This is a genomic window from Microcoleus sp. T3_B1, from assembly GCF_036700445.1.
In the GTDB taxonomy this organism is placed as follows: domain Bacteria; phylum Cyanobacteriota; class Cyanobacteriia; order Cyanobacteriales; family Microcoleaceae; genus Microcoleus.
In genome coordinates this window covers 1-57,091 of sequence record NZ_JAUBOX010000008.1, presented here as the reverse complement: position 1 = coordinate 57,091, position 57,091 = coordinate 1, and the positions used below count along the sequence as shown (strand labels likewise).

The following is a 57,091-nucleotide window of genomic DNA, read 5'->3' as shown; positions in this document are numbered from 1 at the left end:
TAGCCAAAAAATAAGCTGCAATGGGCGGGTTCGTTGTCTCGGCCTGCGCGGCCAGATTCTTGATAGTATCCTTCGAGATTCTTGGGTAAGTCGTAGTGAATTACAAACCGCACGTCTGGTTTGTTAATGCCCATACCGAAGGCTATTGTGGCTACCATTACTTGCACGTCGTCGCGAATGAAGCGGGTTTGATTTGTGGCGCGAGCGACATCGTTCATGCCAGCGTGGTATGGTAAGGCTTGGATGCCGCTTTGTTGCAATTTATAGGCAACTTCGTCAACTTTTTTGCGACTGAGGCAATAGATAATTCCCGAACCGCCTTTTTTTTGGATGATTTGCAAAACTTCGGCAAAACTGTGCTTGGTTTTGGGGCGAACTTCGTAGTATAAATTGGGGCGGTTGAAGCTGGCGACGTGGATGTAGGGATTTCGCAGAGTTAACTGCTGGATTATGTCTTGGCGGACGCGCTCGGTGGCGGTGGCGGTTAGTCCCATAATGGGAATGTCGGGATATCGATCGCGCACTCGCTGCATTTGCCTGTATTCTGGTCGAAAGTCGTGCCCCCATTCCGAAACGCAGTGGGCTTCGTCGATCGCAAATGCCGAAATTCCTAACTTATTTGCTACTATATCTAAAAACGGTAAAAATCTCTCACCCAGCAAGCGTTCGGGTGCAACGTAGAGCAATTTAATCTTACCTTCGAGAATTGCTGTTTCGCGCGATCGGGTTTCCTGAGAGCTCAAAGTGCTGTTGAGAAAAGTCGCCCCAATTCCATTATCCTGCAAAGCTTCCACCTGGTCTTGCATCAGAGCAATTAACGGCGACACAACCACAGTCAATCCCGGTTTCAACAGTGCCGGTAATTGAAAACACAAAGACTTGCCACCGCCCGTCGGCATGACAATCATCATATCCCGTTTTTGTAAAGCAGCTTCGACAATTTCCTGCTGCCCCGGACGGAAAGAGTCATAGCCAAAAAAATGTTTAAGAGCTTGTTCCAGGGACAGTGGCACAGAAGATATTGGCGGATGAGACGCTGACATTTGCAGTAGTTGGTTGTTGGCTTCTCAACTATTCTATGCCTTTTGAGCACAAATACAGTTACAATAATTGAGAATCTCAATTTAAGCAGAAAAACTGATGCCGAAAGCAATTTGGAATGGTGCCGTTTTGGCCGAGAGCGACAAGTGCGAAATTGTAGACAATAACTATTATTTCCCCGCCGATGCCATCAACCGTGAGTATTTCAAGGACAGCAGCACTCACACTACTTGCGGTTGGAAAGGTGTTGCTAGTTACTACAGTGTCGAAGTCGGCGGACAAGTGAATAAAGACGCTGCGTGGTACTATCCTACTCCGAAAGATGCTGCTAAAAATATTGCCGGATATATTGCTTTTTGGAAAGGAGTTAAGGTAGAAGCTTAGGTTTTTTCCGCAGGTTTGTTAGCTGGCGATTCCGACAGGCCGCCAGGGAATTAATTCCCTGGCTCATAGCTGAAGTCGTCTTAAGACGACTGTGGAAATTAGGGAGGAATAGGGAGCATCTCAATGAAAGCAGGCAAGCTAGAAATTGGAGTTTTGAGGCAGGAGGCAGGAGGCAGGAGGCAGGAGGGAAGAGGCAGGAGGGAAGAGGGAAGAGGAAGAAGGAAGGAGCCAGAAGAAGTGTTTTTACAAATATGAGATGCTCCCGAGGAATAACATAAGTTGCGATAAGTTCAAATAGAAATAATATCTAATATCTACTGATAGCGATTGCTCCTCTGATAATTGTCAATGCTTTAAAATATAGGACAGAGCTTAATTAAATTCAATACCATAACCGCTATATTTAACAGTCCTCTTTGAGAGGACTTTCGCTATGAGACGGGGGTTTTGAACCCCCGGCGGACTGTTGGAGAAGCGAAAGCATCCTCAAATTTTAATCTTTTTCCCAAACGGCGACAGCTTCCGCACCCAAACCACGACGAACAACAATCGGTTCGCTTTCTGTCAAATCGAGAATGGTAGAAACTTGATATCCCGGATCGGAACCGTCATCGACAATGACATCTACTAACTTTGAAAAACAGTCAAAAAGTTCAGCTTTGCCAAAACTTTCTCCTTTTCCTGCTGGCACGGGTGCTGCACCTTCATCATCCGTGGTAATGTTAGCGGATGTTGAAATAATTGGATTTCCCAAAGCTTCCAACAGTGTAAAACAAAGCCGCTGGTCGGGAACGCGAATTCCAGTGGTTTTCCGTTTTGGGTTCATTACCAACCGTGGCACTAACTTGGTAGCTGGCAGCAGAAATGTATAAGGCCCAGGTATTAACCGCTTGATAATTCTGTATGCTTCATCGCTGACGACAGCATAGTCGGTGATATTTGACAGAGAGGAACACAGGAACGTTAAAGGCTTATCATTGGATAGTTGCTTGATCTGCCTGACTCGTTCTACGGCAGACTTGGAGTTGAGATCGCAGCCGATCGCGTAAACTGTATCTGTCGGATAAAGCATCACTGCCCCATCTTTCAGAGCTTTTTGAATTTTCTCGATCCGGTCTCTTTGGGGTGCAACTGGATGCACTTCGTAAAAAGTTGCCATGTTAAGATATTGCAGGCTAAGTGGGCGATCGAAATATCGAGTGAAACCGATATCTTGCAGCATTGTCAAGAACAGGCAAGATGCCTGTTCCACAAAGAGTAAATTTTCTTGTGGGGAGTAGGGGTTGGGCATCCTGCCCGCCCGTCCAAGACTTATTGACAATGGTGCAAGGCGTAAGATGAAACAATCAATGCTAAAAATTAATTGTTAACAATGAATAAAATAGCTTATTTTGACTGTCCAACCGGCATTGCTGGCGATATGTGCATCGGAGCTCTCATCCACGCCGGCGTTCCTTTAGAATACCTAATCGAAAAACTCAATTTGCTCGGCATTTCGACAGAGTACCAGTTGCGGACGGAATTAGTCCACCGGAATACTCAACAAGCAACTAAATTTTATGTCGATTTAGCTGCGGATTTGTCGTTAAAACCAGAAAATCCCGCTACCGAACTCGATCCCTCGGAAACCGAATCCCCGACTTTCGACGCCCGCCACCACCATCATCACGGGGAAGAACATTCTCACAGTCACGGCGAAGCAGAGGCCGAAATTAGCCACAGTCATCACCGCAATTTGCCCGAAATTGAGCAAATCATCGTCTCTGCAAAATTGCCTCCGCGCGTGGAAGCTTGGAGTTTGGCCGTATTTGGCAAATTAGCAGAGGCAGAAGGTGTCGTACACGGTATCCCCGCAAGCGAGGTTCACTTTCACGAGGTGGGGGCGACGGATGCAATTATTGATATTGTCGGTACTTGTTTGGGTTTGGATTGGTTGGATATTCAGGAGTTTTACTTTTCGGCGATGCCGACTGGTGGCGGTACGGTGAAGGCGGCCCACGGCCGATTAGCGGTGCCGACGCCGGCGGTGATGCGGTTGTGGGAAACGCACCGAGTGCCGGTTTATAGCAATGGCATCGATCGCGAATTGTGCACTCCTACGGGAACTGCGATCGCCTGTACTCTCGCCTCTGCTTTCGGCCCGCCACCGTCGATGCAAATTCAGGCCATTGGTTTGGGTGCAGGTTCTCGAAACCTGGCAATTCCTAATATTTTGCGCCTCTGGATTGGGGAGAAGCAAGAGGGGGAGAGGGGGAGAGTGGGAGAGGGGGAGAGTGGGAGAGTGGGAGTGGGAGAGAGTGGAGGAAAGACGGGTAGTCATTCCCAATTCCCGATGCCCAATTCCCAATTCCCAATGCCCGATGCCCAATGCCCAATGCCCAATTCCATAGAAACTATTACGGTGTTGGAAACGCAAATTGATGATTTGAGTCCGCAGGCGATCGGCTATGTTTTTGATGCTTTGTTTACCGCCGGAGCTCTGGATGTTTTTACTGCCCCAATTGTGATGAAAAAGTCGCGGCTGGGGGTTTTGTTAACTGCGATTTGTCATCCAGAATTTCAGGATGCTTGCGAAGCTGTGATCTTTCGCGAGACTACTACTTTGGGAATTAGGATCTCGACTCAACAGAGAACTATTTTACACCGAGAAATCCAGACAGTTAAAACAGAATACGGCGAAGTCAAGATAAAAGTTGCGAAGTCTGGAGAAACGATTGTTAATGTACAGCCGGAATACGAAGATTGCGCGGAAATTGCCCGACTTAAAAATATTAGTTGGCGGGAAGTTCACCGCTTGGCGCTGCAAAGTTGGTACGATCGCACTTAATCCATTACAGGAACTTACATCTTGCAGCATTTTTAGGAACAGGCAAGATGCCTGTTCCACAAGAATTTAATTCAACCAATAAGAAATAACAAATAACTAAAGCCTAGGGTTTGGTAAAATTTGGTGTTGCCATTGCTCGAAAGCGGGGATTTTTGAGCGATCGTCTGTTGAAAACATCTTGCACCATTTTTATGAACAGGCAAGATGCCTGTTCCACAAGAATTTAATTCAACCGATAACAAATAACAAATCACTAAAGCCTGCGGCTTGGTAAAATTTGTTGTTGCAATTCCTCGAAAGCGGGCATTTTTGAGCGATCGTCTGTTGAAAACATCTTGCACCATTTTTATGAACAGGCAAGATGCCTGTTCCACAAGAATTTAATTCAACCGATAACAAATAACAAATCACTAAAGCCTGCGGCTTGGTAAAATTTGTTGTTGCAATTCCTCGAAAGCGGGCATTTTTGAGCGATCGTCTGTTGGAAACATCGCCCTTATTTGCTCCATAAGCTCGATCGCCAGCGGTACGCCAAGCTGCAATTGTTCCAACACATCCCGCTGAGCAAAAACGGTTTCCCGTATTTCTTCTAAAATTAGTTGTCCTCGATCCATTACAAACATCCAATCTGCCCACCGGTAGATGAAAGCGAGGTCGTGACTTGCTAAAAGAATAGTGGTTCCGGCGCTGTGAATTTGTTGGAGTAAACCGATCAGTTGTCGGGTGTAACGCGGGTCGAGATAGGCGGTAGGTTCATCTAACAGCAGCAGTTTGGGTTTGAGAACCATGATATCGGCGATGGAAACCCGCTTTTTCTGGCCCAAACTGAGATTGTGAATTGGTTCGCGGGCGAGTTCGCTTAGATCGCATTGCTCGATCGCCTGCTGCACCTGTTGAGAAATTACGGATTCTCTCAAGCCTAAATTGTACAACCCGTAGGAAATATCTTCTTCTACCGTCGAAGCTACTAATTGATGGTCGGGATTTTGAAAGACGAGTCCGATTTGTTGGCGCAGTTGCATCAAAGATTTGCGATCGGTCTTTTTTTGTAAGACTCTTGTGTCAGCACTTTCTCAATAGCTTCGCGTACTTTAGCAACGCTTGTGCCATTGCTTGAGTTCATAATAGTCATATAATAATCATAATTAATGTTTGTAACAAATCCCGCTTTTTTCTAGCAATTTTCGTTAAGGCTGAAGTATAGTAAAAGCTACCACTATTTATAGTAAAAAATATGGTAGAGCGAGTGTTAAAAGAACGTTATGCCATTCAGCAATGCCTGGGTAAAAATGGGGGACGACAAACTTTGCTGGCGCGCGACTTACAAACTCAGGAGTTAGTCGTCATCAAAATCCTTACTTTTAGTGCAGATTTCCAGTGGGACGATTTAAAACTATTTGAACGAGAAGCCACAACCTTACAGTCACTTTCCCATCCGGCAATTCCTCGTTACTTAGACCATTTTGAATTCCCGACACCAAAGACTAAAAGCCTTGCACTGGTACAAAGCTATATTGAAGCGAAATCTTTGGCAGAATGGGTTGAATCGGGACGCAATTTTAACGAAAAAGAAATAAAGCAAATCGCTAATAACTTGTTGGAAATTTTGATATATTTGCAACACCAAAACCCGCCAGTAATTCATCGAGATATTAAGCCGAGCAATATTCTTTTAGCAGATCGATCGCCCTTCAAACAAAAACACTCCGCCCTTAATAAAGGTGGTTGGTTGGGTGAAGTTTACTTAGTAGATTTTGGTTCAGTTCAAACCTTAGCAGCGAGAGAAGGTAGCACCGTTACTGTAGTGGGAACTTACGGATATATGCCGCCCGAACAATTTGGCGGGCGCGCGGTTCCGGCTTCCGATTTGTATGGTTTGGGTGCGACGTTAATTTACTTAGTAACGGGAGTCCATCCAGCCGATTTGCCGCAGGAAGATTTGCGTATTAATTTTGAGCCAAAAATCGCTATTAGTTCGGACTTTGTGGACTGGCTGCAGTGGATGACCGAACCAGATTTAAACAGCCGCTTAACCACGGCTCATCGGGCGTTACAAGCACTGGAAAAACCGAAACAGAGGGGGCGATCGCTTCTGCGAAACCCTAGGGCGAGTAATAATGTAAAACTGAATAAAGACAGAAAGAGTTTGGAAATTGTGATTTCTACTTTTTCTCCTCTCTTTTTAGTTAGTGTCTATTTAGTAATTCCGTTAATTGCATCGTACCACGTGCTTTTAGTAAGTATATCCTGGATTGTTATGGCGTTTACTAAGGGTTCTTTTATAGGTGCATCATTCGCAGCATTCGGAGTTACTTACTTTGGCAGTTTTTGTTTATTTTTACTTTTTCAACCCATAAAATTAGTATTTCTTAGACGTATCGCCACTCGACTACTAATCGATGAGGAACAAATTTATTTTACTTCCAACTTCTGGGGATTTTTGCGTTACAATATGCTGCCACCAAGCCCGAGGCTAGCTATCGGTACATTACGATTCATAAGAGATGAATATACATACTCCAGCCGGGGGCGCAATATTCAAATTTGGGCCGGAACGCGGGAATATCAACTTATTACCAGCCATCTCATTGATGACGAGATTGATTGGATAGCAGAAGAACTCAGCGAATGGTTAAATTTGCCTATTAGTGAATAAAGTAGAGATGGCAAATGAAATTAACAATAACTCTCCTCAAGAAGTTTGCAAAAAATGGCAAGTGAAGTTTTAAAAGAACGTTATGTAATCGAGCAACAGCTAAGTCAAACTGCGGGAAGGCGCACGTTTATGGCGCGCGACTTGCACACAGAAGAGTTAGTAGCGATTAAGTTACTGATTTTTGGAGAAGATGTTCGCTGGGATGACTTGAAACTCTTTGAAAGAGAAGCACAAACTTTACAACTGCTTTCTCATCCGGCAATTCCCCCCTATCTGGATTACTTTGAGGTGGATACACCAACGGGTAAAGGATTCGCCTTGGTACAAAGCTATATCCCAGCCAAATCCTTAGAAGAATGGTTAAAAAGCGGGCGAACTTTTAGCAAAGCAGAAGTCAAGCAACTAGCTAAAGCATTACTAGAAATTTTGGACTACCTCCACGGGCAACAGCCGCCAGTTATTCACCGAGATATCAAGCCGAGTAATATTTTACTGGCAAATAGATCGCGCAATAGTGTCGGTGATGTTTATTTAGTTGATTTTGGTTCCATACAGACGTTAGCAGCTAGAAAAAGCAGTACGATTACTGTTGTCGGTACTTACGGATATATGCCGCCCGAACAATTTGGCGGGCGGAATGTTCCAGCTTCCGATATTTACAGTTTGGGTGCAACATTAATTTATTTAGTAACGGGCAGGCATCCCGCCGAGTTATCTCAAGGTAATTTGCAAATTCAATTTGAGTCATTAGTTAATCTCAACCGAGATTTAATCGATTGGCTGAAGTGGATGACACAACCGAGTTTGAACCGCCGCCTTGCATCTGCAAAAGAGGCGCTGGAAGCGCTGGAAAATCCCCGCCCGAAAACAGATATCTCGGCGGCGAGACGAAAACTGATCGGCAGCAGGATTAAACTGAAGAAAGATGGGGAGAAGCTAGAGATTTTGATTCCCCCAAAAAAGTTGGGTTTTTGGAGAGGCTACTGGATAGGGACAGGAATTTTGGTTGAGTTGGGGCTAGTTTTATTAATTTTTCTGTTCATAAAAATCATGCTTGAAACCGGGTATATAGTCTTTATGTTAGTGGGTGCGCTGTTTTTACTCATCTTTTCAATTGTTTTGCTATGCTCACTTTTTATTACATTTTCGCAACACATTCAAACTTATTTCAAAACGACTACAATAAAACTCGATAGAGAACACATATCCGTGACTAAGCGATACCCGTGGTGTAAATTTCGTGCATATCCATTTGTGCATGAAGATATTAGTCCCAAAATTATGTATATCCGGAAATCCAGGGATTTTAGGTGGCAATATAAATCTTATAAAACTATAAATGTTTCTGATTTAACTGCCCCGGAAATAGAAGTGCTCGCCAATGAAATAAGTACAATCTCGCACGGAAAACTTGTTTTTATAGTCGGAGAGAATCAACTCCTAAACAGATAATAAGTATAGAAAATCACTACCGCCAAATAGTCTATAGCCCTTTCTTCGTGATTCTGGCGATCGAGCCGCATCCACTAATTTCCAAAAATCATCATGTTCTATTTTACCTATTGCCTATCGATCCACAGTAATAAGTAAGGTTCGTACTGCGAACTTGAGTCCGCAGCCGGAGAGAGGACTCACGTCCGCACTACAAAGGTTTTTATTAGAGTAAGCTGTTACGCATTTAAACCATTAACGCTCCCGGTAAGGTGCGTCAGCTAGAACACTGACTATACATGGGAAACGCTTATTTACGCTCCGCACCCTACTATCTGAGATGTTGCACCATTCTCAATAAATTTTTTATGAACAGGCAAGATGCCTGTTCCACAAAGAGTGAATTTTCTTGTGGAACAGGCATCTTGCCTGTTCTTGAGAATGGTGCAAGATGTGAGATTTAAACAAACTGGCCCGTTGGAGTCGATCGCACCCGACGAATTCCAATCACCGACGGCATCGGCGAACGCCTGCGATCGTTCTCAATATTGCTAGGCCACAAACTGCCGCGAGCAACACTACGAGTCTGATTGAAAACAGCACCGTTCAAATCCAACATTTCAATTTGCCGACTCAGTACAGTACCATCATCGATCGGGCAATCTTCCCCAGGATGCTGCACCGCAAGCAACAGCGTATCTCCCACAAAAGTCGGCCCAGTCATTTCGCACCGATTCGGGCCGTAAGCAAACGGAATTACTGTTCCTGCATTCGGCCCAGAAGTCGGAATATAAAACAGCCAATTGTTGCCGAAAACTCCAGTAAAATCTGACACATTTCCAGTCTTTTTATGGTCGATCGTCGTTGGCTTTCCACTCGCACCCACATCAAAACCGTTGTGCGTGCTCGTAGACATATCAGTCACGCCCCAAACGTTGCCTTGAGTGTCAAAAGCCAAATTATCTACACTCGCAAATCCCGCCCCAGCTACCGAACCCGCTTCTCCACCTTGAGCCAAACGCTGCCAGCGAAACGTCAAACCTGCACCATCGGGACTGTCTTCAATTATTTTGTAAAGTCCTCCCGACTGCTGAGTGCTGTTGACGGCGCTACCGTATTTAGCAACATTAAAAATGCGAGAATCTGGATAGCCGTCGCTTCCGGGTGCTGCGTCCGTATAAGCAATAAAAACTTCCTTAGTAGTAGGATTAACTTCCAAATCTTCCGGCCGCGCCGTCGGAGTGCCACCAATCAAATTAGCAGCTAAGAAAGCATCAACTAACACCGCACCTTGGCTGCTGTAGAAATTAGCCAGAGTTTTATTTTGGTAGCCCGGAATTGCTGTTGCTTCATTGGTTGTATCTACTACAAAAGAACCGCCGTCTTCGGTTTGACCAGCAATTCCGGCGCGTTTGGGCAAGCGAGTATTTGCATCTCTTTGAGCTTTGCCAAAACTTGCTAATTCCGCCTCGCCAACTTTAGAAGGACGCACCGGATTTGTCGGGGTATTTAATGTCAGTGGCAGCCATCTTCCAGTACCGTTGCGGTTATATTGGGCCACGTACAAAACCCCATCTTCAAACAATCGGCTGTTGTTTTTATCTGCGGGATTGGTGACAGTACCGTTGCTGACAAATTTCCAGGTGTGTCCGCCGCGTCGATCGTCCCCCATGTACCCTATTAACTTGCGGCCTGCTTCAGCGCGAATCCCGACGTTTTCGTGGCGGAAACGGCCCAACCATGTGTGCTTCCGGGGGCGGAAACTCGGATCTAGGGGATCGACTTCTACCATCCAGCCGTATTTTTCGCCGACTAAGCCGAATTCCTCACCGATAGTGCCCTTGGCGTAGCCCGTTTGGCCACCGTTGGGTTTGACGTTTTCCTGAACTCCGACGAAGAATAGTTCGCTACCTTGGAAGTTTTCTTCGGCGGAGAGGATTGTGCCCCAAGGGGTTGTGGCGCCGGAACAGTTGTAAGCTGTACCGATGATGCGGTTGCCGAGTCCGTCGGTGTTGACTTGCGCGAAGACTTGGGTAGCAGCAGGGCCCGTGCCGGTGAGGTACTCGTTATCCCCTTGTCTGGTTCCCCAGGAGGTGACATCTTTGTATTTGTCGGTACGCTGGCTGTTGATGCCGAGCCCGGAAAGTCCGTGGATACGGCGGTTGAGGGAGTCGCCGGCGATCGCCTGAAATCTACCGTTGGCTTGTTTGGTAATGCGGACGATCGAACCACCGAGATTGTACAGAAATTCGCCGAGGGTATCCCGATTCTTTACCGATAAGTCTATACCGAGGACAGCGCGATCGGTTGCTGGAAATGATGCCACATCTGACGGGGCTTCCGGCGCCACTTTCGACATCGGGAAGGATACATACTCGTGGTTAACCCAGAGATAACCGTCCTCATTGCTGCCGCGAAGGCCTACGAAGCCGGTGTAGTCGTTGTTGTAGCCGAAATAGTCTGCCGGATTGGGAAAAACTCGATCGCCCCAGCGGACAATCACGTAACGTTCGTATTCCGGCGGCACAACCACATCGTCAACAACGCTGTAACTCGTTAATCTAGTATCCTGCGAGGCAGCCATCACGGTTCCCTGTCCCCCCGGCGCCATCGCCATGAAGCTGGGCATTTCTCGATAAATCGGCAGCGGGTGGGGAAGTCTTACAGGAGTGAAAGATGTCGGAACTACAGCTTCAGCAGCGCTGGAATTGATGCTGAACAGTTTTTGAGTTAGCCCAGGAGCAAGCACAGTGGTAGCCGCACTGCTGCCGAAGAAAATTAGCAGTTGTCGGCGAGTTATTTTAGACATAAATTCCTTTTCAAACCAACATCTCTAATCTGATGATTCCGTATGAAACTCTATCACTTTTCAATTAAGGGAAGTTTACCTGAAGGTTAATTAAAAGTGGGAGATATTTAGGTTAACAACAAGTTAAATATTGTAATTGGCAATTGGTAATTGGGAATAGAGAGAGAGATTCAGGAAAAAATATCTATCCGCGTATCCGTGATTTCCGTGTCGTGCTGTTGGTTATTTGTTATTTGTTACCAATGCCCAATGCCCAATGCCCCATGCCCCATGCCCAATGCCCCATGCCCAATGCCCGATGCCCGATGCCCGATGCCCGATTTCAATCATCTCGAAAACCCGGATCATTTTCTCGGAATGTCGATCGACTAGGCGCAGGTACATTAATCACTTGCGAAAACCCAGAATTTGCGGGCGAAATATTGCCGTCTCTGAATCCCAGCAGCAATTGAGCATCGGCAAAATATCTAGTCCACTGTTCGATTCTCGCATCTTTTTGCCAGTCGTGGCGGGATACTCTCGATCGCAAAACAGGAACTCTTTGGCGGCTGCGATCGGCTGTAATGATGACTGTAACTTCTGTTAATGCCGGATTTTCTTGAAACTCGCGGGCGATCGACTCTTTCGCTAAATCTTCCGCCTGCTGCACTAAACTCGCAAAAGATTGACTGCCGTCCGAATCAAGGGTAAGGTAGCGCTCTTTGGTTTCAGCCAAACCTATTGATATACTTGCTGTTAAGCTGATAATTGCTAGAATGACGGCCGACAATAAGCGTAGGTACAAATTCATTATCTTGGAAACAAAATACTAACACTTGTCAATGATAGTTAATAAAATTTAACATACTGTTAAGCTTAAATTAAAATAATATTTTGTGTTATCAGAATGCGCCAAAAATGCAGGCTTTAGGGGGAAAGTTTCGTAAAAATACAACTTGTATGGGCGGGTTAAACCCGAAATCTGTTTAGGAATCAAAGAATATTGATAAACCCGCGCCGCCTTAATCTTCTCTCTTCCTGACATCCGTTACATCCGTTACATCCGTTACACAATCCGTTGCCGAACCTTCCTTCCTTATGAAATCAACAAAATGTGCGATCGCCCTTGGTAGCAACTTAGGCGACTCCCTCGCCACACTCTCTAGCGCGATCGTAACCCTCAACAACACCCCAGGAATAGCAGTAAAATCCCATTCAAGCTGGTATCAAACCGCCCCCGTTGGGCCGCCGCAACCCGATTACATCAACGCCTGCGCCATCCTAGAAGTGGCACTAGAACCCGAACAATTGCTAGCAGCTTTATTAGAAATTGAAATAAAATTTAATCGAATTCGCCGAGAAAAATGGGGGCCAAGAACCCTAGACCTAGATTTGCTGCTGTACGACAATTTAATCCTAGAAACTCCAACACTGACTCTACCTCATCCCCGGATGACCGAAAGAGCTTTTGTATTAGTACCTTTAGCAGAAATTGCCCCGGATTGGGTGCATCCGGTGACGAAAAGTGCGATCGTCCAACTCCTGCAAACCGCAGACTGTTCCGGAGTGCAAAAATTGCAACTGTAACAATTGAGCAAAATTCACGGATCGTACCAGTTTCCCAAAAAATGCAACCGTAGGTAAGCTCCAAACTGTAATAGTTATCAGTCATTCCCAATCTAAAATCTAAAATCTAAAATCTAAAATCCTATAAGATCGCCTATGATGTCTTAAATCGGTGCACCCTAACATTATTCGCTTGTCGCTTATGTCGATCGGTCAAGAACTACCCCAACTCCTCAAACAACGCCTATTTTACCAAGGGCGCAAATTCAACTTTGACGTAGCCACCCTCCGTCTTCCCAACGGTTCCGAAGGCGAGTGGGAATGTATTCGCCACCCAGGCGGAGCACTTGCAGTTCCCGTCACACCCGAAGGTAAACTCGTCTTGGTACGCCAATATCGCTTTGCCACAAAAGGGCGAATTTTAGAATTTCCCGCTGGTACGGTAGAAATCAATGAAAATCCCGCCGAAACTATCAAACGCGAAATCGAAGAAGAAACCGGATATCGCGCTGGAAAATGGCATAAATTAGGGCAATTTTTTCTCGCCCCCGGTTATTCCGACGAAATCATTTATGCTTTCTTAGCCCAAGATTTGGAAAAACTGGAAAAGCCGCCAGCACAAGACGATGACGAAGACATGGAGACAGTTTTATTCACCCCGGAAGAATTAGAAAAAGCTATCTTAGCTGGGGAACCCATTGATTCAAAATCAATTTCTAGCTTTTTCTTAGCCCGTCCATTTTTAACTTAAATAGGACTGACGGAAAAAACCCGGTTTCTGAAAAAAATCGTGCGTAACACCGATAAATCTTAACTTAGAAACCGGGTTTTTGAACCCGCGTGTGTCCAGGACTGTAAAATCTAAAATCTAAAATCTAAAATCTAAAATCGAATGTCCGATATATCCAATCTAATTTTATTTTGGCACCGCCGCGACTTGCGTATTTCTGACAACATCGGACTGGCAGCAGCGCGCCAGCAAAGCCCGAAAGTAGTCGGAATTTTTTGTCTCGATCGCAATATCATAAATCGGGATGACGTAGCGCCAGCTAGAGTCACCTACATGATCGGCTGCTTGCAAAAACTCTCCTCGCGTTACAGGGATGCAGGCAGCCAATTGCTGATAATTCAAGATGACCCGATTCTAGGAATACCGAGATTAGCAACAGCTATAAATGCTCAAGCAGTATTTTGGAACTGGGATGTAGAACCCTACGCAAAACAGCGCGATCAGTCCGTATCAAACGCCCTCCAACAAGCAGGAATTCAAGTTCACAATTTCTGGGATCAAGTCCTGCACGCCCCGGACGAAATTCGCAGCGGTACAGGGACTCCCTACACAGTTTATACACCATTTTGGAAAAAATGGAACAGTAAACCCAAAGCCCAACCAGTAGAGACACTGCCGATAACTTATCTGGAATTAATGACCGGATTAACCGCCGAAGAACAAGCAATCGCCAACCAAGCAGGTGCAATGGAAACAGTGCCAACAGCCTTGAGTTTGGGATTTATTTGGGAAAACCCATTAGTAATAGAACCCGGAGAAGATGCAGCGCAAAAAAAATTAGAAGAATTTTGCGATCGGGCAATTTACCAATATCAAGAACAGCGCAATTTCCCCGCCATTAACGGCACATCCCAACTCAGCGCAGCCCTCAAATTTGGTGCAATTGGCATCCGCACTGTTTGGCAAGCTACCCAGATAGTAATGGACACTTGCCGCAGCGAAGAAGCGTGCACAAGCATCCGCACTTGGCAACAGGAAATAGCGTGGCGGGAATTTTACCAACACGCCATGTATAACTTCCCAGAATTAGCAGACGGCCCCTACCGTCAAGCATTCAAAGACTTTCCTTGGGAGAACGATGAAAAGCTCTTTCAAGCTTGGTGTAAAGGCAAAACTGGCTATCCTATTATCGATGCAGCAATGCGGCAGTTAAATCAGACAGCTTGGATGCACAATCGCTGCCGCATGATAGTCGCCAGTTTTCTCACCAAAGATTTAATTATTAACTGGCAGTGGGGTGAAAAATACTTCATGCAAAAATTGATAGATGCCGACCTTTCTGCTAACAATGGCGGCTGGCAGTGGAGCGCATCAAGCGGCATGGACCCGAAACCTTTGCGAATATTCAATCCCGCCAGTCAAGCTCAGAAATTCGACCCGGAGGGGGAATATATTCGGCACTGGGTTCCCGAATTGCGCCGCGTTGATACTAAAGTTTTGCTAACAGGAAATCTTTCACCTTTAGAACGCCGACTTCTTCATTATCCCTCTCCGATCGTAGATCACAACGAGCAGCAGCGCAAGTTTAAGGAACTTTTCAAGCAGCAAAAAAACGCAGATTAGACAGCTCGACTTTGGGCGATAGTTACCAGTAAATTAAGTTGAGGGGGCGCTGTACACCCCTCAACTTAAAAGATTGTATCAGTTATAATAAACTTAAAGAAATCGGAGGTTGAAATGGTAACGCTGCAATTAAGGCAAATCAGTGTACCCCCAGGACATAGAGTGCTGTTCCATGATGTCAACTGGCAGGAATTTGAAGCAATTTTAGAAGAGTTGGGAGAACACCGTGGCTCTAGAATAGCTTACAGTCAAGGAACTTTGGAGATTAGGATGCCACTACCAGAACATGAGAAAGCTAAAATCATTATTGGCTATTTAGTGAAAATTCTGTTTGAGGAACTAGAAATCGACTTTGAACCATTTGGTTCGACGACTTTCAAGCGAAAAAGTATGTTACAAGGAATTGAGCCTGATGAATGTTTTTACATTCAGAATTATGCTCTAATGATTGGGAAAAAGCGGATCGACTTAACTGTCGATCCGCCGCCTGACTTAGCAATTGAAGTCGATTTAACTTCCAAAACTCAACTGGACGCTTACGAAGATCTGGGAGTACCTGAAATCTGGCGTTACGAAAATAACAAGCTGATGATTAATTTGCTTGAAGATGGGAAATATGTTGAATCTGCAATTAGTCCAACATTTCCCAATTTGCCAATTATTGAAGCTATTTCTCAATATTGCGAACAAAGCCAAACAGTGGGTACAAGCCAAACTCTCAGATTGTTTCGTAAGTGGGTTAGAGAACAAATCAGGCTTCGATCACTGAAGTCCTCACTACAAAGCTGACTGTTTCACAATGCCCAATTACCGATACAGACAAGTTATCATAAACTTAAATAAATCGGAGGTTGAAATGGTAACGCTGCAATTAAGGCAAATCAGTGTACCCCCAGGACATAGAGTGCTGTTCCATGATGTCAACTGGCAGGAATTTGAAGCAATTTTAGAAGAGTTGGGAGAACACCGTGGCTCTAGAATAGCTTACAGTCAAGGAACTTTGGAGATTAGGATGCCACTACCAGAACATGAATTCAATAAGGAAATCATTGGCGATATGGTAAAAATATTACTCGAAGAACTTGAAATTGATCGAGAATGTTTTGGTTCGACGACTTTTAAACGAAAAAGTATGTTACAAGGAATTGAACCTGACAACTGCTTTTACATTCAGAATCACGCTCTAATGATTGGCAAAAAGCGCATCGACTTAACTGTCGATCCGCCGCCTGACTTAGCAATTGAAGTCGATATAACTTCCAAAACTCAACTCGATGCTTACGAAGCTTTGGGAGTACCTGAAATCTGGCGCTATGAAAATAAAAAGCTTCAGATTAATGTGCTTCAAGATGGGAAATATGTTGAATCTGCAATTAGTCCAACATTTCCCAATTTGCCAATTATTGAAGCTATTTCCCAATATTGCGAACAAAGTCAAACGGCGGGTACAAGTCAAACTCTCAGATTGTTTCGTAAGTGGGTTAGAGAACAAATCAGGCTTTGAGGACTGAAGTCCTCACTACAAACTTGACCGCTGTGGCTGAGGAGGTGTGCAGCATTTGAGGTGGTTAATTAAATCAGAAATTGGGCTCTGTTCGGGGTGTGCCTCTACGCTGCTGCCCGAATTAATGAGATTTACTCTCAGGCATCCGGGTAAATAAAATCTCTTTCACAGTCGGTTCTAGGGGAAAGCTAAGGCTAGCAATATTGCCTTTGGTATCAGTTAAGAAAGATATAAGTTCTGGTCGATCGCACAACTCAGATTCAACAAAAATGTCATAGTGGTAATGTTCTAATTTATAAATAATTGAATTATGAGTTGCTGTCAAACGCTCGTCATTAATTTCAATTGATAAGATTCCGTATGCTGGATGCTCAAAATAACCTGTGTAATCTTCTAGAGGATGAGAAGGCTGGGTTCCTGTTTTACGAGAGTCAACGGCTATTTGCTCTTTGGCTTTTGCAGTAGATTCTTTGCTTTGAGCATATTTTTCCTTCATTCGTTGATTCCAAGGAGCTTCGTCTAGACCGAGCCAGCGATCGCATATATAATAAGTCACAGTATCTGGTACTGAGTTTAGAGCCATATTAGTCAGAACTACTATACCAATATTGTCTTGAGGCAGCAAAGTTGTCAGTGCAGAAAATCCATCAATATTACCGCCATGCTGAATTAAATTATGACCTCGGTAAGAGGTAATACCCCATCCCAAACCATAAAAATAATAAAAAAGTTCATTATATTCCAGCGGTTGACCGATCGCGATTTGTGGAGCGTGCATCTCGCTCAGATTACTTGGCGAGATAATTTGTTTCTCGCCATACTTACCCCGATCGAGATGGAGTAAAAGCCACTTAGCCATATCAGCAACGTTGGAATTTATCGAACCGGCTGGGCCGCTAACATCGACATTACAAAAGGGTAATCTCTCAACTTTGTCGGATTTTTCTTGATAAGGAAGTGCAAAATCATCAGCTTGTTGGGATGTCTCTACAGAGAAATTACTATCTCTCATTTCTAAAGGATTAAAAATTTCCTGTTGCACAAATTCTTCCCAGCTACTCTCTGCAATTTCACCAACCAAGTAGCCAGCGGTCATGTACATCAAACTTTGATACTGAAAAACAGTACGCAATTCGTGAGTGGGTTCGAGATATTGTAAGCGATCGAATATTTCTTTACGGGTGAAGGGACTTTTATACCACATAGCATCGTGACGGGGTAAGCCAGACCGATGAGTCACGAGGTCGCGGGGTGTCATACGTTCGGTTGCATAGAAGTCATAAAGTTTAAAAGTGGGCAGATAATTTCTGACAGGTCGATCCCAGTCTAATTTGCCGCGGTCTGCCAAAATACCCATCGCCATTGTGGTAAAAGGTTTCGTACAAGAACCGATCGCAAAGAGAGTTTGCGGTGTAACAATTAAATTTTGTTCTACATCTCGCTTTCCAAAGCCTTCACAAAAAATTATTTGGCTATCTTTAACGATTGCGATCGCCAGCCCGGGTATTTTCCACTCTTGCATCGCCTTGTTGATAAATTCACTCAGACCTTGCATGACTTTTCAGTATTGGTATAACTTTAGTTTCGCTTCTGAGAAATAGACAGAGAGTAAGGGTGTTGAGCTTGAGATCGATCGCCCACAAAAATAACATAAGTCCCCTTGTCCCCATAACCAGAAAATTCTACATTCCCCGCAGCAGCATTCGCCGGCAGCACACAGAAACGCCCCCTCGGCCCCTGAATCATCAAACTCGGAGCTCCAGCGGTTTGTACTGCAATCCGCCAGTAAGGCAAATCCTGCGTTACTTCGATGACGTGGTTGGGTGCTTGGGACACAAAACCGCAGTCGCCGCTATTGTTCGGGCCGCCGGAAACTCCAGAAACTCCCAGCGGTTCGGGAAATCCCGGAGCAATTTGTAGCGGTTGGCTCCGAAGGGCACCGGCATCCGCTAAAATCATTGCCAAGGCTAGGGTCACGATCGAGCTAAACCACAGTTTGCCGCGATCGCCCGGATAATTGATCTTCATGTTTCCTCACACAATGGCATTTGGTTCTAGTTCTTTGACGGTAGGGGATAATGGCGGTTCCAAACACCTTAATCTAAACTAACTTCCGAATTTTTTTATGAATCCTCAAAATAACTTCAATTGGCAGCAAGCGATCGGAGAACTAAAAGCTAAAGTAGAACGATCGCCACTCATCACACAAAATTCAGACCGGTATCAAGCCGTCGGAACCTTATACAATCAATTACTCGACAAGTTTCAAAGACTCCCTAAACCGGGGCAGGTGGCAGCCTTTGCCTTGGCAGCGATAATTGTCCTGACAGTCTTCAATAGCATCGTAAAGCTAATTTCCGCCCTGATGACTCTTGCCGTTCTCGGAGTGCTAATCTACATAGCGTTTGACACTCACCGACCGTCCTAAAGGCGAGGTGATTCTTGGCTCCACGACTGACCTTACTACTCACTATCCTTACGGCAATACTTAAACCTTTCAACCGTGGAATACCACCAATTGACGAGCTTAACTTAGTTAATCCCAGAGGGTCTATCTCCCCAAGCGTACTAGGATATGAACCTAGAGTTCAGGCGTGCCCCGCCTTACTTCAGTAGTCAACAAAGTATTTGGTTCTCTGGTATTGGGATATTATTTTTTTTATCCCTAGCTGTTTTAAGAGTTTTCGCCGCTCTTTGCCCCTAAATTTATGCCTGAAAGTGTGTCTCAACTGTTTCACGATGGCAATGGAGTTTCACCCTGACAACTTAATTATAACCTGGTTTGGGGTTGCTTTGCCAAGCGTAAATTCACGCTCATCCAATAGAAAGCCGTCAAGCCAAGGACGGGGTTTTAAACCCAAATTTCTGATAAATTGGCAATATCTCCTGATTCCTCCAACTAACGACTAACAATAGGAAATTATAAATATGGCTAACCCCACCGCGCCCAGCGGGCTCAATCAACCCGATCCGTCTTGGCAAACACAATCCAAGCAAATGCCACTGCTGGTTCGCAGGTGCGGCGCTTGGGCTGTGGAAATTTCGTTAATTGCGGCCAGCGCCCTCGTTCCCTTCAGTATCGGGGCATTGGTCAACAAGGAATCTCAAACCGTACCACTCAATTCCTCAGTAGCAGCAGCATCCGAAACCGTCGCCCGTACTTTGGGCATACCCGTGCGCGATCGCAGCCCCAGAGTCGCACCCCTAACTAATCTATTCTGGTCAGGGGCGCTGCTGGCACCGGCAGTTTTAGCGGGGTGGCAACTGTTTTTGCTCGCCAGAACCGGTCAAACTATCCCCAAACGCTGGTTCGGCGTCAAAGTTGTCACAGCGTCGGGTACTCCTCCGGGTTTTGGACAAGTGCTAATTCGCGAAAGTTTGGGGCGCTGGGGAGTGCCTCTGGGCGTCGCTTACGGCATTTGGCGCTTGACTGGTGCGTTTCCTGATTTGCTGATTTTAGGGGGGCTGAGCGGCTTGGCAGTGCTCGCAGACGGCGCTTTTGCATGGCGCTACAAACGGCAATCTGGACACGATCGCCTCGCCAATACTTTGGTCGTCAACGCTCGATCGAATCAACAGTCTGACAATCCTGTCAAGAGTCCAGATTGGACTGAGGAAGACGCGCAGATTGCGGCTTTGGTTGTGACTCCACAAAGCGGGCTGAAAACAAATGCCAGTTTGTGGAATTGGATGCGCCAACACCCAGGCACAACTTTAGTGATAGTTATCATCGGCAGCGCGGGATTGATTTTAACTTTGTTTGTCGGCACTCTCATCTACACTCAAAGTCAAGCAAATTTGCGGGATTCCCGGCAGCGGAACGACGAATTATTTGTGGCTTTAGTTAGCAAATTGTCTCCCACATCGGCTAGCGGGGCATCGGGCAGGCGATCGGCTATTTTGGCTTTGGGGGCCGTGGAAGACTCCCGCGCCGTACCCCTGCTAGCGGATTTGCTAGCTCAAGAAGACAACCGCGCCATGCTGGACGCGATCCAGCAAGCTTTAGTCAGTAGCGGGCCGAAAGCTTTGCCTGAGTTGCAGCGGTTGAATCAGGCCCTCAGCAACGATCTCGATTCCCTGCGGTTTGGCGGCAAGGCCCCGGAACGCGAGTTAGCGGCCGCCCGCCAGCGAACAGTACAAAGGGCGATCGGCAAAATTCTCACAGTGTATAGCAGCCAACTCAACGGCGTGGATCTGAGCCGCACGGATTTAGCTCAAAGTCCTGCCGGCCCGTCTCAGTTTACTTTAGTTTTAAACAAAGTTGACTTGTCGGGAATTAAGTTGAGAAATGCCAATTTAACCAATGCCAGCTTGCAGGGAGCTCGCTTTTACGGCACCGGCGAAGACAGGCGTCCGGCTACCTTTGACGATTGGATTTCTGACTTGAGCGGCGCTAATTTGGAAGGAGTAAATTTGACCGGGGCGTCTTTGAACAGTGCTGTAATGAACCGCACTACTTTTGTGCGCGCTGTCATGAACAAAGCTAATTTGTCAAACGGCAATTTAAATTCAGCTAATTTCAGCAGTGCTATTTTAATTGGAGCGAATTTGCAGGAAGCACTGTTAAAAAATGCAAGTTTTACCGGAGCAGATATAGGAAGCGCGAATTTGTCAGGAGCGGATTTGTCAGGTGCGCGTTTGGCAAAAGTGAAGGCTCAAGGCGCTCAGTTGTCCTTGACAAATTTGTCTAAATCGGAATGGCAAGGTGCTGATTTGTCTGGTGCTGATTTGAGCGGCGCCAACTTACAAAATGCCAATTTGACTTCGACTAAACTCGCTAACGTGAATTTAAAAGATGCTCGGTTGCAAGATGCGAATTTTCGGAATGCGGAGGTGAGTTCGGTTGATTTTAGGGGCGCGAATTTAGCGGGAGCGGATTTTAAAGGCGCTGTGTTTCTGGGGAAAACAGCTTCGGATCAATTTATTCAAAATCCGACTGGTAGTAAATCCGGTCGATTCCTAGGAGTTGATTTTGCGGAAGCTAAGAATTTAGATAAAAGTCAAATTGCTTACATTTGTTTGCAGGGGGGCATTCATCCGAACTGCCCGCAGAAGAAGTAAGGATTGGTTGTTAACGAGTAGGCTAATACAGTTGATTAAAGAACAGGTAAGGTAATTATGAGCGTTAAGCGAATCATTTATCTCATCCTAGCAATTCTGGGGCTTGTGCTGCCTTGGTACTATAACTTGCAGTTTTTTAGCAATGCTGGCTTGCTCGACTTTGTAAGCGAGAGTTCGGCTAATCTTGCTGCGAAATCGGTAAGTTTAGATTTGTTTATCGCAACTGTAGCAGGAAGCACTTGGATGTACGCTGAGTCAAAACGATGGGATATAAGTTTTGTAGGGCTGTACATACTTCTGGGTTTCCTGGTTTCGTTTTCCTGTGCTTTCCCGCTTTTCTTGTTTGTGCGAGAAACCAAGCTGGAAAAATCAAGCGAAGTCTCAAGTTGAAAAGTTGTTTAACAGATGAGTGCGGCGCAGCAAAATAATTCGGTGCAGGCGATCGAGCTATTATATAATTTCCGGTAAAATCACCGTTATAGGTTTGTAGTGACGACGGAAGTGCTCAGAATTTTATGAGGATTAAAGTCCTCACTACAAACCAACGTGATTGTTGTCCTTCCATGGGAAATAATATTAATACCAATTTCACTCATTTCTTGCTAAAAACTTTTGGCTTGAGTTTGTTCCACCTGCCCAACCTACTATTGCATTGTTTATTGAAATTGAGATTACGCAATAGCATCTGAACTGACAAGATTCTCAAATTGCGCCAATAGCATTCCATCACCATTATTTGCAACTCCAAAAATTTTAGGTAACTGGCCTGTTTGGGCGAGAACTTGTCTCACTTCTCGGTTAGATACATCGGCCATATTTTTGTTATTTAGAATGGCATTAACCGCAGCGATACCCACACCTTGACCAACAGCAGCGTTGAATTCAACAATTCTGCGGGCAGAACAGGCAAACCCTTCAAATCCAGAACACGGACTGACCACTGCCAGGTTAGGAACGTTTTTAATAACCTCTCCTGATTTTCATGTTTTCGAGCTAAATTTCAATGTTTGCCGTCAAACTCTCTGTTTTTCCCAAATCTAGCTCCATCTTTCCTGATTGTTTTGATAAATATTCACACATTCCTGGACGCAGCAACTGGGTTTTTTCCCAAAAATCCTCCGTTGAGGACGATCGATCTCTGTTGAAAAACCCGCTTTCTGAGCGTCTAGAGTCGGTCAGTCTGGTACTCTTGATTGCCATCAGGTGAGATTATCAGGATCTATCCCCAACTCCCGCAATCGCTGAGCTAGTCGATCGGAACGTTGGGCCAATCGATCGGCGCGCTGCGATTCCTGTTGGGCGCGCTGCGCTGATTCTTTCACCTGTTCTTCAGGAGTCAGATAACGTTTTCCATCGGCATCATACCAATACAACCACTCCCTTGTCACCCCAGAATAACTTCCCCTTTCACAACCAATCCCCAAACCAATTTCAGGCATCCAAACTGGATGTCCTGACTGTAACTCGTACTTCCCATTGACTAACTTGTGTACTTCCAAATGAGGTTTACGACGGCGGCGGGAAGAATAAATGACGTAATAAAGTACGCCTAAAGCTTGATAAGTCTCCAATTTTGTGCTGTATTCCTTGCGATAAGTTGGGGAAACAACTTCTAGCACAAAAGTAGGCATAACATTTTCATCCCACAGCACGTAACTGGGACGCAATTCTTCATCATAAAACCTTTCTACACCTAAACTCAAGAAAGCATCTGGGACAATGGGCGGTTCGTCAGGGTGATGATAAATACCCATATCTATGCCAAAAAACCAGTCCATCCGTTCTGCCCAAAGTATGAGCAATATTGCTTTTAACAACCCTGGTATTAATTCTTGCAGTTCGTTATCCACAGGCGTTTCATCTGAGTCTGGTAGTTCATCGGCTGAGGGCCAGTGCCTCGGAAATTTGTAATCTAACATGGCGGCTTTCCTCAAAACTCACTAACATTATACCTTTGATTTGTTTGGCAATAGTATTTATTGAACGAACCGCGAAGACGCGAAGGAAGAGAAGAGAAGATGATAGGTAATTTTGACTTAGTTAATCTGAAGTAATTTTTGTAAAATATTTGCTGAGATTTACGCGATCGACTAAACTATGTCTAACCAGTCGGTTCTAATGGGGAGCAGCCGTTAGAGGAAAGGGGGAAAGTTCGGTGCAAGTCCGGCGCTGTCCCGCAACTGTAATGAGAGTCATGTCGCTTTCTGAGTCAGGATGCCCGCCGATGTGTTAGTTTACCGAAAAATGGGGTCGAAAGCCCTGTCCTTCTAGGACGGCTTTAATTTAGGCAATGTGTAAACAATTGTTAAATATGCAGATTTTGCAAGTAAAAGTTTTTGTAAAAGTAATAGACTGTTGCCATGATAATACTAGAGTTCAAGTTGAAAGGCAAAGCAGAGCAATATCGGATCATTGACGAGATGATTCGGACGGCTCAATTTGTCAGAAACAAAACTCTTAGATACTGGACAGAGAATCAAGGGGTTAAGCTGGTTGACCTGTACAAACAGTGTGCCATTATGGCTAAGGAGTTTGAATGGGCAGGCAAACTTAACTCGACGGCACGTCAAGCTTCGGCGGAGCGTGCCATTTTTGCTATCCAGCGTTTCTTTGCTAATTGCAAAGCTAAAACACCAGGGAAAAAGGGCTACCCACAATACAAAAAACACACTCGTTCTGTCGAATACAAGCAATCGGGTTGGTCACTTTCGGCCGAGAAAAGATGCTTGACATTTAAGGACGGTTTTACTGCTGGAAAATTTAAGTTAATTGGTAGTCGAGATTTGCATTTCTACGCGCCCGACGAGATTAAACGAATTAGAGTTGTGCGTCGTGCCGACGGATATTTCGCCCAGTTTTGCATAAATGTTGAACGCAAAGAGGAACTTATTCCAACTGGCAAAGCCATTGGAATAGATGTAGGGCTAAACCATTTCTATACTGATAGCAATGGCGAAACGGTTCCTAATCCTCGGTATCTCCGTAAAAGCGAAAAAGCTTTGAAAAGATTGCAAAAACGAGTTACTCGAAAAAAGAAAGGTTCTAGCAATCGGAAAAAAGCGATTAATAAGTTAGGAAGAAAACACCTGAAGGTCAGCAGGCAGCGTAAAGACTTCGCCATAAAGACGGCGTTGTGCGCGATAAAATCTAGCGATTTTGTGGCTTACGAAAACCTTCAGGTGATGAACATGGTCAAAAATCACAAGCTTGCTAAATCAATTAGCGACGCGGCGTGGTCACAGTTTGCTCAATGGTTGGAATATTTTGGGAAAGTGTACGGTAAAACTATAATTTCTGTAGCACCTCAGTACACCTCACAAAATTGTTCAACTTGTGGCAATGCTGTTAAGAAAACCCTGTCAACGAGAACCCATATTTGTGGTTGTGGGACGGTGTTAGATCGCGACCATAACGCCGCAAAAAACATTTTGGCGAAAGGGTTGAAGGAAGCAGGAATTAGTTTCAATTTAAATACGGTGGGGCACACCGGAATTAACGCTGGGGGACAGAACGATCTCTACTCTTTGATGGCAGCATCAAGGAGCAAATCGACTGATTTATCCAAGAATCCTCGCGCCTGAAGGCGCCCGGAGTGTCAAATAGTCTCATCTGCGAGGTTCAGCGTGAAGACCAGAAATCGGAAATTGGTCAGCTTGGGATTGATGGCTGGCTTGAGTTGTTATATTGTCCTGGGTTCGGCAACGCCCGCCGCAGCTATGCACATTTCGGAAGGTTTTTTGCCGATGCAATGGGCTGCGTTTTGGTGGATTGTGGCGTTGCCTTTTTTTGCAGTAGGTTTGCGATCGATTACTCGCATTACAAAAGAACACCCGGAACTTAAACTATTGCTTGCTTTAGCGGGTGCGTTTACTTTTGTGCTTTCTGCTTTAAAAATTCCCTCGGTAACGGGCAGTTGTTCTCACCCGACGGGTACAGGTTTGGGCGCAATATTGTTCGGCCCTTCGGTGATGGCGGTACTGGGGGCTTTAGTTTTGTTGTTTCAAACGTTACTGTTAGCGCATGGTGGCTTGACAACGCTGGGAGCGAATATGTTTTCGATGGCGATTGTCGGGCCTTTCGCTGCCTATTTTATCTATCAATTGCTGTTGCGAACGGGTAGCCAGCGGGCGGCATTTTTTTGTGCGGCGGCTTTGGCAGATTTGCTGACTTATGTAACGACTTCGATTCAATTAGCATTAGCTTTTCCGGCAGCAAGTGGCGGTTTTATGGCTTCGTTTCTCAAGTTTGCTGGCATCTTTGCTATCACTCAAGTACCCCTAGCTATTAGTGAAGGATTGCTGACTCTATTGGTTTGGAATTGGCTGCATTCTTACGGGAAGCCGGAGTTGGAAACTTTGAAATTATTGAGACAGGAGTCATAAGCCGTGAGTCAAAAAACTACAAAAAATCACCAATCTACTTCGCGACAAAATTGGCTGTTGGCTGGCGCTGTGATTGTTCTGGCAGCGTTTCCTCTCGTTTTTGTGCGGGGTGAATATGGCGGTGCCGATGACCAAGCTAAGAAAGCAATTACTGAAATTCAACCGGGTTATAAACCTTGGTTCAATCACTTGTTTGAGCCGGCTAGCAGCGAAATTTCCAGTCTATTGTTTGCGTCTCAAGCGGCGATGGGGGCTGGCGTAGTTGGGTACGTCATTGGGTTGTATAAAGGCCGATCGCAATCTCGGCAGCAGTCTGATCATAAATCGTCGGAATGAACCATCAGATTGATAGTCTGGCTTATACCAATCGCTTGCGGGGGTTGCCGCCAATCCACAAGTTATCCTTTGCGATCGCCCTTTTAATTCTGTCTCTAGTTTCTGGGGCGATCGTCCAATTGTCGATCGGCCTGTGGTTGGCCGTCTGGATCGTCGTCTATGCGGGTATTCCGGGGAAACTGTATTTGCGGTTGTTGTCGCTACCGTTGATGTTTTTGCTGACAAGTTTGCCTGCTTTGGCGATGGGTGCGGTTGCGGGCGATCGTATCCAGGAAATTCAGTGGGATATTTGGCAAGGTTGGGGGATTAGCATCGGCACTTTTTATCTGTATGTGAGCCGCACGGGGATATACCAAGTGAGCTTGCTATTTGCCCGCGCCTTCGCATCGACAAGCTGTATGTACTTCATCCTCTTGACGGTGCCATTTACAGAAATCTTGCAGATTCTCAGACAATTACGCTGTCCAGAGTTAGTCACAGAACTGCTATTACTAATGTATCGGTTTATTTTTAGCTTATTGGCGATCGCCGATGAACTTTGGATAGCCCAAAACTCTCGCTGTGGCTACCGCACTTGGAAACTGGGAATGAACAGTTTAAGCATTTTAATCGGGCAATTGCTTCAGCGAACTTTGGAAAATTACCGTCAAGTTTCGTTGAGTTTAGCGTCGCGCGGCTTTAATGGAGAACTGCGCGTTTGGAATTCTTACCCTTACAAACCTTCACGAAGATATACATTGGAAGCCGTGTTTGGTTGCACGGTTTTAACTTTGTTAAGCGCGGTATTTCAAAGTTGAAAAGAAATTAGGAGACGGCAGTGCCCATAGGTGTCAACTTAAGCTGTCAGCCGGCCAAGTCCGTTAGTCATCCCGTGAGTCCGCCAGGGGTTGAAACCCCTGTCTAATAGCTAAAGTCCTCTGAAGAGGACTCAAGAACTCATCAGTCCTCTTCAGAGGACTTTAGCTTTGAGGCAGGGAATTCATTCCCTGCCGGACTACCGGACGGAAAATATGACTTTTATGAACATAATTAATGAATTTAATGAATTGACTCCACAAGATAAGTGTTGAATAATTGTAGTCAACACTTATCTTGTGGAAATCCTATGATAAATAAACGAATCCTCAAAAAAATATTTTTTTTGTTAATGGCTTCATTAAGCCTATTGTTAGTAACAGTAACTCATTCATCCGCCCAACAAGTACCGTTCTACTGGGAGAATATTAACGTTCTAATCGACGTTCAGACTAACGGAGATATGTTAGTTACAGAAACGCAAAAATATGTGTTTACCGCCGACTACAACACTGAACGATATCGCTATATTCCTTTAGATAAGGTCGATGAAATTAAAGATGTGACCGTTCACGAAAATAATCAAATAATTCCGAGTAGCACGGGGATTGAAAACAATGAACTTTGGATTCGTTGGCAACATCGATTAAAAGCGCCAGAATCACATACTTTTGTCATCAAATATCGCGTGGTAGGCGGATTGCAGCTAGATGGTGAGAATACTCTAGTTTATTGGAAAGCTATTGCAGCGGGTCGAAAAGCGCCGATTAATACTGGAAAAGTTACGGTGAAATTACCCAATGCTTTGTCAGGCAAAGTTCTCTCGTTTATAAATTTTGGTACAGCAGCAGTTCGTCGTCAAATAGATCCTAAAACTTTTGATTTTGTGGCAAGTCAGGCTATTCCACCGGAACAAGAATTAGAAGTGCAGATTGCATTTCCACAGGCGATTTTAAATGTACCTCAAGCTGGTTGGCAACAAAGTGGTAAGCAATCTCAATCTACTTCGGGACAAAGCTCTTTGACAAAACCCACGCTTCCTTCTCCAATGCTTTGGATATTTGGAATAATCATTACTATATTCATGATTAATGGCGGTGGCGGTGGCAGTGGCGGTAGTATCGGTGGTGGTAGTTGGGGTGGTGGTGGTGGTTGGGGTGGTGATGGCGGTGATGGCGGTGGTGGTGATGGCGGTGGTGGTGATGGCGGTGGTGGTGGTGATGGCGGTTAATATCAACGGCCCTGGACGCATCACAAGCAAAGAAACCCGGTTTTTACTGAATCTGTGGGCTGTAACGAAGTATTCTGGCAAAAAACCCGGTTTCCGATCGCCCGCGCGTCCAGAAATATTGTTGATAATTCTCCTATTCTCGTTAGTTTAGCGGGCCGGATTTGAATAAGGGCGATCGCACTTTTTTACAGATTGTACGATCGCTTTTAAATATTGGATGGAAATTTTAGTCACTCATTTTGAGATGAAACGATCGCACTTCATGCACAATCCTATTCCAAATATGACTTTTATGAATATAATTAATGACTTTAATGAATTGACTTCAAAAGAAACCTGTTGAATAATTGTAGTCAACACTTATCTTGTGGAAATCCTATGATAAATAAACGAGTCATAAAAAAAATACTTTTTTTGTTAATGGCTTCATTAAGCCTATTGTTGGTAACAGTGACTCATGCAGTCGCCCAACAACTACCGTTCTACTGGGATAACATCAACGTCACAATCGACGTTCAGACGAACGGAGATATGTTAGTTACAGAAAGCCAAAAATATGTGTTTACAGCCGACTACAACACTGAACGATATCGCTATATTCCTTTAGGTAAGGTCGATGAAATTAAAGATGTCATCGTTCAAGAAAATAATCAAATAATTCCGAGTAGCACGGGGATTGAAAACAATGAACTTTGGATTCGTTGGCAACATCAATTAAAAGCGCCCGAATCACATACTTTTGTCATCAAATATCGCGTGGTAGGCGGATTGCAACTAGATGGTGAGAATACTCTAGTTTATTGGAAAGCCATTGCAGCAGGTCGCAAAGCGCCGATTAATAGCGGAAAAGTTACGGTGAAATTACCAGAAGCTTTGTCAGGGAAAGTTGTATCGTTTACGAATTTTGGTACAGCCGCAGTTCCGCGTCAAGTAGATCCTAAAACATTTGAGTTTGTGGCAAGTCAGCCTATTCCACCCGAACAAGAATTAGAAGTGCAGATTGCATTTCCACAGGCGATTTTAAATGTACCTCAAGCTGGTTGGCAACAAACTGGAAACCAAGGAGGGGAAGGCTCTTTCATAAACAACATAATGGGTGTAATCGGTTTTTTGCTAGTTGGTTTGGTATTGTTTGTAGCCTTAGGGTTTTTTCCGTTGATGATTCTTCTCTTTGTGTGGATTTTCAGCGTCATTATTTACCAAGAAATCAAGAAAGCAATCAATAATCGACGCTGCCCTGAGTGTAAAACGCTTAATCTCAAACGGACTTATCAAGTTTTGATTCGTGCAACTACTCGCACTTCAGGAAAGCAGCGAGTTACCTGCAACTGTGGAAACTGCTCCTACCATAACGAGTACGAAGAAGTAATTCCAATCATTATCATTAGCAATGATGGTGGCGGTGGTGGCGGTGGCGGCGGTGGTGGCGGTGGTGGTGGCGGTGGTGGCGGTGGTGGTGGTGGCGGTGGCGGTGGTTAATATCAACGGGAGTTACGCATCACAATCAAAGAAACCGGGTTTTTACAGAATCTGCGGGTTGTAACCAAGTATTCTCGCAAAAAACCCGGTTTCTGAGCACCCGCGCGTCCAGAAATATTGTTGATAATTCTCGTATTCTCGTTAGTTTAGCGGGTCGGATTTGAATAAGGGCGATCGCACTTCCTGCAACAGCTATTACAAATATGACTTTTATGAACTTAATTAATGAATTATATGAATTGACGTGAACAGTAATTGAATGAATAATGACAGTATCAAAATAAAGAGAAAAAATCATGTATCAAGATACTAACAAAAAAAACAGCCCCCCGCCCATTGTTTTTATTGTTGCCCTCGGCTTAATTGGGTTGGGCGCATACAAGTTTATTCCCGGTTTATTGAAAGCGAAAACTGCAAATACACCTACATCTACATCTACACCGGCAACGATCGCATCGGGAGCGATCGCCAATCGCATCAGTTTAGGAAATCAGATATTGGTGACATCCCAAACAACACCTGACAAACAAGCAGGAGTTCAAGCTTTTTCTGAGGGAAATTACCAAGCGGCAGGCGAATCTTTTGAGAAATCGCTGCAACAAAATCGCAACGACCCGGAAACCCTTATCTATTTGAATAATGCCACAGCAAGCAATGGTTCTTCCTTGAAAATTGCTGTCAGCGTCCCCATTGGTAGCAACCCCAATGTTGCCCAAGAAATCCTCCGGGGTGTTGCCCAAGCTCAGGATGAAATCAATACTAGCGGTGGCATCAATGGCGCAAAACTGCAAGTAGAAATTGTCAACGATGACAATAGTCCAGAAGTGGTCAGAGAAGTTGCAAGGACATTGACAAAAGATTCGAGTATACTGGCAGTAATTGGACACAATGCTAGCAACGCATCTCTCGAAGCTGCTCCGATCTATCAGCAAGAAAAACTGGTAATGGTGACACCGACGAGCTTTGCCAATAATCTATCAGGATTTGGCAGCTACATCTTTCGCACAGTACCCAATATTAGCTTAATGGCTGCTCCATTAGCAGAATATGCAGTTAAAACAGCCGGCAAAACTAATATTGCCATTTGTTATGACTCCCAAGCACCGGATAACATATCATTTAAAGATGAATTTGTGGCAGATATTACTGCTGCTGGAGGCAAATTAGTTCCTACTGTTTGCGACTTTTCGTTACCCTCTTTTAATCCCGAAAGTGCGATCGCCGATGCTGTCAGCAAAGGTGCACAAGGATTGATGGTAGCGCCCCACATCGATCGCATTGACCGTGCGATTTCTCTGGCTCGCAGCAATCGAGGCAAATTGCCACTCTACGGCAGCACTACGCTCTACACCTTTCAAACTTTAAAAGACGGACAAAAAGACGTTGACGGGCTTGTTTTGCCCGTTCCCTGGCATCCTGAAACTAATCCCGGTAGCCGTTTCCCAGAAAATGCCCGCCAGCGTTGGGGAGGCATTGTGAATTGGCGAACAGCAACGAGTTTTGACGCGACTCAAGCTGTGATCGCTGGCTTGCGGCAAAGCAATACGCGGGAAGGATTGCAACAAGCACTCAGAAATGCGAGTTTTTCGACAGCAGGATCAAGCGAGGATGTGAAGTTTTTGCCCACGGGCGATCGGGCTGGTAAGCCGATTTTAGTGCAAGTTAAACAAGGAGGAAGCACTGGCTATAACTTTGTCCCGCTGCGGTAAGTTTGTTAAGTGCGATCGCGCGGGCGGGCTCTTCGGCCCAACCCCTACTCCCCACAAGAAAATTCAATCTTTGTGGAACAGGCATCTTGCCTGTTCTTGATGCCAAACTCACGCCCTACAAAAAAATTCCCTCTTTGTGGAACAGGCATCTTGCCTGTTTCTTAGCATGATTAAAATCTACTTTTCTGTTGAATTAGCCAAATTTTTAAGATAAAATGAAATGAGTAGATTAAAGGAGAGCGTTGTGTATGATCGCGCAAGTTGAAACCAAAACCTACACCGCTGAGGAATATCTAGAATTGGAAATCAATTCTCAGGATCGGCATGAATTTATCAATGGGGAGATTGTTCTGATGGCTGGCGGCACACCGGATCACAATGAAATTACCACTAATTTAGTTGTTGCGCTGAAACTGGCGTTAAAAGGGAAACCATATCGGACTTTTAGTTCGGATCAGCGGCTTTGGGTTCCGCAGCTTAATAATTATACTTACCCGGATGTGATGGTGGTAGCGCGCCCGATCGAGCTGCAATCTGGACGGACGGATACAATTACCAATCCGCTGCTAATTGCTGAGGTGCTGTCTAAAGGTACCAAAGCTTATGACCGCGATGAAAAGTTTGCTGCCTATCGCAGTATTCCTAGTTTTCAGGAATATTTATTGATCGATCAATATCGGCTACAGGTCGAGCAATATTCTAAAACTGATGCGAATAAGTGGATTTTTTCGGAATATAGCTGTATGGGCGATCGGCTGAGTTTAACATCTGTTGCTGTGGAAATTTCGCTGACCGATTTGTATGAAAATATTGAGTTTGGTGAATAGGCGGACGCTTTTTTGTCAAATCTCCCAAATAGTGGTAATATCCCCGTATATCGATCGGCTCTGATGGAGAACAGCCATCAGACGTAAGGGGGAAAGTTCGGTGCGAATCCGGCGCTGTCCCGCAACTGTAATGAGATCATTGCATCTCTGAGTCAGGATGCCCGCCGATTTGTTTACAATCATGTTTTTCATCTGCGAGGTATGGATGATGGTGAGTTTATTATTTTTTTTATTATGGGATTGGGTTTTTTTAACCGCAGATATCAGCAGATAAACACAGATGAACGCTGATATAATTCGCTCTGGGTTCGGAAGCGTATCTTATTTTAATGGAAAAGAAATGCGAATCGAAGATAGTGTTTGGCAGGGTAGTTTTGGCTACTGGCAAAACTTGTTTATTCACCAGAATATTTTGCAGATCGGACATACTGCTTGGAATGGCTTTTTGCATCAAGGACGAGGCTTGGTTGCGTGCAAAATCAATACTCCCATTAACGGTTCTGTGAATTGGAGCGTAGATACTATCAAGTACGATCTGCAATTTATTTCCGACTTGGAGGCAACCGTTTATTTGCAACAACTAGAAATAGAGGAGAACACTGTTTCAAATCTGCTCTCTATCATTGATAGCTACGAACCCAAGACAGCAATTATATTTTTGTCGATCGCCAACGGTCAGATTGATATCAATTTGTTGCAAAACTTGGCAATTTCTCCTGTTGAGTGCTATGAACAAGTATGCAAGCGCTGGGAAGAATTTCAACTCTGCCCGAAATCCTAAAACTTACTAAATTTTCCGAATGCCGCAGCCAAAATCAATCGAAATTTCCAAGGTAACTCGCTACCAAAATGCAGCGCTTAATTACTATTTGGGCCTGACAGATTCGCCCTACCTTCACTATGGCTATTGGGAAACTCTACCTGTGCCCGCTGACGAACTAACGATCGCACGATTGCGCCTCGCTCAGCAAGCTTATACTGTAAAACTGTTAGATGCGATCCCCAAAGGCACTCATACGATACTCGATGTGGGTTGCGGGATTGGCGGAAATGCGGCTTATTTGCTCGATCGAGGTTTTGCAGTCGAAGGGCTCGCACCCGATCCGTTCCAACAACAGCGCTTTCTTAAGTGTACGGGCGATCGGGCAATCTTCCACCTCACGAGGTTTGAAGACTTCAAAGCAACCCATTTCTACGATCTTATTCTCTTTAGCGAAAGTAGCCAGTATATGTCGGCTGTTGATATTGCTAACGGTGCCGCCAACATCCTCAATCCCGGCGGTTATGTTTTGCTGGCTGATATGCTGCGATCTGATGCTAATTATAAAGAGGGAATGTTCTCTAATTGTCATGTTGTTACGGAACTTCATGCAGCATTAAAGCAGGCTGGATTCACTTTAGTAAAAAGTGAGGATATTTCCGCCCATATTTTGCCAACAATCGATTTGTATGTCGATACTTTCCGCAGATATGGACTGAATACAATGCTCTATGTTGCAGATTTAATTGCGATCACAGTTCCGCCAGTCCACAAATTCCTGCGCTGGATATTTCGTCGCTGGTTCAAGAAGCTGGTGGTTGAAGGATTGGAGGCAGGCCAACTTTTTGAGCAACATCTCTGTTATGAAATGCAACTTTGGCAGCTACTAGAACCAGATAAACGCTGATACAAACTAACCCTCATAAGTTTGTAGTGAGGATGAAGAGTCCTTTCTTAATCAGGACTAAAGTCCTTACTACGAACCAATTTTATTATGGTAATCCACCGACTACGCTCTAAAAAATAATAAATAATATCAAATCCGGTAGCATCGGAATTAATGTTACCCACAGTCAGGACACGGCAGTGCCATGTCCCTACAATTAATCCCGGTAGGGAAACGGCACTCCCGTGTCCGACATATCATAAAAAGTGCAACCGGAATTGATATAACCAATAACAAATAACCAATAACCAATAACCAATGCCCAATGCCCAATGCCCAATGCCCAATGCCCAATGCCCAATTCTAGAATTCGATCGCACTTCCTACTCCTATCCCTGCGGTTCGCGAGTGGCAATTCAGGGTTTAAATCTCAAAGTCCCCGCTGGGAAACGCTGCGGGCTGATCGGTCAAAATGGCTGTGGCAAAACAACCTTTTTTCTGTTAGCAAATGGCTTATATCAACCGCAACAGGGAATCATTCGCTGGGAAGGTGAACCCTTTCGCTACGATCGCAAATCTTTGATGCAACTGCGCCAACAAATCGGACTTGTCTTTCAAAATCCCGAACATCAATTAGTAGCTTCGACGGTAGAAGAAGATATTTCCTATGGATTGTACAATTTAGGCTTGAGAGAATCCGAAATTGCTCAACAGGTACAGCAGGCGATCGAGCAATTCGATCTAAGCGAACTCGCCCGCGAACCAATTCACAATCTCAGTTTGGGCCAGAAAAAGCGGGTTTCCATCGCCGATATCATGATTCTCAAGCCCAAACTACTCCTGCTAGATGAACCTACCGCCTATCTCGATCCGCGTCACACCCGACAACTGATCGGTTTACTTCAACAAATTCACGGCGCCGGAACCACTATTCTTTTAGCAAGTCACGACCTCGATTTCATCTACCGCTGGGCTGATTGGGTGTTTGTAATGGATCGAGGAAAATTGATTTTAGAAGGAACACCGGAAAGCGTTTTTGCTCAGCGGGATGTCTTGGAACAATTGCAGCTTGGCGTACCGCTGGCGATCGAGCTGATGGAGCAAATAAGGGCGATGTTTCCCACAGACGATCGCTCAAAAATCCCCGCTTTCGAGCAATGGCAACAACAAATTTTACAAGCACGTCGGCTGCTTTAACGGAACTTAGACAATTGATAATTGGCGTTGCTGATTCACGGTATGAATTACCTTTGAATGGAAGTTACAAAACTCACCATACTTGCTTTATAGCAATTGCGAAATCTTGAATTCCTACCTGTCCCCAGCAACGCCGCCCGTGGGGGGAAGTTCAGATTACACATTACCAATCATCAAAAATTGATTTAGGAAAAAGGCGATCGCCCCACTGCCGATCGGTACAGTGAGATTGTCAATTCCCAGCTTGGAAACCGACTCCAAAGTAGCAGCAACTAAAGCTACAACAGCAGACACAGCCCAAGTTTGCCAAATATTGCCTTGAACCGCCAGCAAAATCAAACTGCTAACAGCAAAACTCACCAAATACATAGTTGCAGAACCTTCCCAACTCTTCTGAATTCCCCCAACTCGATAAATATGTTTGCCGTATTTCTGGCCGATGACAGCAGCCAATCCGTCGCCCCAAGTCATGACTAAAATGCCCAAAGCAGCGTACTCCTGATGTTGCAGCGGCCAAAACCAAGCTACAAGAACGCTGATACTAACAGCATAGAAAAAAGTCCCCAAACTCTTGCGGTTGATACTGTTAAGACTGGGCAAAATCGGAACTTGGTAAGAAATTAGGGCGATCGCACCTGCTAAAATTCCCGCCGAAATCCCCACCCAACCGGGTATTTCCAGCCACCACGCCAGCAAAATCACATTTCCACTACCCATGTGCACCACCTTCCGCGATACTTCAGGATCGACAGAAGTAAAGCGATTTAACCCTTCAGCTACCAGTAAAATCAAGCCCAGCCAGACTCCCACGAGGGAAATTTGCAGCCACACAGTCGGAATTTCAGAAAATATAGACACGATATTTAGGCAAAACTTAGATCGGGCACTGTTTACTACTTTAGTGGAAAGCGCGATCGATGTTAGAACCCCGCAGCCTTAAAGTGCTGCGGGGAGCTGGCTGTTATGTTTTTTGAGGTTGGTCTACTTAAAACCTGTGCTATGCTATAAGCAAGTCTAGGGAAAAAGCTATGACTATTTTAGTAGAAGAACTTTTGAATACCTTTGAGCGATTAACAGACTCAGAGCGGTTAGATTTGGTATTGGAAATTTTGAAACGGACTGTTTATTTAGACTTCCCGCCCCTATCTGATGACGATTTAGTTCTCAATGCTGAGGGACTTTTTCTAGAGCTAGATGAGGAAGAATCCGTATATGAATAGTCCAGAGCGTGGTGAAATCTGGTTAGTCGATCTAGGTTATACTGCGAAAGTTAGACCATGTTTGGTCGTGAGTATTCCTGCTCTAAATCAAGACCGGGCATTAGCGACTCTAGGAATGAGAATTAAATAACTTCCACAAGATTGTGGGATGGGCGTCCCGCCCGTCCAAAAAGGACGGGCGGGACGCCCATCCCACAATAACAATTAAAATTGTAAGTTATTTAATTCGCGATCCCTAGTGCCACATACAACAAGTCTAAGCGGTTCAAGATTTGAGGCGAAAGTCAAAAATAAGTTCCTCCGAGAAGGAGTATTTGACGTACAAAATATGATTACAATTCCTCATGCAAAGCTTCTACGCAAATTGGGAAGTCTGACATCCGAGAAAATGCTCGAAGTAGAACAGGTAATACTTTTGTGGTTGGGATTTAAAGAGGAAAATGCTGAGGGAGAGGAGGAGTAAACCGAACCATTGAAGTTTTGAAATTATCAGAGAAGCTGATTACTATGCAGTATGTCTTAATTATTCATGAAGTAGAAAAATATGAAGCTTGGAAAAAGGTATTTGATCGTGCTGAAAGCATCCGAAAAGAAGCGGGCGAGCGTTCGTATCAAGTCTTGAAGTATGAAAATGAACCCAACAAAATCGTTCATTTCTCCGCGTGGACATCAATCGCAGATGCTAGGGCGTTTTTTGAGTCGCCTAGACTGGTTAAAATTAGAGAAGAAGCGGGAGTTAAAGCTCCTGAGTTTATCTATCTAGACCAATTAGAGTCAGGAGTATTGTGAAAGTAATCAGACTTGGCGGTTGAAACGGCCGGTTATTCTGTGGAAATCCTACGCCTTTACAACTCCCGTTTCAACAACTCCCGCACGAACTCAAACGCCCTTGGACGCAACTCGACGGGCAGCAACGACAATCCCAAACCCGCCCACATTTTCGCCGCAGAAACCGACTTTCCAGCCCGCACCATCAGGCGCCCTTTTGCCGTTTCACCCACCTCAATCAGCCGCAAACCTAGCGCTAATTGAGTTTCTGCAATCCTTTGGAGCCTGACTTTCTCCAACTTCTCGGAATCAAATTCATAGCCGAGCAAATAGCGCAATTTATCGCTTAAATACGGAATTGCCCGATCGACTCCTTGCTGTCCTGCATGAACTCGATACTCCATCAACAGCTCCGGCAAGTAATAGCACTTTTTGCCAGCAATCGCAAGTCTCACAAACAAATCGTTATCTTCGCAATTTTGCAAATTCGGCCGCAGAAATCCAACTTCTTCCAGGGCGCGGCGCCGAAACAGAGTCGCCCCTATTTGCAAACTTTGTCTGAGAAAAACAGCAGATAGCAAATCTTCAATAATTCCAGCCGATAACTCGGTGCGGCCCCACCGCTGCGAATTCAGTTTCGTCTGGTTTTCATCAATATAATTGTTCATGTCGATCACCCAGTGATCGGTACTGACAAAATCAATGCTGGAGTCTTTATCTAAAATAGCAGATGTCCGCTCTAAAAATTGCGCGCTCAGGCGATCGTCATCGTCAAACTTGATAAAATATTCGCCCCTTGCCGCCGCAAAGCCCGATCGCATATTATTACTCTTGCCGATATTCTGCGGGTGGCGAATGTAGCGAATCCCGCGATCGACAAATTCCGACATCAATAGTGGAGTGCTGTCAGTAGAACCGTCATCACAGATAATTAATTCAAAATCTGTATAAGTTTGAGCTAAGACGCTGGCGATCGCACAAGCCAGCAGATGCACTCGATTGTAAGTAGGAATGCAAACACTAATTTTCGGCACTACGACTATTTTCAATTTTAGATTGTGGAAAAAATTCGCAATTGAGTCCAGGAAAATAAACCACCCATGCCCAATTCCCTGTTTGGCCAATTCCCAATGTATTTTAACTCAAACGAGCCGTACATTCGAGAATTAACTTTTGATTCACCAAAGCAAACGGTTGAATTTCCAAAGCGCGGCGAAAAGCTTGAATAGCATTTAGGTATTCTCCCAAGGCAGCGTAGCACAAACCCAGACCGTGCAACGCCCCAAAATGCACCGGGTTCAGTTTGAGGACGATTTCGCAGTCGTGGATCGACTTTTTATAATTTCCTTGGGTATAGTGAAGTACGGCGCGTCGGTTCCAAGCTTCCGCAAAATCCGGCGCTTCCGCAATCAGATTCGTCAGCAAATCCAAAGCGTGGTGAACATCGCCTGCATCTAACGAAACTTGCGATCGCCTGAGAATTTGCATTCCATAGTCACCTTTCTGGTTAAACCAAGTGTGCCAGAGTTCTGTAGTTGCCCGATCGCGCACGCTTTGGTCGGGCTTTTTCAAGTCTTCGAGCAGCGCCTTAAGAGATAATTCGTCCATAGGTGCGAAGATTGTTAAAAAGATTTTATCAATCAATTTTATCGCGCAAGCGGCAACTTTATTTATTCCACATCTTGCACCATTCTCGCTTAACAGGCTTTTCGGCCTGTTCCACAAGAAAATTCACTCTTTGTGGAACAGGCCGAAAAGCCTGTTCCTAAACAAGTAATTGAGAATGGTGCAACATCTCAGTTTATCCCACATCCCATGAAGATTTTGATGCTTTCCTCGACTTTTCCCTATCCGCCCAGCCGCGGAGGAACTCAGGTAAGGACGTTTAATTTATTACAATACTTGAGCCGGCGGCATGATGTAATTCTCGGCACTGTACGATCGCCCGATGTCACCGAGGCACAAATCGACGCATTGCGCCAGCAAGTTACAGAATTAGCAGTTTTTCCCAACCCGCGATTACCCCCCCAACCCCCCCTTATTAAGGGGGGGCTAAGACTCGATCCAGAACCCGATGGGGATTTTTTGCCTCCCCCCCTTAACCAGGCATGGCTGTTTCATTCTCACCAAAAACATGAATTTTGTAGGGGTAGTGCCTCCGTGCCTACCCCCGACCTAGACGATTCGATCGGCAGATCCGACCAAGAGGGCCGGCACGGGGGCACGGCCCCTACGGATAATGAAACAGCCCTGCTTAACCAGGGGGAGGGCTTCTTGCCTCCCCCCCTTAATAAGGGGGGGACTGAGGGGGGGTTCTCTGAAATAATAGGAAAATTCCACAGATTCGGTCGATTTTTGTTGTCCGGGACGCCTCCGAACGTACTCTCAAGCTACTCCCAAGCAATGCAGAATTGGGCAGACGAATTGGTAACAGCAGGCAAATGCGATGCTGTCACCTGCGAGCACAGCGTTAACGAGATTTACGTGCGTCCAGAATGGCGGCAAAAACTGCTGACAGTGGCAAACATTCACAGTTCCGTTTGGGGAACTTGCAGGGAAATGTTAGCAACCGGCACCTCGGAAAAACCCCTGCGCGATCGACTAAATTTACCCCTACTCGCCCGCTACGAAAAACGCTACTGTTCCAAATTCTCCCGGATTGTTGCGACAACATCCACAGACAGAGAGCAACTCCTAGAATTGCTGTCGCCTCGGGTACAAGTGCGAGGAAAACAAGATTTTTTTGTACCTCCCATTGATGTAATTCCTAACGGCGTGGATTTGACCGAATTTCCCTACCGATCGATCGATCCGGGAGGACACACCTTAATTTTTGCAGGCGCAATGAATAATTTGCCCAATATTGACGCGGCGCGGTTTCTCAGTTTGCAAATACTGCCGCCTTTGCAGCAGCGCTATCCCGATGCTACCCTCACCTTAGTAGGGGCTTCGCCAGTCCCGGAAGTGCTCGCATTGGGGAAACTTCCCGGAATTCAAGTAGTAGGCCGGGTGCAAAGGGTGGCAGAATATTTGCATCAAGCTGCTGTTTGTGTGGTGCCGATGCGGATTGGTTTTGGGATTAAAAATAAAACTTTGGAGGCGATGGCTGCGGGAACTCCCGTGGTTGCTAGCGATCGAGGTTTGGAGGGTTTAGCCGTCGATGGCGGCCCACAACCGAGAAGGGCCTTGCGGGCGAACAAAGTTCAGGAGTATGTTGAGACGATCGCCAGTTTGTTTGAAAATCAGCAACTAAGACAAGAGCTCTCTGTCAACGCTCGATCGCTCGTGGAAAGCCAATACACTTGGGATATCATAGGTCGGCAGTACGATCGGCTATTGCAATTTTAAACTCTAAATTCTAAAATCTAAATTCTAAAATGGCATGATGGAACACAAAATTAACCCCTCAAAAAATCGAGCCAAACCCCCAGAAACTCGCCAAGTTGCTCCTCCTCCGACAAGACGGCGGCGCCAAACCCGACGCCCCAAAAATCTTCAAGAGTCCCAGCTTCCAATACCTACTCCCCGAACTCGCGCCAGATATCCCTGGAAAAGACTGATAGCTAATTTGACAGCCCTCAGCATCTTGGGTGGCTGTACAGCTTTGATGGGAGGCGGCGCTTGGCTGAGTTATCAGCTAATTGTCGATCCCAATGGCAACAGGTTGATCTCTCAGTTTGTGCCGGAATGGTCGCGCCTGCCTACAGGTAGCAGAGATTCGATCCAAACTCTCGATCAAATCAAAGCCAGCGTCCGCAAATTGGGATTCGTAACCGGAGAACCCCTGCCGCTTCCCGTCGATCAATCCCGCGATAATTCTATTTCCGATTTGCTATTGCCGGTGATGGTAGAAAGAACTGTTAAGGCTTCTACTGTTTGCAAAAATCCTTGCCGTCAAATTGTCGAACTTCGGGTGTACAAGCGAGTGCAACTTCCCGATCGCAGTTCCGATAAAGAGCAGTATTTTCAGTTAGCAAGTTCTGTGAATGTAGAAGGCCCTGCGGAATCTTTTGTCATTGCTTCTTTAGCTGACTCTACATCTGACAATCAAGCCTCGAATCAGTCGTTACCCCTAACAGAACTGCGCCGCTTTGACGGAAAGCCCCCCGCATCAGGCATTTGGTTTAATGTTAGCGGTAAACTAATGCGGGGCGACAGGAAAATTCCCTACGGACAAGTCGTTCGCTACAACCCCAGCCAAAATCATTTAATGCCGCTGTTGGAGTGGGCGAGTGCGGCCGGACAACCGCCGAATTGGCAGCAAATTGTTAAGGGCGAAAACCCCCAGTTGGCGATCGACCAAACAGTTGGTTTAGAGCCACAATTTACCCTTTATCAAATTGGCCCGCGCAAATTTTTGCCGAACCCCGTTCAGTTAACGGCGATTTCTTTAGAAGAAATTGCTTTCAATGACGAGACTTACAAAAATGGGCTGCGACTCGCGAAAAGCGGGCTGTGGTCTCCAGCATTAAATGTTATGCGTGTGGCGAAGGGGAAAGCTGGCAAAAATTGGCCAGCAGTCGCGCAAGCTCAGCTAGAAACGATCGAATTTCACGCTAAAATTACTCGGGCTCAGGCGATCGCATCTTGGGCCAGTCCCGGTCAACAAGTTCTCGCAGAATTGATCGACGGCCGCTGGACTGAAGCTTTGCAAGTATTTGAAGCCGATCCGAGTAACAGTCACGAAATTGCCACCACCCTCAAAAATGACGGCGGGCGGATCTGGAACCGCATAGACGCCGCCTTGAGAGTGAATGCCGCTGACGCCGATGTCAAGGCTTGGGGCGCGCTGATTGTAGCTTCTCAAGACGGAACTCGCGAGGCGATGAATTGGCTCGACCAGCAATCAGATACTGACAGCGAAACCAGAAGTCGAATTCGGAATTTGGTCAACAAACTTGAGGAAGCAGTTTCTCAGGCTGAAAATCTAGAAGACCACAAAAGTCAAATTATGGGTTCTGCTACTTTAATTAACAGTGTCAATCCCGCTGAGTGGCTGGAACCAGAACCGAACAATGAGTTAAAATTGGCGGGAGAACAAGTTTGGTATCAGGTGCAGGTAGCGAGTTTTTACGACGGTAGCCGCTGGGTTAATTCGCCTTTTTCAGATGTAGAAGTGCGCTCTTTTCCTGCTACTCAAGTCAAGTGGCTGTGGGGGCGGCTGGGATTGCAGGCTGACCCCAAGATTAAGATTGAGGTAGCGATGGCTAACGGTCAACAAAGAGTTGCTGTGGGAACGGTGAAAGCAGTGCAGGTTCAAGATGGAAGTCTGCGCTTGCTGGCGGCGGTTGACAAGCGATCGTAATCTGGCAGAAAGCCTTCGGCATATAGAACAGTCCCGGAGGCACTCTTGATATCAAATCCGGCTGCGCCGGAATGAGATCAAATCCGCGCTTCATCGTCGGGCGTAAAGTCGAATGAAGCTGCCAACAAATATCAACGCAATTTTCAGTTTTTTGACTCACAGTCAACAGTTAACAGTCAACAGTCAACCATCATGAGGAGTGCAACCGGAATCGATATGACACAAAGAAACCGGGTTTTTTTACCATTTCTGCCGATTGCAACAGAAGTATTTTCGTAAAAAAACCCGGCTTCCTTCCATCTGTACGTCCAAAACTAGGAAAAAGGAAAATTCTTTCTTTTGCGCCTCCGGTAACTCCGAAAGCAGCGCAATCTCAAAACTCTTCCCCTCCCCACTTATCGCTCTCGGACAAGAATGCACACAAAAATTTTGTTAATCTAATTAACACCACTGGCGCACAAAAAACCCAGAGATGTCAAATCGCGCCCTTTTTAGAGAGTGCTGCAATCATCTGCCGTTTCACGGCCTTAGCCCAAAGCTCAAACTCCAAACTGTTGATATTCTGAATTTTCACTTCCTCAACAGAGTGAGTTGGGGCTTCTTTCTGTGCTGTAGTCTCCATTCTTTTTTCCTCGTCCAAGAATTGTTAGTAGTCGATCGCAAACGGTTAGGATCATACATCTATTTTATGAACTAACCGTTTGCGATTAATTACACTAAAGGCAGAGATTTTCCCCATAAGATGCAGTAAATACATTGAGATAATGCGATTTAGGAATTTAATGTAAAAAAATCGTACAAGCCTTGCTATATATAGGCTTTTCCTGACATTAAAATCTTACAATTTACATTGTATGGCACTATCAAACCAAGAGTTATGTTAGTAAACTTTTTTTTAAATGAATGTATTGACATATACAGCAGAAAACAATTTTATTGAATTCACATAGTGCCGTAAAGTCGATCGCCCGCATCTCCCAGTCCGGGTACAATATAGCCATGCTCGTCCAAACACTCGTCAACTGCCGCCGTATAAATCTGCACGTCAGGGTGTTGTTCGTGAAAGTGCCCCACTCCCTCCGGTGCCGCCAGCAAGCACAAAAATTTAATAGACTTCGGATTAACTTCTTTCAGCCTATCCACTGCCGCCACTGCTGAATTACCAGTAGCCAGCATCGGATCGACAATTAAAACATCTCGCTGTTCGATATCCTGGGGAACTTTGAAATAATATTCGATCGCCATCCGAGTTGTCGGATCGCGGTACAAACCAATATGTCCTACCCTCGCAGACGGAATCAGCTCTAAAATACTATCTAACAGTCCCTGACCCGCGCGCATAATCGAAATAATAACAATTTTCTTTTCTGCAGCCAGCACCGGTGCATTCATTTTGGCGATCGGCGTTTCTATTAGTTCGTATTTTAGCGGCAAATCTCGCGTCACTTCATAGGCGAGCAGCATTCCAATCTCTTTCAGCAATTGGCGAAATTTCGCCGTGCTCGTTTGAGTTTGCCGCATTAGAGTTAACTTGTGCTGTATCAAAGGATGGTCGATGACAGTAACTTTAGCACTCATTTTTTTGAATAATTAATTGGCTTTATTCTAACTTATCAGCCATCGAGGCATTCTTGACGCAAAAAAAAACCGGTTTCTGCCGCCCCTGCGTCCGGGACTACTTATATCAAACCCCTATTGAAAACACCAATATCCCGCGAATAAAATTCCCTCCGACAATTGCCTTTCATCCGCCCAGCGCGACACTAAGTATGCGAGGTTTGAAAATACACAAATATGTCATTCTCTCGTTTCCTCTTCTTCCCGCACTCTTCCTAATAACGCAGATCCGGGCCCAAAAGCCTCCCCACTGGTTTCGCTGTCTCGCGCTCCATCCAAGCCCAATAACACAGATCCGGAGTTTTGCACCGAAACCTTCCGGAACTTTTACCAACCGATATGAATCTTAAGAAGTATCAACATAAAACCTATTTTTTCGATTAATTCACTAATCGAAAAAACCTGAATAGGAACTGCCCATGAGGTTATAAGCTTGGCTTGACTGGCTTTTCATCTTGCAACATGAAGCCGGCAATATCCAAGTTTGAAAAACATTACCTAAATTCAGTTCCATTTTTTTAGGGTGCTCCTAACACACAACTGAACTTATTAAGGAGAACATCCATGAAGTTTGTAAAACTATTGCTAGCTACGGCATTAATGACAGCTTCTATCAGCCCCGCATTGGCTAATCCTGCCGTTCAAATTTTAGGTGCAAGCTACGGCGGTAGCGGTTGCCCCGATCGCTCTGCCAGCGTCAGCGTCAGCCCCGACGGTCAAGAACTCACCATCCTATTTGATAAATTTGCAGCCCAAGGAAATGTCTCAACAGAAAGCCGGAAAAGCTGCAATCTGAGCATTCCCATCAAAGTACCCCAAGGCTACCAAATTTCTATCTACGATGCTGATTATCGCGGCTACGTGGCTCCTAGAACCACAGGCAACCTGCGAGCAGAATACTTTTTCGCTGGAGCGCGCGGCCCAGTTTTTAATCGGAATCTCAGCGGCGAAACTAACTACAATGTTCGAGATAAGTTAGGTACTTTAGCTAATGTTTGGTCTCGCTGCGGCGACAGTGTAAATATGCGAGTAAATGCTGCGATGACAGCCCGCGGTGCCGGCATGGCCACCGTTGACTCCTTCGATTTGGCTCATCGCGGTTTAGTTTATCACGTCAAATATCGCACTTGCCGCTAAGCAGCTTGTTAGGAGTGTAGTGTGAGGTATTGTTTTCAGGTTTGAATTGGGAATTTTAAGTTGGAAGAGGGGATAATTTTCCCTCTTCCTTCTTGCTTCTTCCCTCTTGCTTCTTCCCTCTTCTCTCTTCCTTCTTCCCTCTAAAACACAGTCCCGTCACTTTCAATCTGAATTGGCGGCACTCCACCAGCCCTCAATTCGGCGGCAATCTTCCGCCCCGCCGCCCAAGTTCCTCCTTGCAAAATCTTCACCAGCGGCAATTGTTCCGCACTCAAATGCAGCTTTTCTCGAATAGCTGCGGCAATTTTATCTAAAAGATTCACAGTGAGCGATCGCCATTCTACTATAACTTCCGAATCCGGCAAGTAACTCTGCTCAAAAATAGCCGAATCTTTTGCCCGCAGCAGCCCAATATCCAAACACAAACCGCCGTTGCGGTACTCCGGCAATCCCGTTAACTCATCCAATCCGGCGACTTCTAAACCAAGTTCTTGCAGCGGTTCCAACAGCGAATAAGTCAACCACTGCGAGAGTTTGTGAAACGGCACGAATTCATCTCCCAAATTTTCTCCTTGTAATGCCCGATGCCGCCAAACATCCCCTAAATTAACGCCACCAATTGCATATCTTCCCGGCCAAATTTCCCCAAAACCTGTCAAAACAGCGCTCAACACATCACCAGCCTTCACAGTTTTGGTTTCAGAAACCCGACTGTCGAGCAAGTATTTTGCCAAATTGCCGGGACGCGGGTTTTCGCTACCAAATAATAATGGATGCTGGCAAATCGCATTTCCCAAACGCTGCAATAATTCTAATCTGCCTGTTAAACCAACTAGCGGATTCTCTCGACTTACCTGAAATCCAGCAGCTAAGGTTTCTAGTTTTAATTGAGAAAGTCCCTGAGAATCAGCTTGCCAAGGAAAATCGGGATTGCTGGAAAAAACACCTTGACAAAACATCCGCAAGCTGGCTATTGCTAACCCTTCAGAACGGCGGTAAACCTGCCCGGTTTCTGGTTCACAATACTGCCAATCTGCACCAGCACCGGCATCAAGCAAAACGCTGATAATTGCTAAATCAAATTTGATCTTAGCTTGCTCTATGAGTGCAAATTCTCCTAAAGCTGCATTCAATTCGGCGAGTCGCGACAAGTTGCCAGCTTCAAAATGTCGCCAGCGACTGTGAAAGGGAATGTTAAAATCGGGATATTGTTGGCGCGTTGTGTCAATTACATAATTTGCTGCTTTGTCGAGTTGGGATAAATCGACGCGGAAGTAGCGAAGTTTGTCCTGGCGGGCTAAATCAAAAAGCCGATCGCACTTTTGGCGAATAGCAGCCGGCGTTCTCAGATATTCTACAGTCTCAAGTTCAATATTGCCCAAGTTCATACTACCAAACATCGGTAAACATCGTTTTCTTGAAAAAAGTCAAACTGACTGTAATCTAAAAGATTATCTAAAATCGCATTTTTATCGATTTTGATCAGCTTATATTCCCACTTCGACCCGCTGACTTCGCGTTTTATGTGATCGGAAACTATCACCGAGTTTTTTTCTTTTCCCGGAGATACTATTTTACTTAAATCTTCCAGCCTGTCCGCGATGTGAATATCTTTTCCGTAAGTGCAAGACCTAAATATATATAAATTTCCCTTAGCAACTCCCACCGACAAGCCACAAGGTATTTGATTGGCGTTAATAAAAAGTTTCCAATTCTCGCACAGACTTTCCATTGCCGCTAAGGCTGAGTGAGCTTCCGGGAAAGTCAACAAATGCGAATCCCCAACAATACTCCGAATTGTGCCACCGTATTCTTCGCAAATTGTTTTTTCAAAAGTATCAAAGTTGGTGAGCAAATATTCCACATCTTTGATTGAATTAGATTCTTGATAAGCTATAAACCCTCTCAAATCAGCTTTAATTATTGCTTGATTCTTGATGATTCGCGTTTTGTAACTTTGGTCAACTTTGTAGACTTTTTCAGGTTCGCTCATCCCTTTCAAAGAAAACTCGTTGACAAAAGATGTTTGCACTTCTGCTTTGTTGAGGGCCAGCCATGCTGCTTGGGACAAATATATTTCATCCGGCGGAGTTACTGATTCTATGCGCGCTGTTAAATTCACCGTATCGCCAAAGATATCTTTATCTTGATGCAAGACATCTCCTAATGTAATCGACACGCGAATAGCCAATCGTTCGTCGTTCGCCTTGCTAGATTGTTGCGATCTCAATTCTTGCTGCATTTCTATCGCAGCCACAGCCGCGGCTGTGACGCTGGGAAAAATTATCCAAAATGAATCACCTTCCCCTTTAATCACGCTGCCTTCATTTCGGGTGCTAATATCTGAAACAAAAGTTTTATGTTCGTTTAACAAACTACTTAAGTCCGACTGAGATAATTTTTTGACTCTGGCGGTATATCCACAAATATCTGTTTTTACGATCACACTAGAACGCAAATTAGCCATAACCTACCCTGACTGATCCAAAACCAGCAATAAATTTTATCTAGCAAAGACGCGATTGTTCGCGTCCCATCGGTCGCGTCTTTGCCCTCTCAATCTCCTAAATCGCGTCCGATCGCTCCTGCAAGAATTGTAGCATCTGGTACAGGGTCGGGCGTGTAGTAGCCGGCGGCTTTTTTGGCGACGATTTCGACTTGTGCGTCTGCGGGAATCCAATCTTCAGGAATGGGGATGCGATCGACCACCTGAATGCCAGAATTGATAATCGCATTGTATTTCATATCGCTCATAGAAACTAAACTGTCAATGCGAGAGATCCCCAACCAGTGCAGCACGTCTGGCATTAGTTCTTGGAACCGCATATCTTGAACTCCCGCCACGCATTCAGTGCGCGTAAAATAGGCATCAGCGCGATCGCCCCCTTCCTGCCGTTTTCTGGCATTGTACACCAAAAACTTAGTCACTTCCCCCAAAGCTCTCCCTTCCTTGCGGAAGTAAACTATTACGCCAGAACCGCCTGATTGGGCCGTTTGGATGCAAATTTCAATCCCGTGTACCAAATAAGGGCGACAAGTGCAGATATCGGAACTGAAGACATCTGAACCGTTGCATTCATCGTGTACCCGTACCGCCAACTGCTTATCCGGGTCAGAAATATTCGCGACATCGCCAATAATATAAACCGTAGTTCCGCCAATTGGTGGCAAGAAAACCTGTAAGTCCGGCCGCGTCACTAAATCCGAGAACATTCCGCCTGTTTGCTCGAACAGGACACGGCGGAGAACGCTTTCTTGGGCCCCAATTCGCCTAGCAATTCCCGGCAAATACCACACCGGATCGATCGCAATTTTAGTTACTGCTAAATTGCCACCTGCTTTGACTATTTTGCCATCAATCTGCACTCGCCCCTTAGCGATGGCATCTTGCAATTCTGGCATATTAATGTGAGCTTTAGTGACAGCAATTGTCGGTCGAATATCATATCCCTGCTGGAGAAATGAAGTATAAATTTCGCTGACCAAACCCCCAAAGGGATCGAGAGAAACAATCAAATTGCGATCGCCCCAACTAGGGTGCGGCCCGATGTGTGCGGCCGGAGAGGTGTTGGTAAAATCGGGGCGGTGATCTGCTTGGAGTGCGCCGGAAGCCACTGCTAGCGCTCGATAAACAGAGTAGGAACCCGAATGAGTGCCGATCGCATTCCGGTGAGACGATTTGGTAAGGCTGCCAATCACAGGCCCCCGTTTCAGCGGATCGATTTCTCCCCAGTAAATGGGATGAGGTTTTGTGCCGGCTCTGTCGGGATGGGATGTTAAAACTATATGCTTGGGTTTTGACACAGTTGTTTTTGGCTCTTGCTATGGATGCTGCTGTTAGTTGAAAGTGAAATTGCAATCTGAAGCAGTGATTTATGATAGCAACAGGATTCAGGATCGGGAAGTATCCGGCATAGCAAAACTCGTGAAGCTGACTTGCGCGGTTTCTTCAAAAATATAAAATTTTTATATTTTTGCTTCAGCGATCGGGGCTGCACTACCAACAACAAAGCTACCTATTTAATTCAAGTTTCTTTAGCGATTTTATTTCATTTGTGCATGAGATTTTTTTGAACTAACCACAGAGGGCGCAGAGGACGCAGAGTCTCTATAAAATATAGAAAGAGGAAAAGAGAGATGTTCACAATTCCTGCAAGGGTTGCTATAGTTACAACTGGTAGTGCTGAATTATCAAGAAAATACATACTAACTCACAAAATTAATGTTGCCAAGTACATCTAATTATTTGCTCAAAAATAGTCGCGTACCCGCGTCTCTTCTAGAGATGAAATCGCTCGCCTCGTCAGCTTCTACTGTGGCGACAACGGGGAGTGAGAACAATTTTTGTTTGGTGGATTTGGAAATTGCGGCAGGGGCGATCGCCCAAATTACTCCAGCAGGTACAAAACCTGTATCCTCCTCTGGAGATATCCCAGTTATAGATTTGCAGGGCGGCTTAGTTTGGCCTTGTTTTGTGGATATGCACACCCATTTAGACAAAGGCCACATTTGGGAACGATCGCCCAATCCCGATGGAACTTTTGCCAGCGCGATCGAAGCGGTAGGCGCTGATGCCCAAAAAAACTGGAATGCAGAGGATGTTTACCGGCGAATGGAGTTCGGACTAAAGTGCAGCTACGCCCACGGAACCAAGGCTATCCGCACTCACATTGACAGCGCGGGCGAACAGGGAACCGTTAGTTTGGGAGTATTTGAAGCGCTGCAAGCCGAATGGGGCGATCGGCTGATCTTGCAAGCAGTTTCCCTGGTTTCCCTCGACTATTACCTGACACCCGCCGGCGAAAAATTAGCCGATCGCATAGCCCAAACTGGCGGCATTCTCGGCGGCGTCGCCTATATGAATCCCGACTTAGACAAACAACTCGATCGAGTTTTTGCCTTAGCCAAAGAACGAAATTTAAACATCGACTTCCACACCGACGAAAACGACGATCCAGATTCAGTAACATTGCGGGAAGTCGCAAAAACCGCCATCCGCCATGAATTTGGGGGTCAAATAATCTGCGGACACTGCTGTAGTTTAGCCCGACAACCCTCAGATTTAGTAACAGAAACTCTGGGATTAGTCAAGCAAGCAAATATTGGCATTGTCAGCTTGCCGATGTGCAACCTTTACCTGCAAGACCGAGAATCTCAGCATACACCGCGCTGGCGGGGAGTGACACTGCTGCACGAACTCAAAGCAGCAGGAATTCCCGTTACAGTTGCTAGCGACAATTGTCGCGATCCGTTTTACGGATTTGGCGATCATGATGTTTTGGAAGTTTTTAATATGGCAGTCCGCATCGCTCATTTAGATAGGCCCTATGGAGACTGGCCCTGTGCAGTGACAAAGACTCCAGCCGATTTAATGGGATTGCCGAATTTAGGACGAATTGCAGTGGGTTTACCAGCAGATTTGATTTTGTTTAAGGCGCGTAATTTCAGCGAATTGTTATCTAGAGCGCAGGGCGATCGCACAGTTTTGCGGCAGGGCATTAAAATTGATACAACTTTGCCCGATTACCGCGAACTCGATGACTTGTTACGAATTTAAATCGGACATTTTGTACGAATATCAAGAACAGGCAAGATGCCTGTTCCACAAAAGATGAATTTTCTTTCTACTCGTTACTAGGCAGAGCCGGGGAACCAGTTAATTGAGTTTTGTGGAACGGGCATCTTGCCCGTTATTGACAATGGTGTAATATGTAGGTTTCAAAAAGCATTTAGCATTGGTATATTGTCAATTCGCCACTATTTTGATATAAATATAAAAGCTAATTTTAGTGAGGATGTTTTAAGTGAAAGCAGTTATTTTATTGTCGGGAGGGCTAGATTCCTCAACAGTTTTGTATCAAGCCAAAGCCGACGGCTGCGAGTGTTATGCTATTTCCTTTGACTATAAGCAAAGACATCGGCGGGAGTTGGAATCAGCAAGGGCGATCGCACTTTCGGCCGCGGTTAAGGCACATCAGATAGTAAACTTTGACTTGACACTGTGGGGCGGTTCCGCTTTGACGGATGATGAGATGGAATTGCCGATCGATCGCAATCTTGCAGAAATGTCCCAAAACATCCCCAGTACCTACGTTCCAGCTAGAAATACAATCTTTCTCAGCTTTGCCCTCGCCTACGCCGAAACTCTAGAAGCCGATCGTATTTACATCGGTGTCAACGCTTTAGATTATTCCGGCTATCCCGACTGCCGCCTCGATTACATCCAAGCCATGCAGGAAGTATTTCGGTTAGGAACCAAGCAGGGAAGGGAAGGAGAAGCTATTAAAATTATAACACCTTTGATCGAACTTAAAAAAACCGAAATTATTCAATTAGGCAACAAATTAGGAGTACCTTGGGAGCAAACTTGGTCTTGCTATGCAGGCGGGGAAAATGCCTGCGGCGTTTGCGATTCTTGTCGGTTGCGGCTGGCTGCTTTTGAGGAATTGGGATTGAAAGATCCGGTGCCTTATACTTAAACAGGACTTACGCACGACGCCCCAGAAACCGGGTTTTTTCGAGTCTCTTTGCTTCCGCCCGCCGAAACGGTAAAAAACCCGGTTTCTAAGCATCGCAGCGGGTGGTCAGAAACCGGGTTTTTTCGCAAGAATATATTACAGATGGCAGAAGCTGCCAAAAACCCGGTTTCTTGGGTTTTGATGGGTAAGTCCTGCATGACTAAAATTTTTAAAATTGATTCTTAGTTAGTTTGGAATCATCCGAGTGCTTATTTACCTTTCGGCTCATCCTCAACTTCCGGTTGACCCTGGTCTTCCTGTTCAAACCTAATTTCATTTTGCAGCGAATTCAATGGGACTAAAAGCTGATCAGCCATTTGCGATTTTCCTCTAGCCCTGTAGATATCTATAGCTTTCTGAAAATCTTCCACTCCACCCTGTTTTTCTCCAATTACAGCTCGCATACGAGCACGAACCATATAAGCTTCTACAAAATCAGGATTGAGATTAATTGCTTGAGTAAAAGCTTCAACTGCTTCCTTATACTGTCCTTTGCGACCGAGGTCAAATCCTTGTTCATAAAGTTCTTTAGCTTCCATCGCATTCCTTAATTTATTTTGAATCAGTAGGCTGCTTATTTGTCTTCCGGCTCATCCTCAACTTCCGGTTGACCCTGGTCTTCCTGTTCATCCTTAATTTCATTTTGCAGCGTATTCAATGGGACTAAAAGCTGATCAGCTATGTCTGATCGTCCTCTAGCCCTGTAGATATCCATAGCTTTCTGAAAATCTTTAACTCCCCCATGTTGGTCTCCAGTTCCAGTCCGAGCATAAGCACGGTAAATATAAGCTTCTACAAAATCAGGATTGAGATTAATTGCTTGAGTAAAAGCTTCAACTGCTTCCTTATACTGTCCTTTGCGACCGAGGTCGAATCCTTGTTGATAAAGTTCTTGGGCTTTCATAGCATTTCTTAATTTCTGCTGTTCATCGCGCTTGCATAAAGGATCGAGTCTGTTGACTTGACCTGATGAATCAATTATAAAGCACCCTGGTTCTTCCTGAGCAGTCGCTACAGTCTGAAAAAGAGGTAGACTAATTATTGATTGTTTTTCCCAAGTTAAAAGATATGTCTATTGAAGAGCGCCGAGGTATTGAATCTATTGACGTAAACCAAAATCTACTTCTCGTTCGCGCTCCTATTGAATTAGTGGCGCAAAAGCTTAGTAGGGCGAGACGCGCGGATGTCTGGGAACGGGATATCTACGATCGCGAAATCGAAATTACGGCCGAAAGCTATATTGTATTTCAGTTCCGAGGACATCCTTGGACGATCGTTGAGCAACTGAATCATCATCCCGGTTCCCTTGTATTTGGAGAAGGAGATGCTATCACCCTTTCCTGGTTCCTATCCACTCGCGCCATCTACTACAAATGCAGCGACACTTGCGGTTATATTGGTTATAACTGCTACGACAGAGGTGCATTTGCGGAGATGCTGTACTTTGAGGAAGAAATGGATCTCCTATTCCTCTCTGATTTTCGTGAGGTTAAAGCTGAGGACATTGACAGTGCCTTTCGCTTTACTTACGCTTTTATGCAGGAGCAAGATATATATATTCCCAACGCACATTACGAAAATGTGAAGGTTGGCGATCGCATTAATTTACGCCCCAAAGGCCCGACGTTAGATGATTTAGTACGCAGCGACTTCGAGCGAGTAGATTATCTAGGTATTCGCTAAAATATTCTCAACTAGAAAATTTCGCCACACTACTCACCCCGCTATTCTTTCGCCCTTTCCCGACATTATTTTCCCCATCCGCTGCTGCAATTCCATCTAAAGCTCGATCGCCCGCAGCCCCTTCCAACAAGTGAATTTGAAGTTGATCCAAGCGCGGCCCGGACACAGAAACAACCGTAAGTTCCACATTTTCGCCCCGCCAAACTTCCCCAGCAGCCGGCATTCTTTGCAACTGATAACTCAGAAAACCTCCGATTGTCTGATATTCGTCAGTTACTGGCAAATCCAAATTCAATATTTGATTCACATCATCTAAATTTAACTGCGCTTGCACCAAAAAAGTGCGATCGTCCAATACTTGCAAAGCAATTTCTTTGCTGTCGGGCGACTCGTAGCTGCGGCCGATAATTTCGGCAATCAAATCCCTCAGCGTCACTAACCCGGAAATGCCACCAAATTCATCGACAACTATCGCAATTTCTTCCGACGAACTCTGCATCAAAGGCAGCAATTCTCCCAGCAGCATCATCTCCGGCACAAACCTGACCGGACGCATCCAAGGTACAATTGGCGTGTCGGGAGAGAGCAAACCTTCAGCTAGGGGTTTCGCAAGTTGTTTGAAGCCAATAATGCCGATAATGTCGTCTAAAGAATCTCCCGTCACGGGATAGCGGGAATGGTTAGAAATCGCCATTTCGTCGAGCAAATTTTGAAAGGTTGCCGTCTTCGGAAGTGCGACAATGCTAGGCCTCGGCACCATTACTTCTTGTACCCAAACTTCGCCAAATTCAAAGACGTTGTTGAGCAATTCTCGCTTTTCTGCTTCCAAGCCGCTTGATTCGCTGGAAGTAGCTATAATTAATTGCAGTTCTTCGGGAGTAACCGGCCGATGCCTTAGATCGTATTCGATGCCCGCAAACCGCAAAAGCGATCGAGTAGATTGATTGAGAAACGAGACAAAGGGATTGAACAAACGGGCAATCAATAAACTTGGAGGCCCTAAAGTTCTGGCTAGCTGTTCGGAATACAGTAAGGCTACAGATTTGGGAAAGAGTTCGCCCAGTACGATTTGCAGGTAAGCTAGCAGGAAAAAAGTTACTATTGATATGCTAAAAGAATGGGCGATCGCCGACTTGATGTAAATTGGCAGTGGCAAATAGCCGATCGACATTCGCACTAGCACGGCGATCGTACTTTCTCCAATCCAGCCGAGAGCTAAACTAGAAAGAGTGATTCCCAACTGCATTGTCGAAAGCAATCGCTCAATACTTTGCTGCAAAGATTGCACAGTTAAAGCTGCAACGTCGCCAGCTTCCACTAACTGATTGATGCGCGATCGGCGTACCGTCACCATCGAAAACTCAGCCGCCACAAAAAAAGCATTGATCGCAATCAGCAACAGCACTGACAGCAACCGCGACAGCACCTCTGTCAAACTCATCGCGGGTAAATCAGATATCTCCTGCACTCTCGCCCCTAAAAGTGACACAATGCTCCCTAAAAAAACTTTATCGATCGAACCTGAGAATCCCTCTGCAGGTTTGGTCTTCTTTTATTTTACTTCGCCACTGGAATGCCAGATATTTGCAACTGAAGTTTTTGACCTGGATAATCTGTCAGCGTCAGTGAAACTTCCTTAGCATTTTCCAGCAAAGCTGTGGGAATACTCACCGTACCGTAAAACACCTGCCCGTTGGGGGGGAGTTCCGAGGGCAAATCCTCGGCAGTCGCGCTTAGGGCCCGGCCACGATCGTCAGTGACGTTCAAGAAACTGTAGAGAAACCTCACAGCTTGGGAGCCCTCATTTTTCATGCTCACGTCTAGCAGCATGGAATTGTTGCGCTGACTGGCCGCGCTCACTTCCAGAGTTATTCCCCCGTCGCGACTGTTCAGGGGAAACTTGGCGCTGGTATTTTGTGCAGCCGGTTTTTTGGCTGCGGCTGGTTTAGAGCTTGCCTTCTCTGTTTTAGTATTTGCCCCGGCCGTTGTTTTTTCGGGATCGCGACCTTCTATCCGTGCTTTGACGGTTGTGAGAATGTCTTTTTCTTTCAAAATGCTCACTTGGTCTTTGCTAGCGGTCGTTCCAGCCTTGCCACTGCCAGCATTGTTGCTGGGACGAACATCGGGTTGAGTCGTTCCTTGTAAGGCTTCGCGACCTATAGTAAATCCCCAAACAGAACTCGTCACGCCTGCTCCAAACATTAGAGCCAGCAGAATTAGAGTCAGCACTACCGTCGAATTCACTGCCATTGCCTATAAGTTTATGCCGAGTCGTAGAAACTGCTTTGTCCGGTCGATCGGCGAGAGCACATTGGCTAACAGGCGATCGGGGACTCAGCAGATCTAAAGATTTTGATTTTTGTTCTCTAGTTCTAGCACGGACTGAGAAATTATGTTATAATTCATTTTGAGTTAGGTCGAAGAAATCGATTTAACGGCAGTTGGCCGAGCGGTTTAGGCAGCGAACTCATAATTCGCCCCAGGCAGGTTCAACTCCTGCACTGCCGATTTTTAAGAACATAGGACGCTCCGCGCGCGAAAAACCCGGTTTCTTCCTAGAGGCTTGCTTACCCAAAAGCCCCTATTCTGGTAGAAACCGGGTTTTTTACGTTGTCAGTGGGCGGAAACGAAGTATTTTGCTCAGTGATGGACGCAAAAAGTGGTTTGACGCGCTACTTACAGCCCACCCTACTTAGTTTATTTAGCTGGACTTTGTTTAACAGTCAGTTTTGCCCAATCTCAAATCTCAAATCTCAAATCGTATCAACCCTTAATTAACTCCACTCCGTCGCGCCCGTCGAGCTCTTGAACGTAAACCTTAACTTGTTCTTCCTTTGCAGTCGGCAACTTTTTACCCGTAAAATCCGGCTGAATCGGTACTTCTCGGTGGCCGCGATCGACTAATACCGCTAACCAAATTTTCTCCGGCCGCCCGTAATCGTTCACCGCATTCAAAGCCGCTCGAATCGTTCTGCCTTTATATATAACGTCATCTACCAACACCACGGTTTTGCCCGTCAAATCGAAAGGAATTTCTGTTTTAGCCGGTGTCCGCATCGCAACTCGATCCAAGTCATCTCGGTAAAAGGTAATATCCAAAGCGCCCACGGATACTTTAACTTGTTCGAGCACTTCAATTTGATCTGCCAAAATTTGAGCTAAAGGCACTCCTCTACTATGAATGCCCAACAGCACTAACTCCGAGGGGTTCCCTGATTTTTCGACAATCTGGGAAGCGACGCGGGTGAGAGTGCGCCTCACTTCATCAGGGGATAAAATTTGGATAATTTTAGTCATTGGTTGCTGCGAGCTAATTGTTGGCTGTTGGCATATCGAACAATTGGAGATTTGAGATTTGAGATTTGAGATTGACTTGACAGATGAATCTGGGGGTTTGAACTCAAGTCAAAACTTTTTTTACTCCTGTCTGTGGCGGATCTCTGTCTTCTGCTGGGCTTACCCGGAACCGATGAAAAGCAGATGCTGCGATTGCAATGCTTGGAGCGCGAACAATAACAGAAATACGTTATTTATGCCTGATACTTTTAATTCAGACAATCCCCGACAATCGGTGAAAATCTGAATATAGCACACTCATCAGACAGGTCCCAGAGTATGGTGGTATCCCAC

At 45.4% G+C, this 57,091-nt stretch carries 57 protein-coding genes, 1 tRNA gene, 1 pseudogene and 2 riboswitches (1 of these 61 cut by a window edge); of the genes and pseudogenes, 36 read left to right on the top strand and 23 right to left on the bottom strand.

Translation table 11 applies throughout. The annotated features are described in order from the left end of the window. Positions 1-1,043, bottom strand: the 5' end (the start) of a protein-coding gene (recQ, locus tag QT990_RS07100) for a DNA helicase RecQ (RefSeq protein WP_333144545.1). 1,153 nt of this gene lie to the left of the window's left edge; only the first 1,043 of its 2,196 coding nucleotides appear in the window; its start codon is at positions 1,041-1,043; its stop codon lies off the left edge, out of view. Between the two features lie 97 nt (positions 1,044-1,140). Between recQ and QT990_RS07095 the strand changes: the two genes are divergently transcribed. Together QT990_RS07095 and QT990_RS07090 are read left to right on the top strand one after the other, a co-directional pair. Next, entirely contained in the window at positions 1,141-1,425 is a 285-nt protein-coding gene (locus QT990_RS07095) for a DUF427 domain-containing protein (RefSeq protein WP_190738299.1), read from the top strand. A 123-nt stretch (positions 1,426-1,548) separates the two neighbouring features. Continuing rightward, positions 1,549-1,680 (top strand): hypothetical protein, encoded by a 132-nt coding sequence (locus QT990_RS07090; protein ID WP_333144544.1) that lies wholly within the window; start codon positions 1,549-1,551, stop codon positions 1,678-1,680. A 238-nt stretch (positions 1,681-1,918) separates the two neighbouring features. Here QT990_RS07090 and QT990_RS07085 read toward each other — a convergent pair whose 3' ends face one another. Beyond that, on the bottom strand, positions 1,919-2,584 hold the full coding sequence (locus tag QT990_RS07085; protein ID WP_333144543.1) for an L-threonylcarbamoyladenylate synthase: 666 nt from the start codon (positions 2,582-2,584) through the stop codon (positions 1,919-1,921). 213 nt (positions 2,585-2,797) lie between these two features. On the opposite strand from QT990_RS07085, the gene larC reads away from it, so the two are divergent. Continuing rightward, positions 2,798-4,252 (top strand): nickel pincer cofactor biosynthesis protein LarC, encoded by a 1,455-nt coding sequence (gene larC, locus QT990_RS07080; RefSeq protein WP_333465069.1) that lies wholly within the window; start codon positions 2,798-2,800, stop codon positions 4,250-4,252. Positions 4,253-4,323: 71 nt separating this feature from the next. On the opposite strand, the gene QT990_RS07075 is transcribed toward larC, so the two are convergent. After that, positions 4,324-4,626, bottom strand: a complete 303-nt coding sequence (locus QT990_RS07075; protein WP_333307237.1) for a hypothetical protein — start codon at positions 4,624-4,626, stop codon at positions 4,324-4,326. 36 nt (positions 4,627-4,662) lie between these two features. Beyond that, positions 4,663-5,289: pseudogene (locus QT990_RS07070) on the bottom strand (energy-coupling factor ABC transporter ATP-binding protein); the annotation flags it as partial. Positions 5,290-5,486: 197 nt separating this feature from the next. Here QT990_RS07070 and QT990_RS07065 point away from each other — a divergent pair. Then, positions 5,487-6,908: a serine/threonine-protein kinase gene (locus tag QT990_RS07065; RefSeq protein ID WP_333307239.1), complete on the top strand. Its 1,422-nt coding sequence runs from the start codon at positions 5,487-5,489 to the stop codon at positions 6,906-6,908. Between the two features lie 54 nt (positions 6,909-6,962). After that, the gene (locus tag QT990_RS07060; RefSeq protein ID WP_333465068.1) at positions 6,963-8,360 is read left to right on the top strand and encodes a serine/threonine-protein kinase; all 1,398 of its coding nucleotides are present in this window, start codon (positions 6,963-6,965) and stop codon (positions 8,358-8,360) included. Between the two features lie 439 nt (positions 8,361-8,799). Here the strand turns inward: QT990_RS07060 and QT990_RS07055 are convergent, their stop codons facing one another. After that, a complete protein-coding gene (locus QT990_RS07055; protein WP_333465067.1) occupies positions 8,800-11,148 on the bottom strand; it encodes a PhoX family phosphatase in 2,349 nt (782 codons plus the stop codon). 322 nt (positions 11,149-11,470) lie between these two features. Continuing rightward, positions 11,471-11,938 (bottom strand): hypothetical protein, encoded by a 468-nt coding sequence (locus QT990_RS07050; protein WP_333465066.1) that lies wholly within the window; start codon positions 11,936-11,938, stop codon positions 11,471-11,473. Between the two features lie 287 nt (positions 11,939-12,225). Here QT990_RS07050 and folK point away from each other — a divergent pair, with 287 nt between their 5' ends. From folK to QT990_RS07025, 5 genes are all read left to right on the top strand, one after another. Further along, complete coding sequence (folK, locus tag QT990_RS07045) at positions 12,226-12,714, top strand: 2-amino-4-hydroxy-6-hydroxymethyldihydropteridine diphosphokinase (protein WP_333144537.1); 489 nt, start codon at positions 12,226-12,228, stop codon at positions 12,712-12,714. A gap of 181 nt (positions 12,715-12,895) precedes the next feature. Then, positions 12,896-13,444 carry an NUDIX hydrolase gene (locus QT990_RS07040; RefSeq protein ID WP_333144554.1) on the top strand — a complete coding sequence of 183 codons (549 nt, stop codon included), beginning with the start codon at positions 12,896-12,898 and terminating at the stop codon, positions 13,442-13,444. Between the two features lie 150 nt (positions 13,445-13,594). Next, on the top strand, positions 13,595-15,046 hold the full coding sequence (locus tag QT990_RS07035; protein ID WP_333144553.1) for an FAD-binding domain-containing protein: 1,452 nt from the start codon (positions 13,595-13,597) through the stop codon (positions 15,044-15,046). A gap of 114 nt (positions 15,047-15,160) precedes the next feature. Further along, on the top strand, positions 15,161-15,835 hold the full coding sequence (locus QT990_RS07030; protein ID WP_333144536.1) for a Uma2 family endonuclease: 675 nt from the start codon (positions 15,161-15,163) through the stop codon (positions 15,833-15,835). Positions 15,836-15,902: 67 nt separating this feature from the next. Beyond that, positions 15,903-16,550, top strand: a complete 648-nt coding sequence (locus tag QT990_RS07025) for a Uma2 family endonuclease (RefSeq protein ID WP_333144535.1) — start codon at positions 15,903-15,905, stop codon at positions 16,548-16,550. Between the two features lie 121 nt (positions 16,551-16,671). On the opposite strand, the gene QT990_RS07020 is transcribed toward QT990_RS07025, so the two are convergent. Together QT990_RS07020 and QT990_RS07015 are read right to left on the bottom strand one after the other, a co-directional pair. Further along, positions 16,672-18,105, bottom strand: a complete 1,434-nt coding sequence (locus tag QT990_RS07020) for a serine hydrolase (RefSeq protein WP_333144534.1) — start codon at positions 18,103-18,105, stop codon at positions 16,672-16,674. A gap of 23 nt (positions 18,106-18,128) precedes the next feature. Continuing rightward, complete coding sequence (locus tag QT990_RS07015; protein ID WP_333144533.1) at positions 18,129-18,578, bottom strand: hypothetical protein; 450 nt, start codon at positions 18,576-18,578, stop codon at positions 18,129-18,131. A gap of 97 nt (positions 18,579-18,675) precedes the next feature. Between QT990_RS07015 and QT990_RS07010 the strand changes: the two genes are divergently transcribed. The 3 genes from QT990_RS07010 (at position 18,676) to QT990_RS07000 (ending at position 22,001) form a co-directional block, all read left to right on the top strand. After that, positions 18,676-18,978 carry a hypothetical protein gene (locus tag QT990_RS07010; RefSeq protein ID WP_333144532.1) on the top strand — a complete coding sequence of 101 codons (303 nt, stop codon included), beginning with the start codon at positions 18,676-18,678 and terminating at the stop codon, positions 18,976-18,978. A 500-nt stretch (positions 18,979-19,478) separates the two neighbouring features. Continuing rightward, positions 19,479-21,611 carry a pentapeptide repeat-containing protein gene (locus QT990_RS07005; RefSeq protein WP_333144531.1) on the top strand — a complete coding sequence of 711 codons (2,133 nt, stop codon included), beginning with the start codon at positions 19,479-19,481 and terminating at the stop codon, positions 21,609-21,611. A 57-nt stretch (positions 21,612-21,668) separates the two neighbouring features. Further along, complete coding sequence (locus tag QT990_RS07000) at positions 21,669-22,001, top strand: DUF2834 domain-containing protein (RefSeq protein ID WP_333144530.1); 333 nt, start codon at positions 21,669-21,671, stop codon at positions 21,999-22,001. 281 nt (positions 22,002-22,282) lie between these two features. Here the strand turns inward: QT990_RS07000 and QT990_RS06995 are convergent, their stop codons facing one another. Continuing rightward, a complete protein-coding gene (locus QT990_RS06995) occupies positions 22,283-22,552 on the bottom strand; it encodes a hypothetical protein (RefSeq protein WP_333144529.1) in 270 nt (89 codons plus the stop codon). A gap of 258 nt (positions 22,553-22,810) precedes the next feature. Continuing rightward, the gene (locus QT990_RS06990; RefSeq protein WP_333144528.1) at positions 22,811-23,530 is read right to left on the bottom strand and encodes a Uma2 family endonuclease; all 720 of its coding nucleotides are present in this window, start codon (positions 23,528-23,530) and stop codon (positions 22,811-22,813) included. Positions 23,531-23,704: 174 nt separating this feature from the next. Continuing rightward, positions 23,705-23,851: riboswitch (cobalamin riboswitch) on the top strand. Positions 23,852-23,971: 120 nt separating this feature from the next. Here QT990_RS06990 and QT990_RS06985 point away from each other — a divergent pair. The 12 genes from QT990_RS06985 (at position 23,972) to QT990_RS06930 (ending at position 35,213) form a co-directional block, all read left to right on the top strand. Continuing rightward, the gene (locus tag QT990_RS06985; protein ID WP_333144527.1) at positions 23,972-25,192 is read left to right on the top strand and encodes a transposase; all 1,221 of its coding nucleotides are present in this window, start codon (positions 23,972-23,974) and stop codon (positions 25,190-25,192) included. An 81-nt stretch (positions 25,193-25,273) separates the two neighbouring features. Next, positions 25,274-25,993, top strand: coding sequence for an energy-coupling factor ABC transporter permease (locus QT990_RS06980; RefSeq protein ID WP_333144552.1), 720 nt, complete (start codon positions 25,274-25,276; stop codon positions 25,991-25,993). A 3-nt stretch (positions 25,994-25,996) separates the two neighbouring features. Beyond that, on the top strand, positions 25,997-26,329 hold the full coding sequence (locus tag QT990_RS06975) for an energy-coupling factor ABC transporter substrate-binding protein (protein ID WP_333144526.1): 333 nt from the start codon (positions 25,997-25,999) through the stop codon (positions 26,327-26,329). After that, complete coding sequence (cbiQ, locus tag QT990_RS06970; RefSeq protein WP_333144525.1) at positions 26,326-27,126, top strand: cobalt ECF transporter T component CbiQ; 801 nt, start codon at positions 26,326-26,328, stop codon at positions 27,124-27,126. The genes QT990_RS06975 and cbiQ overlap by 4 nt, the downstream gene beginning before the upstream one ends. A gap of 308 nt (positions 27,127-27,434) precedes the next feature. Next, complete coding sequence (locus QT990_RS06965; protein WP_333144524.1) at positions 27,435-28,355, top strand: DUF2207 domain-containing protein; 921 nt, start codon at positions 27,435-27,437, stop codon at positions 28,353-28,355. Continuing rightward, positions 28,249-28,506, top strand: a complete 258-nt coding sequence (locus QT990_RS06960; RefSeq protein WP_333465086.1) for a hypothetical protein — start codon at positions 28,249-28,251, stop codon at positions 28,504-28,506. The genes QT990_RS06965 and QT990_RS06960 overlap by 107 nt, the downstream gene beginning before the upstream one ends. Positions 28,507-28,775: 269 nt before the next feature. Then, the gene (locus QT990_RS06955) at positions 28,776-29,834 is read left to right on the top strand and encodes a DUF2207 domain-containing protein (RefSeq protein WP_333144522.1); all 1,059 of its coding nucleotides are present in this window, start codon (positions 28,776-28,778) and stop codon (positions 29,832-29,834) included. Between the two features lie 296 nt (positions 29,835-30,130). Next, positions 30,131-31,543 (top strand): ABC transporter substrate-binding protein, encoded by a 1,413-nt coding sequence (locus QT990_RS06950; protein WP_333144521.1) that lies wholly within the window; start codon positions 30,131-30,133, stop codon positions 31,541-31,543. 248 nt (positions 31,544-31,791) lie between these two features. Beyond that, positions 31,792-32,370, top strand: a complete 579-nt coding sequence (locus QT990_RS06945) for a Uma2 family endonuclease (protein ID WP_333144520.1) — start codon at positions 31,792-31,794, stop codon at positions 32,368-32,370. Positions 32,371-32,408: 38 nt separating this feature from the next. After that, a riboswitch (cobalamin riboswitch) is annotated at positions 32,409-32,553 on the top strand. A 97-nt stretch (positions 32,554-32,650) separates the two neighbouring features. After that, the gene (locus QT990_RS06940; protein ID WP_333144519.1) at positions 32,651-33,151 is read left to right on the top strand and encodes a hypothetical protein; all 501 of its coding nucleotides are present in this window, start codon (positions 32,651-32,653) and stop codon (positions 33,149-33,151) included. A gap of 19 nt (positions 33,152-33,170) precedes the next feature. After that, positions 33,171-34,037 (top strand): methyltransferase domain-containing protein, encoded by an 867-nt coding sequence (locus QT990_RS06935; protein ID WP_333144518.1) that lies wholly within the window; start codon positions 33,171-33,173, stop codon positions 34,035-34,037. 297 nt (positions 34,038-34,334) lie between these two features. Then, positions 34,335-35,213, top strand: a complete 879-nt coding sequence (locus tag QT990_RS06930) for an ABC transporter ATP-binding protein (RefSeq protein ID WP_333465065.1) — start codon at positions 34,335-34,337, stop codon at positions 35,211-35,213. Positions 35,214-35,369: 156 nt separating this feature from the next. Here QT990_RS06930 and QT990_RS06925 read toward each other — a convergent pair whose 3' ends face one another. Next, complete coding sequence (locus QT990_RS06925; RefSeq protein WP_333465064.1) at positions 35,370-36,071, bottom strand: diacylglycerol/polyprenol kinase family protein; 702 nt, start codon at positions 36,069-36,071, stop codon at positions 35,370-35,372. A 170-nt stretch (positions 36,072-36,241) separates the two neighbouring features. Here QT990_RS06925 and QT990_RS06920 point away from each other — a divergent pair, with 170 nt between their 5' ends. The 4 genes from QT990_RS06920 to QT990_RS06905 all read left to right on the top strand — a co-directional run bounded on the left by QT990_RS06920 (position 36,242) and on the right by QT990_RS06905 (position 37,222). Next, positions 36,242-36,433 (top strand): hypothetical protein, encoded by a 192-nt coding sequence (locus QT990_RS06920; protein ID WP_333144515.1) that lies wholly within the window; start codon positions 36,242-36,244, stop codon positions 36,431-36,433. Then, positions 36,408-36,563 (top strand): type II toxin-antitoxin system PemK/MazF family toxin, encoded by a 156-nt coding sequence (locus tag QT990_RS06915; protein ID WP_333144514.1) that lies wholly within the window; start codon positions 36,408-36,410, stop codon positions 36,561-36,563. Before QT990_RS06920 ends, QT990_RS06915 begins: the two co-directional genes overlap by 26 nt. Positions 36,564-36,671: 108 nt before the next feature. Then, entirely contained in the window at positions 36,672-36,896 is a 225-nt protein-coding gene (locus QT990_RS06910; protein WP_333147085.1) for a hypothetical protein, read from the top strand. Between the two features lie 44 nt (positions 36,897-36,940). Next, positions 36,941-37,222, top strand: a complete 282-nt coding sequence (locus tag QT990_RS06905; protein ID WP_333465063.1) for an antibiotic biosynthesis monooxygenase — start codon at positions 36,941-36,943, stop codon at positions 37,220-37,222. A gap of 56 nt (positions 37,223-37,278) precedes the next feature. Here QT990_RS06905 and QT990_RS06900 read toward each other — a convergent pair whose 3' ends face one another. Then, positions 37,279-38,235 (bottom strand): glycosyltransferase, encoded by a 957-nt coding sequence (locus QT990_RS06900; protein WP_333465062.1) that lies wholly within the window; start codon positions 38,233-38,235, stop codon positions 37,279-37,281. A gap of 103 nt (positions 38,236-38,338) precedes the next feature. Then, positions 38,339-38,809, bottom strand: coding sequence for a tetratricopeptide repeat protein (locus QT990_RS06895; RefSeq protein WP_333147079.1), 471 nt, complete (start codon positions 38,807-38,809; stop codon positions 38,339-38,341). A 207-nt stretch (positions 38,810-39,016) separates the two neighbouring features. On the opposite strand from QT990_RS06895, the gene QT990_RS06890 reads away from it, so the two are divergent. Both QT990_RS06890 and QT990_RS06885 read left to right on the top strand, forming a co-directional pair. Then, complete coding sequence (locus tag QT990_RS06890) at positions 39,017-40,549, top strand: glycosyltransferase family 4 protein (protein WP_333465085.1); 1,533 nt, start codon at positions 39,017-39,019, stop codon at positions 40,547-40,549. Positions 40,550-40,583: 34 nt separating this feature from the next. Further along, positions 40,584-42,506 carry a hypothetical protein gene (locus tag QT990_RS06885; protein WP_333147075.1) on the top strand — a complete coding sequence of 641 codons (1,923 nt, stop codon included), beginning with the start codon at positions 40,584-40,586 and terminating at the stop codon, positions 42,504-42,506. 475 nt (positions 42,507-42,981) lie between these two features. On the opposite strand, the gene QT990_RS06880 is transcribed toward QT990_RS06885, so the two are convergent. Further along, entirely contained in the window at positions 42,982-43,128 is a 147-nt protein-coding gene (locus QT990_RS06880; protein ID WP_333147073.1) for a hypothetical protein, read from the bottom strand. 320 nt (positions 43,129-43,448) lie between these two features. After that, positions 43,449-44,084, bottom strand: coding sequence for a uracil phosphoribosyltransferase (upp, locus tag QT990_RS06875; protein WP_333147071.1), 636 nt, complete (start codon positions 44,082-44,084; stop codon positions 43,449-43,451). 603 nt (positions 44,085-44,687) lie between these two features. Here upp and QT990_RS06870 point away from each other — a divergent pair. After that, positions 44,688-45,260 carry a DUF4360 domain-containing protein gene (locus QT990_RS06870; protein ID WP_333465061.1) on the top strand — a complete coding sequence of 191 codons (573 nt, stop codon included), beginning with the start codon at positions 44,688-44,690 and terminating at the stop codon, positions 45,258-45,260. Positions 45,261-45,400: 140 nt separating this feature from the next. On the opposite strand, the gene QT990_RS06865 is transcribed toward QT990_RS06870, so the two are convergent. From QT990_RS06865 to QT990_RS06855, 3 genes are all read right to left on the bottom strand, one after another. Beyond that, positions 45,401-46,648: a URC4/urg3 family protein gene (locus tag QT990_RS06865; protein ID WP_333465060.1), complete on the bottom strand. Its 1,248-nt coding sequence runs from the start codon at positions 46,646-46,648 to the stop codon at positions 45,401-45,403. Further along, positions 46,645-47,727 carry an adenylate/guanylate cyclase domain-containing protein gene (locus QT990_RS06860; protein WP_333412850.1) on the bottom strand — a complete coding sequence of 361 codons (1,083 nt, stop codon included), beginning with the start codon at positions 47,725-47,727 and terminating at the stop codon, positions 46,645-46,647. The genes QT990_RS06865 and QT990_RS06860 overlap by 4 nt, the downstream gene beginning before the upstream one ends. 89 nt (positions 47,728-47,816) lie before the next feature. Further along, complete coding sequence (locus tag QT990_RS06855; RefSeq protein ID WP_333465059.1) at positions 47,817-49,064, bottom strand: GTP cyclohydrolase II; 1,248 nt, start codon at positions 49,062-49,064, stop codon at positions 47,817-47,819. A gap of 418 nt (positions 49,065-49,482) precedes the next feature. Here QT990_RS06855 and QT990_RS06850 point away from each other — a divergent pair, with 418 nt between their 5' ends. Further along, on the top strand, positions 49,483-50,817 hold the full coding sequence (locus tag QT990_RS06850) for a cytosine deaminase (protein ID WP_333147061.1): 1,335 nt from the start codon (positions 49,483-49,485) through the stop codon (positions 50,815-50,817). Positions 50,818-51,064: 247 nt separating this feature from the next. After that, positions 51,065-51,739, top strand: coding sequence for a 7-cyano-7-deazaguanine synthase QueC (gene queC / locus QT990_RS06845; protein WP_333465058.1), 675 nt, complete (start codon positions 51,065-51,067; stop codon positions 51,737-51,739). Positions 51,740-51,987: 248 nt separating this feature from the next. Here the strand turns inward: queC and QT990_RS06840 are convergent, their stop codons facing one another. Further along, complete coding sequence (locus tag QT990_RS06840; protein WP_333147056.1) at positions 51,988-52,317, bottom strand: tetratricopeptide repeat protein; 330 nt, start codon at positions 52,315-52,317, stop codon at positions 51,988-51,990. A 35-nt stretch (positions 52,318-52,352) separates the two neighbouring features. Beyond that, positions 52,353-52,682: a tetratricopeptide repeat protein gene (locus tag QT990_RS06835; protein ID WP_333147054.1), complete on the bottom strand. Its 330-nt coding sequence runs from the start codon at positions 52,680-52,682 to the stop codon at positions 52,353-52,355. Between the two features lie 164 nt (positions 52,683-52,846). Between QT990_RS06835 and QT990_RS06830 the strand changes: the two genes are divergently transcribed. After that, complete coding sequence (locus QT990_RS06830; protein WP_333465057.1) at positions 52,847-53,461, top strand: hypothetical protein; 615 nt, start codon at positions 52,847-52,849, stop codon at positions 53,459-53,461. Positions 53,462-53,468: 7 nt separating this feature from the next. On the opposite strand, the gene QT990_RS06825 is transcribed toward QT990_RS06830, so the two are convergent. Next, entirely contained in the window at positions 53,469-54,950 is a 1,482-nt protein-coding gene (locus QT990_RS06825) for a hemolysin family protein (protein WP_333147050.1), read from the bottom strand. 68 nt (positions 54,951-55,018) lie between these two features. Continuing rightward, the gene (locus QT990_RS06820; RefSeq protein WP_333465056.1) at positions 55,019-55,711 is read right to left on the bottom strand and encodes a hypothetical protein; all 693 of its coding nucleotides are present in this window, start codon (positions 55,709-55,711) and stop codon (positions 55,019-55,021) included. 185 nt (positions 55,712-55,896) lie between these two features. Here QT990_RS06820 and QT990_RS06815 point away from each other — a divergent pair. Beyond that, positions 55,897-55,969: transfer RNA gene (locus tag QT990_RS06815), tRNA-Ile, on the top strand. Between the two features lie 255 nt (positions 55,970-56,224). On the opposite strand, the gene pyrR is transcribed toward QT990_RS06815, so the two are convergent. Continuing rightward, positions 56,225-56,758 carry a bifunctional pyr operon transcriptional regulator/uracil phosphoribosyltransferase PyrR gene (pyrR, locus tag QT990_RS06810; RefSeq protein WP_333147047.1) on the bottom strand — a complete coding sequence of 178 codons (534 nt, stop codon included), beginning with the start codon at positions 56,756-56,758 and terminating at the stop codon, positions 56,225-56,227. Between the last annotated feature and the right edge of the window lie 333 nt (positions 56,759-57,091).

What these genes read in the sequence shown, in the direction of transcription:
- QT990_RS06870 (WP_333465061.1), top strand. Translation starts at nt 44,688, where the DNA reads ATGAAGTTTGTAAAACTATTGCTAGCTACGGCATTAATGACAGCTTCT.
- QT990_RS06865 (WP_333465060.1), bottom strand. Translation starts at nt 46,648, where the DNA reads ATGAACTTGGGCAATATTGAACTTGAGACTGTAGAATATCTGAGAACG.
- QT990_RS07020 (WP_333144534.1), bottom strand. Translation starts at nt 18,105, where the DNA reads ATGCAAGGTCTGAGTGAATTTATCAACAAGGCGATGCAAGAGTGGAAA.
- larC (WP_333465069.1), top strand. Translation starts at nt 2,798, where the DNA reads ATGAATAAAATAGCTTATTTTGACTGTCCAACCGGCATTGCTGGCGAT.
- QT990_RS06835 (WP_333147054.1), bottom strand. Translation starts at nt 52,682, where the DNA reads ATGAAAGCCCAAGAACTTTATCAACAAGGATTCGACCTCGGTCGCAAA.
- upp (WP_333147071.1), bottom strand. Translation starts at nt 44,084, where the DNA reads ATGAGTGCTAAAGTTACTGTCATCGACCATCCTTTGATACAGCACAAG.
- folK (WP_333144537.1), top strand. Translation starts at nt 12,226, where the DNA reads ATGAAATCAACAAAATGTGCGATCGCCCTTGGTAGCAACTTAGGCGAC.
- QT990_RS06880 (WP_333147073.1), bottom strand. Translation starts at nt 43,128, where the DNA reads ATGGAGACTACAGCACAGAAAGAAGCCCCAACTCACTCTGTTGAGGAA.
- cbiQ (WP_333144525.1), top strand. Translation starts at nt 26,326, where the DNA reads ATGAACCATCAGATTGATAGTCTGGCTTATACCAATCGCTTGCGGGGG.
- QT990_RS06930 (WP_333465065.1), top strand. Translation starts at nt 34,335, where the DNA reads ATGCCCAATGCCCAATGCCCAATGCCCAATGCCCAATGCCCAATTCTA.
- QT990_RS07060 (WP_333465068.1), top strand. Translation starts at nt 6,963, where the DNA reads ATGGCAAGTGAAGTTTTAAAAGAACGTTATGTAATCGAGCAACAGCTA.
- QT990_RS06940 (WP_333144519.1), top strand. Translation starts at nt 32,651, where the DNA reads ATGAACGCTGATATAATTCGCTCTGGGTTCGGAAGCGTATCTTATTTT.
- QT990_RS07025 (WP_333144535.1), top strand. Translation starts at nt 15,903, where the DNA reads ATGGTAACGCTGCAATTAAGGCAAATCAGTGTACCCCCAGGACATAGA.
- QT990_RS06920 (WP_333144515.1), top strand. Translation starts at nt 36,242, where the DNA reads ATGACTATTTTAGTAGAAGAACTTTTGAATACCTTTGAGCGATTAACA.
- QT990_RS06820 (WP_333465056.1), bottom strand. Translation starts at nt 55,711, where the DNA reads ATGGCAGTGAATTCGACGGTAGTGCTGACTCTAATTCTGCTGGCTCTA.
- QT990_RS07015 (WP_333144533.1), bottom strand. Translation starts at nt 18,578, where the DNA reads ATGAAGATCAATTATCCGGGCGATCGCGGCAAACTGTGGTTTAGCTCG.
- QT990_RS07085 (WP_333144543.1), bottom strand. Translation starts at nt 2,584, where the DNA reads ATGGCAACTTTTTACGAAGTGCATCCAGTTGCACCCCAAAGAGACCGG.
- QT990_RS07095 (WP_190738299.1), top strand. Translation starts at nt 1,141, where the DNA reads ATGCCGAAAGCAATTTGGAATGGTGCCGTTTTGGCCGAGAGCGACAAG.
- QT990_RS06840 (WP_333147056.1), bottom strand. Translation starts at nt 52,317, where the DNA reads ATGGAAGCTAAAGAACTTTATGAACAAGGATTTGACCTCGGTCGCAAA.
- QT990_RS06860 (WP_333412850.1), bottom strand. Translation starts at nt 47,727, where the DNA reads ATGGCTAATTTGCGTTCTAGTGTGATCGTAAAAACAGATATTTGTGGA.
- QT990_RS07005 (WP_333144531.1), top strand. Translation starts at nt 19,479, where the DNA reads ATGGCTAACCCCACCGCGCCCAGCGGGCTCAATCAACCCGATCCGTCT.
- QT990_RS06965 (WP_333144524.1), top strand. Translation starts at nt 27,435, where the DNA reads ATGATAAATAAACGAATCCTCAAAAAAATATTTTTTTTGTTAATGGCT.
- QT990_RS07090 (WP_333144544.1), top strand. Translation starts at nt 1,549, where the DNA reads ATGAAAGCAGGCAAGCTAGAAATTGGAGTTTTGAGGCAGGAGGCAGGA.
- QT990_RS06895 (WP_333147079.1), bottom strand. Translation starts at nt 38,809, where the DNA reads ATGGACGAATTATCTCTTAAGGCGCTGCTCGAAGACTTGAAAAAGCCC.
- QT990_RS07000 (WP_333144530.1), top strand. Translation starts at nt 21,669, where the DNA reads ATGAGCGTTAAGCGAATCATTTATCTCATCCTAGCAATTCTGGGGCTT.
- QT990_RS07010 (WP_333144532.1), top strand. Translation starts at nt 18,676, where the DNA reads ATGAATCCTCAAAATAACTTCAATTGGCAGCAAGCGATCGGAGAACTA.
- QT990_RS07065 (WP_333307239.1), top strand. Translation starts at nt 5,487, where the DNA reads ATGGTAGAGCGAGTGTTAAAAGAACGTTATGCCATTCAGCAATGCCTG.
- QT990_RS06950 (WP_333144521.1), top strand. Translation starts at nt 30,131, where the DNA reads ATGTATCAAGATACTAACAAAAAAAACAGCCCCCCGCCCATTGTTTTT.
- QT990_RS07040 (WP_333144554.1), top strand. Translation starts at nt 12,896, where the DNA reads ATGTCGATCGGTCAAGAACTACCCCAACTCCTCAAACAACGCCTATTT.
- QT990_RS06830 (WP_333465057.1), top strand. Translation starts at nt 52,847, where the DNA reads ATGTCTATTGAAGAGCGCCGAGGTATTGAATCTATTGACGTAAACCAA.
- QT990_RS06935 (WP_333144518.1), top strand. Translation starts at nt 33,171, where the DNA reads ATGCCGCAGCCAAAATCAATCGAAATTTCCAAGGTAACTCGCTACCAA.
- QT990_RS06885 (WP_333147075.1), top strand. Translation starts at nt 40,584, where the DNA reads ATGATGGAACACAAAATTAACCCCTCAAAAAATCGAGCCAAACCCCCA.
- pyrR (WP_333147047.1), bottom strand. Translation starts at nt 56,758, where the DNA reads ATGACTAAAATTATCCAAATTTTATCCCCTGATGAAGTGAGGCGCACT.
- QT990_RS06905 (WP_333465063.1), top strand. Translation starts at nt 36,941, where the DNA reads ATGCAGTATGTCTTAATTATTCATGAAGTAGAAAAATATGAAGCTTGG.
- QT990_RS06915 (WP_333144514.1), top strand. Translation starts at nt 36,408, where the DNA reads ATGAGGAAGAATCCGTATATGAATAGTCCAGAGCGTGGTGAAATCTGG.
- QT990_RS07055 (WP_333465067.1), bottom strand. Translation starts at nt 11,148, where the DNA reads ATGTCTAAAATAACTCGCCGACAACTGCTAATTTTCTTCGGCAGCAGT.
- QT990_RS06890 (WP_333465085.1), top strand. Translation starts at nt 39,017, where the DNA reads ATGAAGATTTTGATGCTTTCCTCGACTTTTCCCTATCCGCCCAGCCGC.
- QT990_RS06945 (WP_333144520.1), top strand. Translation starts at nt 31,792, where the DNA reads ATGATCGCGCAAGTTGAAACCAAAACCTACACCGCTGAGGAATATCTA.
- QT990_RS07030 (WP_333144536.1), top strand. Translation starts at nt 15,161, where the DNA reads ATGGTAACGCTGCAATTAAGGCAAATCAGTGTACCCCCAGGACATAGA.
- QT990_RS06955 (WP_333144522.1), top strand. Translation starts at nt 28,776, where the DNA reads ATGGCTTCATTAAGCCTATTGTTGGTAACAGTGACTCATGCAGTCGCC.
- QT990_RS06985 (WP_333144527.1), top strand. Translation starts at nt 23,972, where the DNA reads ATGATAATACTAGAGTTCAAGTTGAAAGGCAAAGCAGAGCAATATCGG.
- QT990_RS06990 (WP_333144528.1), bottom strand. Translation starts at nt 23,530, where the DNA reads ATGTTAGATTACAAATTTCCGAGGCACTGGCCCTCAGCCGATGAACTA.
- QT990_RS06980 (WP_333144552.1), top strand. Translation starts at nt 25,274, where the DNA reads ATGGCTGGCTTGAGTTGTTATATTGTCCTGGGTTCGGCAACGCCCGCC.
- QT990_RS07050 (WP_333465066.1), bottom strand. Translation starts at nt 11,938, where the DNA reads ATGAATTTGTACCTACGCTTATTGTCGGCCGTCATTCTAGCAATTATC.
- QT990_RS06850 (WP_333147061.1), top strand. Translation starts at nt 49,483, where the DNA reads ATGTTGCCAAGTACATCTAATTATTTGCTCAAAAATAGTCGCGTACCC.